This window comes from Kribbella sp. NPDC023855 (genome assembly GCF_040639475.1).
Classification (GTDB): domain Bacteria; phylum Actinomycetota; class Actinomycetes; order Propionibacteriales; family Kribbellaceae; genus Kribbella.
Window position 1 is genome coordinate 458,256 of the sequence record NZ_JBFAAA010000001.1, and the last position, 56,551, is coordinate 514,806.

Here is a 56,551-nt window from a genome sequence, read left to right on the forward strand (position 1 = left end):
TGGGGCCGTGGTTTGTGATGCCTGGCGTGAACTGCCGGTGCGGGATCAGGCTGCGGCGTTGGTGCTGAATGTGTTCGCGCCTCGGAACGCGCAGGAGATGGCGCGGATACTCGCGCCCGGCGGTTCGCTGCTGGTGGTGACTCCCAACCAGACCCACCTGACCGAGCTGGTCGAAGTACTGGGGTTGGTTCGGGTGGATGAGGAGAAGGAGCAGCGGCTGACCGCTTCGCTGGCTGGGTCGTTCGTGCGGACCGGTAGCGAAGTCGTGGAGGTCGCGATGCGGCTGGACCATGCGGCGGTTGAGCGGCTGGTAGCGATGACACCTAGCGCGCGGCACACGGCCAAGGCCGAGTTGACGGAGCGCATCGCAGTACTGGCTGATCCTGTTGAGGTGACGTTGTCGGTGACGCTGTCTGTCTGGCAGAGCGCCGGCTCGAGCACGGCACCTGCAGACAACTAGCGACGATCGGCACCGGCCAGTTCGATCAGACTGGCGGGCGCCCCTGGATCAGACCGTGGCGGCGATCAGTTCCTTGGCGACGGCGATGCCGTGTTCCTTGGCGCTGACATGCGCCTCCTCCTCGGCGACCTTGGACGCGGGGATCAGCTCCGCCATCGCCGGGGTGACCGGTGCCAGGGTGAGTTCGGCGACCGCCTCGCGGATGTTCATACCGAACACATCTCCGAAGATGCGCTTCAGGTACGGCGTGGCGTGGTCCCAGCCTTCGCGCGGGGTGCCCGGGCCGTAGCCGCCGCCGCGAGCCAGCGTGAAGATGGCCGGCCGGCCCTGGAGCGCGGATCCACTGACCAGGTCTTTGTCGATCAGCAGCAGGTCGATCCAGGTCTTCACGTGCTGGGAGATTCCGTAGTTGTAGAGCGGTACTGCGAGCAGCACCGCGTCGGCGTTCTGGAGTTCGGCCGAGAGCTCCGCGGCCAGCGCAGTCGCCTCGGTGGTGTCGGCACGGTCGGCGTCAGGACCTGCGTCCATCCCCATCGTCAGCGCCGCCACGGCAGGCCAGACGTTGGACGGGAGCGGGTCCCGGCCGAGATCGCGCCGGACCACGACGCCGTCCGGGTGCTCCGCGCGCCAGGCGGCCTCGGCGCTGTCGGCCAGCGCCCGGCTGACGGATCCGTCGACCCGGATGCTGGCGTCGACGCGAAGGAGGGTGGTCATGTCGTTCCTCTCTGCAAACACAACGGTGAGTCGCTCAATCTGAGCTGCTCTGAAGATAGTCTGTTGAGCAGAACATATTCAAGGCAGATCGTCTTCCGAGTGGCGTAGGGCACGTACGATGGGGTCCATGACCAGTTCGACGCCGGAGGCAGGAACCCGGGCAGCTCGCGGCACCTCGGTCGAGGCTGACCTCGGCTGGGCGCTGGGTGTCGTGTTCCGGCGGTACGCCAAGACGGCGGCCGAGGCGCTGGGCGGCGTACCGGGCGGTCCGCGGGGTTACCAGGTGTTGGCCACCAGCGTGAGCGAGGGACCGAAGCGTCAGCTCGACCTGGCGGGGCAGCTCGGCGTCGACCGCACGGTGATGACGTATCTCCTGGACGACCTGGAGAAGGCCGGTCTGGTGCAGCGGCAGGCGGATCCGAGTGACCGCCGGGCGCGCTTGATCGTGCCGACCGAGCAGGGCAGGGAGACGCTCTGCGACCTGGAGCGCCGGCTCTCGGCCAGTGAGGACGCCGTGATGGGCAGTCTCGACGACGGCGAGCGGATGATCTTCCGGATGCTGCTGCAGCGAATCGCCGTCCAGGCCGACCAGGCCGACCCGCTGCACAACGCCTGCCACCTCGCGGACGAGGCCCTGGATACCTGACCGGTCACGGCCGGGCCGGGTTAGCGCAGGGGGACGAAGCCGGATTCGTAGGCCTGGATGACGGCTTGGGTGCGGTCGCGGGCGCCTAGCTTGGCGAGCAGGTTGGCGACGTGGGTCTTGATCGTCTGTACGCCGAGGATGAGCTCGGCGGCGATCTCCGCGTTCGACAGGCCGCGTGCCATCAGGCGTAGTACCTCCTGCTCGCGTTCGGTGAGTTGGTACTCGTCCAGACCGGTCGGCTGCTTCTGCTGCTCGGACACGTGAGCGAGAGCCAGTGCGCGGATCGCCTCGGGGAACAGCAGCGACTCACTGCCCGCGACCGTGCGGATCGCCGCGATGATGTCGTCCGGGGGAGTGCGCTTGAGCAGGAAGCCCGATGCGCCGGCCCGCAGCGCGTCGTACACGTAGTCGTCGTTCTCGAACGTCGTGACGACCAGCACGCGCGGCGCGGGGTCGAGGCCGTCCAGCAGCAGACGCGTCGCCTGGATGCCGTCGACGGCAGGCATGCGGACGTCCATCAGCACGACGTCGGGCTGGGTACGACGAACCACCGGCAGCACCTCGGCGCCGTCACCGGCCTCCCCGACGACCGTGAGGTCGGCCTCCGCGTCGATGATGGCGCGCAGGCCGCTCCTGATCAGCGGCTCGTCGTCCACCACGACCACCGAAATCTGCACTGTCTCCTCCATATTCATCCCCACCTCAACCACCGTTGTCCCACCGCGTTCTTGTCCCAGCGCCGCCCCGGGCCGGTCGTCATCGTGATGGCGATCGGGTCGTGACGGCGACCGGGAGGGTCACCGCGAGCCGCCAGGTGCCGGCGACCAGGCCGGCTTCGACCGTGCCGCGCAGTACGGCGACCCTTTCACGGATCCCGGCCAGCCCTCGGCCACCGCCGGAGTGGTCGGGGGTGCCCGCGGTCACCGGGTTGGTCAGTTCCAGCCGCAGGCCGGACTCGTCGAGGTTGATCACCAGGTCGACGCTGAGCTCGTCGGCCGGTCGGCCGGCGTGCCGGATCGCGTTGGTGAGGCCCTCTTGGATGATCCGGTACGCCTCCCGCGAAACCGCCGCGGGCAACTCCTCGAGATCCCCGGTACGCCGTACGCCGACCGTGATGCCACCGGCGCGAGTCGCCTCGACCAGCCTGGTGAGGTTGCCGAGTGTCGCCTGCGGCGCGGTCTGCGAACCGGGCCGGCGATCGTCGCGGAGCAGCCCCAGGACGTGGTCCAGATCCGCGAGGGCCGCCCGGGCGGAGGTCTCCATCGCGGCCAGCGCGGTTTCGGCGAAGGCGGGATCGGTCGCCAGGACCCGGCGCGCGGCGGCCGCCTGGATGGTGACCAGGCTGAGCGCGTGACCCACGCTGTCATGGAGCTCGCGGGCGAGTCGGTTGCGCTCGGCAAGGGTCGCCGTACGGCGTTCGAGCAGCTGGATCCGCTCGGCCGGAGTCGGTCCGAGCAGCCGCGGGGCGGCGTACGCGAGCAGGGCGCCGATGGCCGAGGACAGCAGGAACAGCGCGACGATCGCCACGATGGTTGCCAGCGGCATCCACACGTCGGTCCAGCGGCCGGTGACCTCGTAAGCCACGCCGGGCAGCAGATCCCGCGAGCCGGGGGAGCGGAAAGGTGCCGCCAGCAACACGGCGCCGATGCCGAAGACCACCGTGGACAGGATGCCGACGAATCCGCCCGCGACCAGATGGACGCAGAACCAGAGCGTGGTCCGCCGGCGCTGCGCCCAGGTCCGGGACGGGCCGAGGGGGCGTTCCTCGAAACGGACCCCGAGCAACGACTCGACCGCGATGCCCTCTACCTCCCGGACGGCCGGCAGGGCACCGAGGACCAGGGGCGGGGCGGCGACGACGATCGCGGCGACGATGACGGTCAGGACGTGCGGCATGTCGAGCTCGTCGAGCAACGAGACGAGACCGCTGTCGACCAGGATGAAGGCGAGCACCAGAGCGGCACCGAGCAACAGGTAGACCCAGCGCAGATAGGTCGCCCCACGCATCAACACATTCGCCACCCCCTAATCCTCGCAGCCCGCCCCGCCCTCCGGCTCCCTCCTCCGGGTGACCGCCGCCTACTGGCCTCCCACGGAGGTAGCCCGCGATGCCTGCGAGCGGGCCGTGGTCAGCGCCGAGTGTGAGTGGTCGGCGGCTGGCAGGGCGCGACTCGACCGGGTGCGTCACGCGGGCAGTGGAGCGGTGGGATAGGCGGGTGGCAACGATTTCGTGGGTGGGTGGGATTGGCTCGGTGGGTGTGCGGCGGAGGGGGATACGTTCGCGGGGTGGATGGGGTTCCCGAAGGTGGAGAGCGTTTGCATGACGGAGATCACAGTGGGGGCGGGTTTACACAAATTTGTTGTGTGGTGGGCACGTTCGGGTCGAACTGACGTCGCGATCTGCTGTTCGGGCGGGTACGGTCTGTGGTCGGGGCGGGGTGCCAGTCCGGTGACGGGCGGGCATGGGGAAGCGGCTCCAGGACGGGCGGCAGTCGGATTCTGAGGGGATCCGGACAGTGTCGGAACGTGCACGTAAAGACACTGTGAAGTCCCCGAGAGCCGATTGACCACCCTTCCATATTTGATGTTTGATCAAATATCGGAGAGGAGAGGTCCAGCATGAGGTTCAGACGTTCGGCCGTCGCCCTGGTGGCGGTCTTTGCACTCGCAACCGGAGTGAGCGCGTGCAATGCCGACAGCAAGGCAGGCACGGACGGGGACACGACACTGGAGAAGGTCAGCTACCTGACCTCGTTCAAAACTTTCGGCCGTGAGGCCTATGCCTATGTCGCCCTGGAGAAGGGCTACTTCAAGGACGCCGGTTTCGACGTCACCATCACGCCCGGCAGCGGCACCGTCGACGTGATGAAGCTCGTCGCCGGCGGTCAGGCCGACTACGGCATCGGTGACTTCACCGCGCTGGTGATCACGCTGGCCAAGCAGAAGCTGCCGGTCACCACGGTCGGGATGATCCACCAACGCTCGATGGCCGCGATCGCCGCCTTCGACGGCGGGAAGATCAAGGCCGACGACCCCAAGTCGCTGGTCGCCACACCCAAGCTGCGGATCGGTGACCAGCCGGGTTCGACCAACCAGGTCACCTTCCCGCTCTACGCCAAGCAGGTCGGCATCCCCATTGACGCCGTCGAGTTCGTTCCCTCCCCGCCTGGGGGTCTGCCCGCGCTGCTCGCGGCGGACAGGGTCGACGGCATCGGCCAGTTCGTGGTCGGCGTGCCGCTGCTCGAGGCGGCCGACAAGGAGAAGAAGCGCAAGGCCGTCGTGCTGTCGTACGGCGCGAAGGTGCAGGAGCTCTACGGCAACTCGATCATCGCCCGCAACGACCTGGTCGAGGAGCACCCCGAACAGGTGAAGAAGTTCACCGCGGCCCTGCTCAAGGGTCTGGACGAGGCGATGAAGGACCCGGCGGCCGCCGCGCAGATCCTGAAGAAGTACGTCCCGGACACCAATGTCGAGGTGGCCACCAAGGAACTGCAGCTGATGAAGCCGTTCGTCCAGCCGGACAACTTCAAGGGTGCCACCGGCGAGGTGGACACCACCCGGGTGCAGGCCATCATCGATGCGCTCGGCAAGTACGAGGTCATCAAGCCGGGCATCGTGAAGCCGGCCGACGTGGTGCACGCCGAACTGGCACCCAAGGGCTGACATGATCCGGCTGGACGGTGTGGGACAGGTCTTCGAGGGTCGCGGGGGTCAGGTCCGGGCTCTCGAGGACATCGACCTGCACGTCCGGGAGAACGAGTTCGTCACGTTGATCGGCCGGTCCGGTTGTGGCAAGTCCACACTGCTCCGGCTGATCGCGGGACTGCTGCCGCCGACGTCCGGCGGGGTCGAGGTGGCCGGTGAGGCCGTCAGCGGCCCGCGCCGGGACGTCTCTTTCATGTTCCAGCGACCGGCTTTGCTGCCGTGGCGGTCGGTGGTGTCGAACGTGATGCTGCCGGTCGAGATCTCCGGTGGCGACGCCGAGCGCGACAAGGCGCAGTACCGGGACCGGGCGCACGAGTTGCTCGAACTGGTCGGGCTCAAGGGGTTCGAGCGGCGGTTGCCGCACGAGCTGTCCGGCGGCATGCAGCAACGCGTGTCGCTGTGCCGGTCGCTGATCCGCAGCCCCAAGGTGATGCTGATGGACGAGCCGTTCTCGGCGCTCGACGCGCTGACCCGGACCGAACTGTCGGCGGAACTGCAGCGGATCCAGATGGAGCTGGCCACCACGATCGTCTTCGTGACCCACTCGATCGAGGAGGCTGTCGTGCTGGCCGACCGGGTCGCTGTGCTGACTCCGCGGCCGGGGCGCCTGCGCGAGATCGTCGACATCGACATCCCGCGGCCTCGCACCCTGGGGCAGAACGCCCACCTGACCGAGGTGGCCCAGATCAGCGCGCACCTGCACAGCCTGCTGTCCGAGCAGGAGCGGCCCGTCGACCTGCCCGAGGCGCAGCGATGACGAAGCGATCCTGGCTCACGCACTCCCGTACTGCGGCGGTGCTGCTGCCGCTGGTCGGTTTGGTGCTGGCACTCGGACTGTGGTGGCTTGCCACCATCGTGTTCTCGATCGAGGCCTACCTGCTGCCCAATCCGGGCGATGTGGTCACTGCCGTCCTGGCGCAGCCCGGTTATCTGCTGGAGCACACCTGGGTCTCGTTGGTGGAGACGGTCGAGGGTTTCGTGCTGTCGATCGTGATCGGCGTACCGGTCGCGTTGCTGATCGTCCGGTCGGTCATCGTGGAGCGGCTGCTCTATCCGTTGCTGCTGGCCGTCAACGCGATCCCGAAGGTCGCCATCGCGCCGTTGCTGGTGGTGTGGTTCGGGTTCGGTCAGGCGCCGAAGGTGCTGATGGTGCTGCTGGTCGCCTTCTTCCCGGTCGTGATCTCGACGGCCAGCGGGATGAAGTCGACGCCGGTCGAGCTGGTCGAGCTGCTCAAGTCGCTGAACGCCACCAGGACGCAGGAGTTCTTCAAGTTGCGGCTGCGGTACGCGATGCCGCAGATCTTCACCGGCCTGAAGGTCGCGATCTCGCTGGCGGTGATCGGGTCGGTGATCGCCGAGTTCGTCGGTGCGACCTCCGGCCTGGGCTACGTGATCACCCAGTCGGGTGCCAATGCCGACACCGCGCTGGCCTTCGCCGCGATGACGTTGCTCAGCATCGTGGCCATCGTCTTGTTCTACCTGCTCGTGCTGCTGGAGCACCTGCTGTTGCCGTGGGCACGGGAGACCAGGTGACCACCCAGGCCTCCGATGCCGAGCGCCGCGTGCTCGTCCGGCCCGCGTGGCTGGAGGCAACCGTCTCGGCCGTCTTCGGCGCCCTCGGGTTCGAGCCGGCCGACGCGACCCGGATCGCGGTCGCGCTGGTCGAGGCCGACCTGCGCGGTGTCACTTCGCACGGCGTGATGCTCGTTCCGATGTACGTCGAACGGCTCAACGCCGGCGGGGTCACCCGGGAACACGAGCTGGACATCCTGCACGACGCCGGCGCGGCCCTCGTGGTCGACGCGCGCGGCGGGATGGGTCAACTGTCGAGCCCGCAGGCGATGGGCCATGCGATCGAGCGCGCCGGCCGGTACGGGATCGGCCTGGTCTCGGTCCGCAACGCGCACCACTTCGGCGCGGCCAGCCGGTGGGCGATGCAAGCGGCGCAAGCCGGATGCCTGGGCATCGCGATGTCGAACACGACCCCGCTGATGCCGGCTCCCGGCGGGGCCGAGCGGATCGTCGGCAACAACCCGCTGGCGATCGCGGTACCGACCGACGGCGGGCCGGAGATCGTGCTCGACATGGCCCTGTCGGCTGTTGCCCTGGGCAAGATCCGGCTGGCGGCGTCGGCGGGCCGGCCGATCCCCGACACCTGGGCCACCGATCCGTCCGGGTTGCCGACCACGGACCCGGAGGCCGCAGTACTGGGGATGTTGTTGCCTGCGGCCGGGCACAAGGGGTTCGGGCTGGCTTTGATGATCGACGTGCTGACCGGAGTACTGAGTGGTGGTGGCTGGGGTGACCAGGTGCGGCCGCTGTACCGGGAGCCGGATCGGCCGAACGACTGCGCGCATCTGTTCTTCGCGATCGACCCGGAGTTGCTGGGTGGCGTCGACGGGTTCCGGCAGCGGTCGTCCGCACTGGCCGCAAAGGTGCATGCCAGTGCGACAGCTCCCGGTGTGGACCGGCTGTACGTGCCGGGGGAGATCGAGGCCGAACGCGCGGCGCAGCAGCGGCGCAACGGCGTACTGATCGAGCGGTCGGGGCTGGACGGGTTGCTGCAGGCCGCGCGGGCGGTCGGCGCCGTCGTCCCGACGGGAGGGGTGCTGAGCTGATGGCGAAGAGGCAACTGACCAGCGCGGCGCTGCGGAGCCCGAACGGGGTGTTCTCGCAGGCGACCACGATCGAGGCGACCGGCCGGCTGGTGTTCGTGTCCGGGATGACCGCGCGGCGGCCGGACGGCAGCATCGCCGGCGTCGGCGACATCCGCGAGCAGACCCGGCAGGTCTGCGAGAACGTGCAGGCCGCGGTCCGGGAGGCCGGCGGCACGCTGGACGACGTCTGCCGGGTGGACGTGTACGTCCGCAACATGGAGGACTTCGCCAAGATCCACGAGATCCGCGCGCAGTTCTTCCACGAGCCGCTGCCCGCCTCGACGATGGTCGAGGTCAGCAAGCTGGCCCACCCCGACTACCTGATCGAGATCAGCGCCATCGCGGTGATCCCATGAGCAAGCGCACCCGGGAAGCGGGTGATCACGTGCGCGGCGTCGAGTGGACCTGAGATGAGGTTCGTGACGATCGAACACGCCGGGCGGGAGCTTCCCGGCGTACTGGACGGTGAGGACGTCGTCCTGCTGGATGCGGCCGACCTGGTCTCGGTGATCGAGGCGGGTCCGGCCGGGCTGGTTGCCGTCCGCAATCAATTTGCCATGGCCGAACGGTTGCCGTTGGCATCGGTCCGGTTGTGCGCGCCGTTGCGGCGGTTCCGCCGGGACATCCTGTGCACCGGCTGGAACTACTGGGACCACTTCGAGGAGAGCAAGGGCAAGCGCGAGGGCCAGGACGTCGACCGCCCCGAGCACCCGACCTTCTTCACCAAGGGCCCTGACGTCGTGATCGGCCCGTACGACGAGATCGCGTACGACCCGGCGATCTCGGCCAAGTGGGACTACGAGGCCGAGCTCGCGCTGGTGATCGGCAAGACCGGCCGCAGCATCCCCGTCGCCGATGCGCTCGACCACGTCTGGGGCTACACGCTGGCCAACGACGTGTCGCAGCGGGACCTGCAGCGTCAGCACGGCGGCCAGTGGCTCAAGGGCAAGAGCATCGACCAGACCATGCCACTCGGGCCGTGGATCGTGACGGCCGATGAGTTCGGCGACCCGCAGGACGTACACCTGCAGTGCCTGCTGAACGGTGTGGTGATGCAGGACGCGTCGACCAAGCAGATGGCATACGACGTGGCGACGCTGATCAGTGAGCTCTCGTTCGGGATGACCCTGCGCCCTGGTGACCTGCTGCTGACAGGGACGCCTGCAGGGATCGGCAACGCGCGGGAGCCGCAGGTGTTCCTGGCGGAAGGCGACGAGGTGGTGACGCGGGCCGACAAGATCGGCGAGCTGCGCAACACCCTGGTACGCCGGGACCTCGCATGAGCAACCGACTAGCGCTGCTGCCCGGCGGCGGCCGTGGTGGTCGCCGTACGTTGGCCGAGACCGCAGCAGCCGAGCTGCACCAACTCATCCTGTCCGGTGAGCTTCCGAGCGGTACTCCGCTCCGGCTGGTCGAGCTGGCCAACCGCCTCGAGATGAGCCAGATGCCTGTGCGGGAAGGCCTCCGCCGGCTTGAGGCGCTCGGACTGGTCGACATCATCCCGCACAAGGGCGCTTGGGTGCGCGAGCTGTCGATCGCGGACCTGCATGACACCCACGAGACCCGGCTGGCGCTGGAGAGCCTCGCAGTACGGGCTGCTGCTGAGCACTTCAGCGAGGAGGATGCAGAGAAGGCCCGTACTGCGCTGGACGAGCTCCTGCAGCTCTCGCGGTCGGAGGACTCCATCGGAGCGCGGCAGGCGCACGCGGACTTCCACTTCGCCCTGTACCGGGCCGGTGGGTCGCAGTGGCTTGCGCGTGCCATCGAGCCGGTGTGGCAGAACAGTGAGCGCTACCGGTTCGGGAGCCGCCAGACCGCCTTCCAGATCGAGCGGAACCGGCAGGAGCACCAGGCGATCCTGGATGCCTGTATCGCCCGCGACGCCGACGCTGCCGAGCAGGCTCTGCGCAACCACCTGGCTGGCGCAGTACAGCGGATCACCGAGACGATGACCTCCAAGAGCTCCCAGCGCGAGGGGACGTCATGAAGGTGAGATTCGACGCGACCGGCGAGGTTGTCGTCATCACAGGTGGAGCGCACGGCATCGGCGCCGCACTGGCCTCCGCAGTGGCCGGCTGCGGCGGTACTGCGGTGGTTTTCGACATCACCCGTGGGCTCGGTCTTGCCGGTGTCGAGTACGTGGAGGTAGACGTCTCGGACCGGGAGGCCGTGCTCAAGGCGGTCAGTGGCGTGGTCGAGCGGCACGGCCGGATCGACGGGCTGGTCGCCGGGGCCGCAGTACAGCCGCGTGCTGCTGTGCTCGACACCGATCCCGAGCAGTGGACCCAGACGCTCAAGGTGAACCTGGACGGCGTCGTCTGGGTCTGCCAGGCGGTGGTCCCGCACATGGTGGAGCGGCGTACCGGGTCCGTGATCGTGTTCACCTCGGGGATCGCGGCGACCGGGTTCCCGGGTGCGGCAGCGTACGCGTCGAGCAAGGCGGCACTGGGGGCCTTCGCCCGGACACTGGCCGCCGAAGTCGCGCAGTACCGGGTGCGGGTGAACGTGATCGCGCCGGGGGTGATCGACACCGAGCAGTTCCGCTCTGCGAACATCGGTGCGGACCTGGAGCACTGGCGTGCCACGACCGGGATCGGCGACCCCGAGGATGTGGTCGGACCGTTGCTCTTCCTGTTGTCCGACGCGGCGGCGATGACCGGCTCGCAGCTGACCCGCGAGCGCGCCTTCGCCCGGCTAGACACCTTCAAGGAGTCCTGAGTGAGCGCTGACCACCAGCTGCCCGTCGCCGTCGTCGGCGCCGGGCCGATCGGCCTGACGACGGCGCTCGGCCTGGCCCACTACGGCGTGCCGTTCGTGCTGCTCGAGGAGGACGCGGTGCTCTCCTCGGACACCAAGGCGGGTACGACGCTGACCCGGACGCTGGAGATCTGGGACCGGTACGGCGCACTGGAGGGCATCGTCGAGGCCGCGCTGCGGATCGACGAGATCGGCGACATCGACCGGGCCACCAACACTCCCCGGGCATCGGTCCAGCTGGCCGAGCTGGTCAACGACACGCAGTACCCGTTCGTGATCAACCTGCCCCAGCAGCACATGGAGCCGATCCTGGAGGCTGCGCTGGAGCGGTCCGGTGGAGCTGGTGCTGTGCGCAAGCAGCACCGGCTGGAGTCCTTCGAGGTCCTCGACGACCGGGTGGTCCTGACGGTCTCCACCCCGGACGGGGTGCAGGAGATCGAGGCGTCGCACCTGCTGGCCTGCGACGGCGGCCGGAGCAGGGTGCGGGACGCGCTGGGCGCCACGGTGACGGGGGAGACCCTGCCCGAGCGGTACATGCTGATCGACGTGGTGGTCGACCTGGACGTCTCGAACGCCCGCGACTACCCGTACCTGGCCTACTTCTCCGACCGGTCCGAGTGGATGGTGCTGATCCGGCAGCCCAACTGCTGGCGGTTCCTCTTCCCGCTGGCCGCCGGTGCGGACAAGCCGGGTGAAGAGGACATGCTGGTGAAGGTCAAGCAGTTCATCGGCGAGGTGGACCGGATCGAGCTGCTCGGCTCGGTCGTCTACAACGTGCATCACCGGGTGGCCGACCGCTGGTCCGCCGAGCGCAAGGTGTTCCTGATGGGCGATGCGGCGCACCTGATCACTCCGATGTGGGCGCTGGGCCTCAACACGGGCGCGCTGGATGCGTCGAACCTACCGTGGCGACTGGCCTGGGTACTGCGCGGCTGGGCCGACCCGTCGCTACTGGACGGGTACGAGCAGGAGCAGCGGCCAGTGGCGATCAACGGGTCGGGCGAGATGGCCGAGGCTGCCCGCAAGTACATGTCCCACCAGCGAGGCGCTGTGACCGCAGCCGGGAGCGACTGGGCGACGGCGTACACGCGCACGCTGCTCGGCGTACGGCTGGATGTGGACGGGGAGGGCGACTGGTCGATGGTGATGACCAGTGCTGAGCCGCCTGCCGTGCGGGCCGGTGACAGAGCGCCTGACCTGGCGTTGCAGGGTCCACGTGGCAGGCAGACTATCCACGGGTTGTGTCGCGACTCCTTCGTCGCGCTGTACTTCACCGACGTACGGCGGCGGCCTGCTGTGCCGGTCAACGACTCGCCTGCGCTGAAGCACTACGCGGTGTCGCGGTGGGATGCACCGCTGGACTCTGGTCTGCGCGACCGCTCGCTGTTCGATCCGGGCAGCATCGCGACCAGCCGGTACGGCGTACCGGCTGACACCGTCGTGCTGGTTCGGCCGGACGGGCATATCGCTGCAGTGGCTCCTATGTCGGCTGGTGTGGCCGAGGAGCTCTACACGGGGATCACTGGTCGCCCGGTACCGCGGGAGGGTGTCTGATGAGCTCCTTCGACGAGCAGTTGAGCGAGGTGCTGCTGCAGACGGACGACCTGGAGTGGGTCGAGAAGTCGCTGGCCGGGCTGTCGCACAAGATGCTGTGGCGGGACGAGGAGTCGGAGGCGTCGATCGCGCTGGTCCGCTTCGAGAAGGGCTCCGGGATTCCGGAGGCGCACCAGCACGCGTCGAACCAGTTCATGTTCTGTCTGTCCGGCCGGTACGTGTACCTGCCGACCGGTACGACTCTCACCAAGGGCAGCTTCTACTGGAACCCCAAGGGCGTCGTGCACGGGCCGACCCTGGCGGAGGAGACCTCTATCCTGCTCGAGGTGTACGACGGGCCGCACTACCCGGTGCGGCCGTCGTTCTACGACAACGACGAGGATGCCCGCTGACATGGCCGGCTGGGACGTCCACACTCACCTGATACCGCCGACTGTGCTCGCGGCGGCCTATCAGGGGTTGTTCGGGCTTGCTGTGGACGATGGCTTCCTGCTGGTCGATGGTGAGCGGCTGCCGCTGAAGCGGCTTGCTGATCCCGCTGCACTGCTGGCATGGGTCGACGAGCAGGAGCTGGACGGGGCTGTGGTCTCTGTGCCACCTGCGCTGTTCCGCTACGACCAAGGCGTCGAGTGGGCCGACCTGGTCAACCAGGGGCTGCGGGAGCTGGCTACGCCGCAGCTGCGCGTGCTCGGGCAGCTGCCGCTCCACGACCCATCCGCTGCAGCCGTTGCGTCCGCACTGGCGAGCGAGGGCGTCTTCAGCGGCTTCGCCCTCGGCACTGCGGGCCTCACCGGGCTGGACAGTGGGGCCGGGGTGGCCGCTGGGGCCGGGCCAGCCTCTGGGGCCGGGCCGGCCGGTACTGCGGCGGTGGCTGGGCTGGACGCCGTGTGGGAGGCGCTCCATGAGTTGGAGGCCTTCACCTTGATTCACCCGAGCCACAGCCACGACGAGCGCCTCGGCAGGTACTACCTGTCGAACCTGCTCGGAAACCCTTACGAAACGGGGCTTGCCGTGGCGGAGCTGGTGTTCGGGGATGTTGTCGGGCGCTTCCCTGGGATCAGGTTCTGCCTGTGCCACGGCGGCGGCGTCACGGCCGCGCTGGCAGGCCGGTGGCAGCGCGGGATCGACACAGCACGACCAGGGATCGGACCACTCTCGCTGTCGGTGCCGGAGGCGCTGCAGCGGTTCTATGTGGACGACCTGGTGCACGACGACGGCGTACGAGTGTTGCTGGGGGCGACCTTCGGTGCGGATCGGGTGCTGGCCGGGAGCGACTGGCCCTTCCCGATGGGCGATCAGGTGGACCGAGGCCGGGCGGCGGCTCGATCAACGGTGTGCGAGCAGCTCACCCGGCCGCTGAAGAAGGGGGGCGTTTCGCCGTGAACAGGACTTTTCTGCAGGACCGAGATGTGATCAGATATCAAATCCACAGGCCCAATGCAGGGTTGACCGACACGGGGATGAGCGGGGTGGCTGGATGAGCGCGCGAGGGGGCCTGGTGCTTCGCTGCTATGGGCCCGGCCAGCAGCTGAAGGTCGAGGAGCTGGAGCTTGCCGCCGGTGAAGGCGAGACGCTGGTGGAGATGCAGTACTCCGCTGTCACGCAGCTCGACCGGACAGTGCTGGCCGGCAAGCTGGCCCAGCAACTGCAGCCGCCGTTCGTCCCGGGATCCGAGGGCGCCGGCGTAGTGGTGAGCTCAGGCGTCTATGCGGCCGGTACGCCGGTGGTGGTCCGGGGCGGAGGGCTGGGGGTCTCCCGGCCTGGGACGTGGGGACAGCTGGCCGTAGTACCGGATGCGTCGGTGCATTTGTTGCCCAGTGGGCTGGACCCGGCTTCTGCTGTGGCGATGCTGGCTCCTGCGTTGACCGCGCACACCGCAGTACGGCGGGTCGGTCAGATCGTGCAGAACGAGACGGTTGTCGTCACCGGCGTCACCGGGCTGGTCGGCCAACTGTGTGCCGCCGTGGCCCGGGCGGCTGGGGCGATGAAGGTGATTGGACTAGCCCGCAGTGACGAGTCCGTGGAGATGCTGGACGGCCTGGTCGACCAGATCGTGCGGGTCGACGAGCTGGGCCAGGTAGGTCGCGAGCTGCCCTGGTGCAACGCAGTGATCGACACTGTCGGCGGTCCGGTCACCAGTGGGGTGATGAGCCACATCACGCCGGGCGGACGGCTGGTGGCGCTCGGCTACACGGCGGGGGAGTTCGCCACCCTTGACCTGCACCAGCTGATCGGCCGGGACCTGCGGGTGCTGCCGGTGAACATGCAGCGGACCACGATCGAGGCCGGCACCGTCACCGGCGTACTGACCGACATCGCGCCGTCACGGGTGCGGCCGGCGCTCGAGATCCTCGCGGCGCCGCAGGTGGAGGCGGCACTGGACCTGCTGGCCGCCGGGCCCGCGGACAGGCGGGTGCTGCTCGATCTCACCCGGTTCTGAGCCGCCGCGGCGGGTAATCGGCGAGTGCCGGAGGGTAGATGTGCCGCAGATCGCCCACGGCCAGCTACGGTTACCTCCCAGACGCGGTGCAGTGGAGGAGAGAGGCAGCCCACACCCCATGACCCGACGACTCGAGCTCACGCCCGGGGGACCGAGCGGCCGGCGCACACTCGCGGAGGAAGCCGCCGCCGAGCTGCACGAGCTGATCCTGTCCGGTGAGCTCCCGAGCGGTACCGCGCTGCGGCTGGAGGAACTGGCCAAGCGACTCGACATGAGCCAGATGCCGATCCGCGAGGGATTGCGGCGGATGCAGGCCCTCGGGCTGGTCGAGATCGTGCCGCACAAGGGCGCCTGGGTGCGCGAGCTGTCGATGGAGGACCTCCGCGACACCCACGAGACCCGGCTCGCGCTGGAGACCCTCGCAGTACGGGCTGCGGCGAGCCGCTTCACCGATGCGGACGCGACGCTGGCCAGGGCGGCCCTGGCCGAGCATGTGCGGCTGTCGAAGGTGGGCGACATCATCGCCTCGCGTCAGGCGCACACAGAGTTCCACTTCGCGATCTACCGGGCCGGCGGCTCACGGTGGTTGCCGAGGGCGATCGAGCCGGTGTGGCAGAACAGTGAGCGGTACAGGTTCGGCTCACGGCAGACGAAGGCCCGGATCGAGCAGACCCGCCGCGAGCACCAGGCGATCCTCGACGCCTGCCTGGCCCACGACGAGCCCGGCGCCGAAGCCGCGCTGCGCGAACACCTCGAAGGCGCCATGCAACGCATCACCGAAACCATGGCCCGCCGCTACACCAAAGACTGACGACTCCGAGAGACGCGGGGACAGCCGCCGCGGGCTCGGCGCTTGTTGCAACTACTGCGGCGCAGCGGCGGGAAGCTCGGACGGGCATGTCCGCCGCAAATGAGCGTGCAGCAACCACAGGCGGGCGTAGTACGGGGTGATTTACTCCGCCAAGTGGGCGGGGAAGCCGCCGGTGGCGACCGGGCCCCAGCGTTCAGGAGTGATGCGGATCAGGCACTTGCCCTGTTTGCGCATCGCCTCGCGGTACTCCTCCCAGTCCGGGTGTTCGCCGGAGATCGAGCGGAAGTACTCGACCAGCGGCTCGATCGCGTCCGGCAGGTCGATCACCTCGCCGCTGCCGTCGATCTGCACCCACGGGCCGTTCCAGTCGTCGGAGAGCACCACCACGCTGGCCTGCGCGTCCCGCTTCACGTTGTTGCTCTTGGCCCGTTCCGGGTACGACGAGATGACGATCCGGCCCTCGGGATCGACTCCACCCGACACCGGCGAGGCCTGCGGCGTACCGTCCGCGCGGCGGGTGATCAACAGCATGTGGTGGCGCGGACGGACGAACTCCAGCAGCGCGTCGGTGTCGACCTGGGTGTTGGTGGCAATCGATCTCGGCATGGCTCTACCCTCTCAGATCCCGTCGCCCCGCCGGGGGTTCAGTGCGCAGCAGTTTCCTGCACGCTCAGCCAGCGCACGCCGTACCGGGCAGTGGGATCAGTGACCAGTACTGCGGTGGAGCGTCGCGACGTGCCGATCGAGTGCACCTCGAGGAACCGGCAGACGGCCACCTCGGCGGTCCGGATCGCCACCTCGAACTCCTCGATCCCGATCGTCAGACCCGGTACTGCGTTGTTGCTGCCGGCCAGCGCCTGGGTCAGAGCCTTGAGGTCGAGCTTGCCTCCGTCGATGGTCACGAGCGTGAACTCCGGCAGATGAGCGGCCTGGATCGTGTCGAGCAGAGCCGGCTCGGCCTCGCTGCCCAGCCAGCGGGCCAGATCGTCGTGGTGCTGCTCGACCTCGGCCAGAAGCTCCTTCACACGCGGTCCTTTCTCGACCCTTCGCAACGCCCGTGAGTCTAGTTGTCCACAGCTCGCCGGGCGGCCGATTGACAGGAGTCGAACAGGTGTTCGAACATGGGGGTGTGACGGGGACTTCTGCTGCTGAGCTGCCCGCGCGTCCGGCTGATCGGAGCCCGGTGACCGCGCTGGATCAAGCGCGCACACTGCTCGCCCGGGCCAAGGAGCAGAAGGCCGCGCGGCTCCGGGAGGCGTCGGACGAGCGGGTGACGCCGACCGTGCTGGCGCCCCGGACGACCGAGACGCGTGTCCAGCAAGCGCTGGACACGGCCACCGTCGACCGGGCACTGCCTACTCTGCCAGCCATCTCCGACCTTTTGCCCGGATCCGTACTGCGAGGTGGCGCGGTGTACTCCGTGCGCGGGTCGACGGCGCTGGTGATGGCGATGATGGCGGGGCCGTCCGCCGAGGGCGCCTGGTGCGGAGTGGTCGGGATGCCCTCGTTCGGGGCGGAAGCGGCACGCGGGCTCGGCGTCGATCTCGAGCGGCTGGTGCTCGTGCCCGATCCGGAGCGGGACTGGCTGAGCGTCGTCGCCGCCCTGGTCGACGCCCTGACGGTCGTGGTGGTCCGGCCGCCGGGGGAGGTCACGCCGGGGGAGGCATCCCGGCTGTCGGCCCGGCTGCGGACCAGGGGAGCGATGCTGATCGCGGTCGGCTCCTGGCCGGGCAGCGAAGCCCGCCTGGAAGTGCAGACCAACACCTGGACCGGCCTGGGCGAAGGCGAGGGCTACCTGACCGGCCGCCAAGCCACCGTCGCAGTCACCGGCCGAGGCGCCGCCGTCCGCCCCCAACAACACCACCTCTGGCTCCCAGCCCCCGACGGCACCATCCGCCCAGCCACCTCATCCATCCCCCAACAAACCCCCATCCCCTGGGAAGCCGTCAGCTAATGCCCATCCACACCCGTCGCCCCACACCTCGCCATCCCCAGACCATGCCTACTCATTCACGACCTGCCTCGCGTCCGCGCCCGAGGGTTGTTCCTCCGGAGCCGCTTGTTCCAGAGACGGTTGTCGGTCGGGAAGAGTTGGTGTCGCTCGAAGCTGAGGCTCTTGCTTCTGCTGCGGGGAGTTGTTCGGCCGAGCTGGTCCGCCTGCTCGAAGACGTCGCCCACCGGGGAGTCATCGGCTGATGAGCACACTCCGTACTACGCCACCGCTCCACCCGGAGCCTGCTTCGCCTGCCAACCAGCCGGAGCGAGGAAGCCGGGTGATGGTGGTGTGGATACCCGACTGGCCGGTCACCGCGGCTGCTGTGGCGGCCGGGTGTTCGCCGGATGCGCCGCTCGCAGTACTGGCGAAGGGGCGGGTGCTGGCCAGTTCGGCGAGTGCCAGAGCCGAAGGGGTACGCCGTGGGCTGCGGGCGCGGGATGCGCAGTCGAGGTGCCCGGAGTTGGTGGTGCTGAAGTACGACCCGGTGATCGACGCCCGCGCCTTTGACCCGGTGATCAGCTGCCTCGAGGCGCTCACGCCAGGCATCCAGGTGATTCGCCCGGGGATGTGTGCCCTGAAGGCTCGCGGACCAAGCAGGTTCTATGGAAGTGAGGCTGCCGCCGCGGAGAAGTTGCTCGACCGGCTCGAGACGTTCGACGTACCGGGTGGGCGGGTCGGAGTCGCCGACGGGCCTTTTGCTGCCGAACAGGCGGCTCGGGCGAGTTCGGCGCGGACGCGGGTGAAGGTGATCCCGGCAGGCGGGTCGGCGGAGTTCCTCGCGCCGCTCACGGTCGACACACTCGAGCGGCCCGCGCTCACCGACCTGCTCCGCCGGCTCGGGCTGCGGTCGCTCGGTGCTTTCGCGCGCCTGCCCGCGACCGAAGTACTGACCAGGTTCGGACCGGACGGCGAGTTTGCGCATCGGCTGGCCCGTGGTGACGACGACCGCCCGGTCGTTGCCCGGCAGGCGCCTCCCGAGCTGGCCCGCAAACTCGACTTCGAGCCGCCTGTGGATCGCGTCGATCAGGTGGCCTTCGCAGTACGGTCCGTGGCCGACGAGCTCATCGAGCAGCTGACCAAGGTCGGTCTCGTCTGCACCACGCTGCGGGTCGAGGTCGGCACCGAGTCGGGTCAGGTGCACGAGCGGGAGTGGTTGCATCCCCGCTGGTTCAGTGCCACCGATCTCGTCGATCGAGTCCGCTGGCAACTGCAGGGCAGCGGTACTGCGACCAGTGAGCTGACGTCGGCGGTGGTGCGGATCCGGCTGCTCCCGGAGCAGGTCGACCCGGTCGGCGCCCATGCCGAAGGTCTCTGGGGAGGCGGCCCGGACGAGCGGATCCACCGGGCGCTGTCCCGGGTGCAGAGCATGCTTGGCCACGGCGGGGTCGTCTCGGTCGTGGTCGGCGGTGGAAGGGGATTCCTGGAGCGTCAGACGCTGGTCCCTTGGGGCGATCGCCCGGTACCGGCCAATCCGCCGGAGCTCCCATGGCCCGGTGCGATCACCGAGACCGGGAGCCGCTGGCCGACCCCGGCACCCAGCTCGGTCTATCCGGTACCGAAACCCGCGGAGGTGCTCTCGGCGGACGGCCGGCGGGTCTCGGTGAGCGCCCGCGGTGTGCTGTCCGGTGCCCCAGCGGCCTTCCGCTTCGAACCCTCACCACAAGTTGCTGATAGCAACAAACTTCACCCGGTCATCGCCTGGGCCGGTCCTTGGCCGGTGGACGAACACTGGTGGGACCCCGCCGCCGAGAACCGCCTGGCCCGCTTCCAGCTGGTAGGCGCCGACGGGCGAGCCTGGCTTTTCGCGGTCCGCAACAACCAGTGGTGGACAGAAGCCAGTTATGACTGATCGCACCACCCGGCATCACCTCCCACCAACCCTCAGACACCACAGGTATTCGGCCGCACGTCAGCCATCTTTCGGCCGGCGGCGCCTGCTCATCGCCCAACGGCAGCGCAACCGGTTTCCCGTCCAGCGTCATCTGTGGATCGCCCGGCGCCATTTGCTCGCCGCGCATCGCCAGCGCCATCGGCTGGCCGCCCAGCACCACCTCTTCTGCGCCCGGCGCCATCTACTGGCCGCCGCGGAGCTGTGGGATCAGGCGGTACGGAGGCCGGCGATCAGGAGATTGACCATGCGGCGGGCGTCGTAGCGGGAATCCCCGTCGGCGCCGATGCACAGGTTGCCTACTCCGCGCATCAGCTCGAAGGCCTCGGTGCCTAGCTGGATCTCGCCGGCTGCCGCGGCGGCGTCGAGTAGCTCGGCGCAGACGGGAACGAGCCGATCGATGAACCGCGCGTGCAGAGTCTGGAAGGCGGCGTCGTCGGAGTGCATCGCCTTGGCCAGACCGTGTTTGGTCACCAGGAAGTCGACGAACAGGTTGATCCAGCTCGCGAGCGCGGCGTGCGGCGTACTGGAGCTGGCCAGCAGTGCCGGGCCGGCCTCGGCGCACGCCTCGATCTGGTGTTCGTAGACGGCGAGGATGAGATCGGCCCGGGTCGGGAAGTGGCGATAGATCGTTCCGACCCCCACGCCGGCCCTGGCCGCGATGTCGCGGACCGGCACGTCAACCCCGGACGCGACGAAGGCCTCCGCTGCCGCATCCAGCAACGTCTTCTCATTGCGCCGCGCATCAGCCCGCTTCCGCGGCGCCGCCGCGTCCCGCCCGCCATCGGACCGCTTCGGCGCAGTCGCGCCGCGCTCGCCCTCGGCCTGCTCCCGCGGCGCAACCGCGTCCCGCCCCGGCGCAGCCGCGTCGCGCCCGGCGGCTGCTCGCTTCCGCGCAGTGGGCATCCCCGAGCTGTCTTTGCTGTCAGCCACGTGCCGCCTCCGGTTGGCAAACGGAACAACGTTCCGTATAGTCGTTAACGGAACATCGTTCCGCTTCCCTCTCATCATGCCAGACCCTTCAGGAGGATCACCATGCAGTACCGCACTCTGGGCCGGACCGGCGTACAGGTCAGCACTCTCGCGCTCGGCGCGATGAACTTCGGCCAGATCGGGCGCACCACCCAGGATGAGGCCACCGCCATCGTCGACGCCGCGCTCGAAGCCGGGATCAACCTCATCGACACCGCCGACATGTACGGCCAAGGTGAGTCCGAGGAGATGGTCGGCAAGGCCATCGCCGGCCGCCGCGACGATGTCGTGCTGGCCACCAAGGCGACCATGCCAATGGGTGCCGAGCGCAACCATCGGGGCAGTTCGCGCCGGTGGATCGTGACCGCTCTCGACGACAGCCTGCGCCGCCTCGGGGTCGAACACATCGATCTCTACCAGATGCATCGGTGGGACCCGGCGACCAGTGACGAGGAGACGCTCTCGGCCCTGACCGATCTGCAACGCGCCGGGAAGATCCGGTACTTCGGCAGCTCGACGTTCCCGGCGTACCGGATCGTGCAGGCTGAGTGGGCCGCCCGGGCGAACCACTTGAGCCGCTATGTCACCGAGCAGCCCAGCTACTCGATCCTCCAACGGGGCATCGAGGCACACGTGCTGCCCGTGACCGCGGAGTACGGACTTGGCGTACTGGCGTGGAGCCCGTTGGCGTCGGGGTGGCTGTCAGGGGCGGTCCGCGAAGGCCGCGAGATCACCACCAGCCGTTCGGCGATCCTGCCGGAACGCTTCGACCTCACCATCCCCGCCAACCGCGCCAGGCTCGAAGCGGTGGAGCGGCTGGCGAAGGTTGCCGACGAGGCAGGGCTGACGATGATCCAGCTCGCACTCGGTTTTGTGACCGCCCATCCAGCCGTCACAAGCGCCATCATCGGCCCCCGCACGCTGGAGCACCTGCACTCACAACTAGCCGCGGCGGACACCGTCCTCTCCGGCGACCTACTCGACGCCATCGACGAAATAGTCACCCCGGGCACCGACTTGGCCCCGCAGGAAAAGTTCGACGCGCCGCCCGCCCTACTCGATCCAGCCCTCCGCCGCCGCTAATCCGCACCGCGAAAGGAAGCCCCATGCCACCGAGTTTCGGGATCATGACCGCCCAGCAACAGGTCCCGTACGCCGAAGTACTCCGCGTCTGGCGTGAGGCGGACGCCATCCCAGCAATCGAGCATGCCTGGCTGTTCGATCACCTGCTCCCGATCGGCGGTGATCCGGACGGCCCGATCCTGGAAGGCTGGACGCTGCTGTCGGCGCTGGCCGCGCAGACCGAGCGCCTGCGTCTCGGCCTGCTCGTGACGAGCAACCGCTTCCGCCCGCCCGCGATGCTGGCCAAGATCGCCGCGACCGTCGACATCGTCTCCGATGGCCGGCTCGACTTCGGCATCGGCGCCGGCTCCCGGCCCAGCTTGCCGGCGGCGCGGCGCGAGTACGACGCCCACGGCCTTCCGTACGACGACGCCGCGCAGGCTGTGGGCAGTCTCGCCGAGGCGTGCACAATCATCCGGCGCCTGTGGACGGAGACCGAGCCGTTCGACTTCAAGGGCAGCTATCACCACCTCGCCGCGGCATTCGGCAACCCGAAGCCTGTCCAGCGGCCGCACCCGCCGATCATGATCGGTGGACGTTCGATGGCGACGCTGCGCGTGGTCGCCGAGCACGCCGACCTCTGGAACCACACCGGCGAAGACCTGGACGATGCTGTCAGCCGCAGCGCGTTACTGGATAAGTACTGCGCCGAGATCGGCCGCGACCCGGCGTCGATCACCCGCTCGATCCACCTGCCGGTGTCCTACCAGCAGCCCGCCGCCACTCGCGAAGCGATCGCCAAGGCCGGCCATGCCGGGTTCCAGCACATCATCCTCAGCCTCCCGGCGCCCTATCCCGCAGGCGTTGCCCAGTGGGTCGCCGACGAACTCATCACCACCTCGGCCTAGCTGTCGATCGGGGCGGTCGCCGTTCGTGTAGAAGGAGAAAGCGGCCGATGAAACCCGAATGAGAGGTGGCGTGATGACTGAACCGACAATCCTGCTGAGTGGCCTGGGGATTCCGGAGTCGCCCCGATGGCATGACGGCCGGTTGTGGTTCTGCAACTGGATCGACCAGCAGATCGTCGCCGTCGACCCGGACGGTACGCCGGAGTACAGGCCCGCGCCGGTCGAGCGGTTGATGGGCTGGTCGATCGACTGGCTGCCCGACGGTCGGTTACTGACGACCGGCGACAAGCTGCGGCGGCACGAGCCCGACGGGTCGGTGGTCGTCCACGCTGGCCAGGGCGGCAACGAGATCGTCGTCGACGGGCGCGGCAACACCTACGTCAACGGCGCGGACTTCGACTTCGCCGGCGGCGAGGCGCCCAAACCCGGCTACATCAAGCTCGTCAGGCCGGACGGCACGGTCAGCCAGGTTGCGGACGACATCCAGTTCCCCAACGGCATGGTGATCACGCCCGACGACCGGACGCTGATCATCTCGGAGTCGTTCGCCGGCCGGCTCACCGCGTTCGACATCGGCCCGGACGGTGAGCTGTCCAACCGGCGGGTGTTCGCCGAAGGGCTCGGGCCCGACGGCATCTGCCTCGATGCCGAAGGCGCGGTCTGGGTCTCGGCCGCCGACTCGTCGATCGTCCGCGTCGCCGAGGGCGGCGAGGTCCTGCAGCGGGTCGAACTGACCGAAAGCCAGGCTTCGTTCGCTCTCGCGCTCGGCGGCCCCGACCGGCGAACCCTGTTCATCCTGACCGCCGAGTGGCGCTCGGCCGACAGCATCGCCGACAACCTCGACCGACTGACCAATGGGCCTCGTACCGGAGCGGTCCTTACGCTTCCGGTCTCCGTCCCCGGCGTTGGACGGCCATAGGGATTCCCGATTTGACTCTTTCGAACAGATGTTCGAACATCGGAGTATGACGTCAGGTGCCGGAGTTCTCTGATGGGGTGGGACAACCCCCCGATTCCGTGGTCGGAGTTGGAGCGGAAGTTGTCGGACCGGTCACGGCCGCCCGGGCTCGCTGACGAGCTGCTCGAGGCCGACGGGGGAGACGGACCCGCCTGGTCGCGGCACCGGCCGCCGTACGATCCGGATCCGGCGGACAAGCCGCGCCCCCCGGAAGGCCCGGTGGTGCCGTACGCCGAGTTGCACTGCCACTCGTACTACAGCTTTCTCGACGGTGCGTCCTCGCCGGAGCACCTGGTGGAGGAGGCGGTCCGGCTCGGGCTGAACGGGCTCGCGCTGACCGATCACGACGGGTTCTACGGCGTGGTCCGGATGGCCGAGGCCGCGGAGGAGTACGCCGAGCTGCAGACCGTGTTCGGCGCCGAACTGTCGCTGGAGCTGACCAAACCGCAGAACGGGATGGCCGACCCCGAGGGCAGTCATCTGCTGGTGCTGGCCGAGCGCCAGGAGGGGTATCACCGGCTGGCCGGCGCGATCACCGAGGCGCAGTTGCGAGGGAAGGAGAAGGGCCGCCCGATCTATGACCTGGAGGAGCTTGCGGCCATCGGTGGGGACAGCTGGCTGATCCTCACCGGCTGCCGCAAGGGCCTGGTACGCCGGGCGCTCGAGCTGGGCGGTCAAGCGGAGGGGCCGGCCGCCGCGATGCGGGAGCTGGATCGGTTGACCGCGTTGTTCGGCAAGGACCGGGTGGTGGTCGAGCTGATCGACCACCAGTTGCCGACCGACAGCACGCGCAACACGATCCTCGCCCGGCTCGCGGCCGACGCCGGCCTGCCGGTGATCGCCACCAACAACGTGCACTACGCCCAACCCCGGCGGCACAAGCTCGCCGCCGCGATCGCCGCCGTCCGTGCCAGGCGCAGCCTCGACGCGATGGACGGCTGGCTGCCACCGGCCGGCACGGCTCACCTGCGATCAGGGGAGGAGATGCTCGCCAGATTCCACCGGTACGACGGTGCCGTCGCGCGCACCGTCGAGTTGGCTGATCAATTGGCGTTCAGCCTGCGCGCGGCCAAGCCGAACCTGCCGCATCAAGAGGTGCCACCGGGATTCACCCCGATGGAGTGGCTGAAGAAGCTGTGCCGCGACGGTGTGAAGAAGCGCTACGCGGACAAGCCCTGGCTGCGCGAGGAGGCCGCCGCGAGGGTCGAGCGCGAGCTGACGGTGATCGAGACCCTGAAGTTCCCCGGCTACTTCCTGATCGTGCGCGACATCGTCAAGTTCGCCCAGCGCAAGGGGATTCTCTACCAGGGCCGTGGTTCGGCGGCGAACTCCGTGGTCTGCTACGCGTTGGAGATCACGGCGATCGACCCGGTCTTCTACAACCTGCCCTTCGAGCGCTTCCTGTCCGCGGCGCGCGAGGAGGAGCCCGATATCGACGTCGACTTCGACTCCGACCGGCGCGAGGAGGTGATCCAGTACGTCTACGGCAAGTACGGCCGGCGCAACGCGGCCCAGGTGGCGAACGTGATCACCTACCGCCCGAAGCTCGCAGTACGGGACATGGCCAAGGCCCTCGGGTTCAGTACCGGGCAGCAGGACGCATGGTCCAAACAGGTGGACGCCTGGGGCGCGGTGCGCAGCAGCGTCGACCACGACATCCCACCGCCGGTGGTGGCGCTGGCCGAGGACCTGCTGAAGTTTCCACGGCATCTCGGTATCCACTCCGGTGGCATGGTGCTGACCGACATCCCGGTCGGGCACGTCGTACCGGTCGAGCACGCCCGGATGGAGAACCGGACCGTGCTGCAGTGGGACAAGGACGACTGCGCCTGGATGGGGCTGGTGAAGTTCGACCTGCTCGGGCTCGGCATGCTCGCCGCGCTGCAGTACGCGATGGACCTGGTCCGCAAGCATCTCGGCGAGGACTGGACCCTGGACACGATCCCGAAGGAGGAGAAGGGCGTCTACGACCAGCTCTGCAAGGCGGACTCGGTCGGGGTGTTCCAGGTGGAGAGTCGGGCGCAGATGAGCACGCTGCCGCGGTTGCGGCCGCGCAGCTTCTACGACCTGGCGATCGAGGTGGCGCTGATCAGACCTGGGCCGATCCAGGGTGGCGCGGTGCATCCGTTCATCCGCCGCAAGCTGCGGGAGGAGCCGGTCACCTACCTGCATCCCAAGCTGGAGTCCGTCCTGGAGCGCACCCTGGGCGTGCCGCTGTTCCAGGAGCAGCTGATGCAGATCGCGATGACGGTCGGCGGTTGTACCGGTGAGGACGCCGACCTGCTCAGGCGCGCGATGGGTTCCAAGCGGGGCGTGGAGAAGATCTCGTCCCTGCGCACCAAGCTGTACGAGGGGATGGCGTCGAACGGCATCACCGGCGAGACCGCCGACCAGATCTACGAAAAGATCGAAGCCTTCGCGAACTTCGGCTTCGCCGAGTCCCACTCGATCAGCTTCGCCCTGCTCGTCTACGCCAGCACCTGGCTCCGCCTCCACTACCCAGCAGCCTTCCTCGCCGCCCTCCTCCGAGCCCAGCCCATGGGCTTCTACTCCCCCCAATCCCTGGTAGCCGACGCCCGCCGCCACGGCGTAGAAGTCCTCCGCCCAGACATCCAAACCTCCCACACCCACCCCACCCTCGAACCCACCCCCGCTCCCACCCCAGGCGATACGTCCGGTCCCGGCGCCAACCTCGGTGGCGCTCCCGCCACCGGTGACACCGCCACGCCTGCCGCTCGCGCGGCTTCTACTCCAGACCCCGATCACACCGACGCCACCGATCCAGCCCTCGCATCAGGCGCCCCGCCCGCCGCCGGGGATTCTTCTGCTCTTGTTGGGGATTCGTGGGTGGTTGCTACTGGTAGTGATTCTTGTTTGGAGAAGAAGCAGCCGGAGGTGGGGGAGTTCGATCCGGAGGTGCCGTTCGATCCGGATGTGCATCGGCGGGACGGGCGGTTGGTGGTGCGGCTGGGGCTGGCTGGGGTGAAGTCGGTCGGAGTACCGGCGGCGACCACGATCGTGGAGGAACGGGAGAAGAACGGGCCGTACGCCGACATGGCGGATCTGGTGCGACGGACCGGGCTGACCGCAGTACAGGTGGAGGCTTTGGCGACTGCGGGGGCGTTCGACTCGTTCGGGTTGTCGCGGCGGCAGGCGTTGTGGAACGCGGGACGTGCCGCCGAGGAGCGGCCCGGGCACCTGTCCGGAGTGAGCAGCTCCGGTCCGCCGCCGATGCTGCCCGGGATGACCGGGATGGAGACGACGATGGCCGATCTGTGGGCCACCGGCATCTCACCCGACGACCACCCGATCCGCCATGTCCGCGCCGCCCTCGACGAGCGCGGCATCCTGCGGGCGAACCAGCTGTCCACCGCCGAGGACGGCAGCCGCGTGTACGTCGGCGGCGTGGTGACCCACCGCCAACGCCCAGCCACCGCGGCCGGCGTCACCTTCCTCAACCTGGAGGACGAAACCGGCATGATCAACGTCGTCTGCTCCAGCGGCGTCTGGAACCGCTACCGCCGCACCGCCCGCGAGTCCAGCGCCATGATCATCCGCGGCCGCCTAGAACGCTCCACCGGCGTCACCAACCTAGTAGCCGACAAACTAGAACGCCTCCCCCTAGCCGCCAAAACCACCTCCCGAGACTTCCGCTGACACCCACGCCCAACGCCACGAGGCCGAGGGTCCACGCGGAGCTCCCGAACCCTGGCGGCAAAGGCCACAAATGCGGTCCACCGCAACGTCATCGGCGGCGCGAAGCCTGCCCCAACGTCGACCTCGGCGCGAAGCCTGCCCACGTCGACCGGCGGCGCGAAGCCTCACCCACGTCGACCGGCGGCGCAAAGCCTGGCCCACGTCAACCAGTGGCGTGAAGCTTGGTTCCACGTTGGTCCGCCCCGCCTGCTCGCCATCGCGACCGAGCCAAGGCCCGACCCGACGAGGTCGCACAGGACGAGGCCGACCGCCCGCCCACTGGCCGTCGTAGATGTTCACCCGCACCCAGGCGGCCTGCCGTCGTCGCCGTCCCCCCAGGCGCCGTCTCGGGAGCCGCTGGCTCCCGAGAAGTGCAGTACGTCAACGGCTGAGCTTCTGCGGTTGTCCGCGCAGCGCCGGCGTCAGGTGCGTCGGCCGTGTGACGGTGCTGCCTGTCCGCGAGTGGTCCAGTGCGATCGTCTGGTTGCCATCGTGGCCGACGGCAACCGAACTGGACGGCACCGCAGCAGCGGCCGGTACTGCGGGTCGTCTGCCGGCGGGTGTGGTTGTCGAGCCTATCCACAACCTGCTGTCGGAGTTGAGGATCAGGCGAAGGGGATTAGCTGATGGAGGCGAGGACGATTACCAGGAGCATTGCGGCGAAAATTACCCCGATCAGGCCGAAGAGTGCGCCGATGCCGTTTCGTTTTACCTTGCTGTGGCCGATGCTTCCGGCTGATGCGAACTGGTGCCACGGCGACGCGTAGAACACCGGCACCACTTGGTTCGGCTGCACCGTGCAGTCGAGCATTGCCTTGCCGTAGACACGCATCCACTGCGAGTAGATGCCGATGCGCAGCGGTCCGGAAGGTACCGGGATCTCGTTCCGCCCGTACCTGACCGGCACTGGGTAGCCGTTCAGGTGCACCGTCGGCACGAGCATGTTGCTCGTCAGCGTGCTGCCCTGGATGGTCAGGTGCAACATCCCCATCGGAGCCGGCGGCTGGTACGGGGGCGGGTACTGCTGCGGCTGCGACTGCGACTGCGGCTGGGGATGCGGCGGCTGCGGCTGCGGGTACTGCTGCGGGTGCGGCTGGGCCTGCGGGTGTGGGTGCGGCGGGAACTGCGGCGGCTGCGGCTGGCTCATGCCGCCCAACGATAGAGCGCGTCAGGAACGCAGGCAGGTCGGGTCCTGCCAAGCGCTCCAGCGGGTTGGAGATGCGGTACGCGTCGCACGACTGGCTGAAGGCGATGGTGACGTCGAAGACAGTGTTGGCTGGTACGAAGACGTCACCGGACGGTGTCCAGCTTGCTGGAGCAGCGTGTTCGCGCAGCAAGTTCTGGGTTGTGGGCGGATCGCGGACGGCGAGCGTGCTGGCGAGGAGGGGGCGGCCGGTGTGGGAGGGGCGGGGCGTGGACGGTGAGTGTGCTGGCGATGAGGGGGCGGCCGGTGTCGGAGGGGGACGGTGAGCGTGCTGGCGAGGAGGGGGCGGCCGGTGTGGGAGGGGCGGGGCGTGGACGGTGAGCGTGCTGGCGATGAGGGGCAACGCGACCTGGATGGAGGCGGGCGAGGGCGGGGCGCGGGCGGTGAGCGTGCTGGGGACGAGGGGGCCGGGTGGTGCGGAGGGGGTGAGCCGTGGACGGTGATCGGGGTGGCGAGGAGGGGGTGATCAGTGCGGGAGGGCGGGTCGCGAGGGGGCGGGCTTCGAATCGGCGACTGGGTCAGCGTGGTTTGTCGAGGTCGAAGAACTGGGGAAGCCGTTCGGGTGGGGGCGGGTCGCCGGGGTAGGTCTCGTGGCGGGAGTGGGGCTCGGGGCTGGGGGGTTGGGGTGGGAGTGGGGCTCGGGGTGGGGGTTGGGGTGGGAGGGGGCCGGGTGGGGGTGGTTGGTGCGTAGCCTGGGGGTGTGGATGGGGTTTGGGGGCAGGTCAGGTTGTGGGGGCAGAAGTGGTGGTGGTATCAGCGGAATTCGTTGCCGTGGAATCGGACTCGGATTGATTGGCAGCTGATGCGGCGGGAGTCGTTTGCTCGGTGGCCGTTGCATGGGAACGTTCTTGAGGCGTTGGAGGACGGCCGGCTCGAGGTCGGGGCGAACACGATGTTCGAGCCGGATGTGTGGATCACGATCGGGGACGAGGGGCGGGTGCGGATCGGCCAGGGGACGTTTTTGAACATTGCGGTGATGGTTGCCGCTGTTGATTCGGTCGAGATCGGTTCGCACTGCATGCTCGCCAACGGTTGCTTCGTGACGGATGCCAACCATCGGTTCGACGATCCCGATCGGCCCGTTCCGTGGCAGGGCTTCGATTCCAAGGGACCGACCCGGATCGGCGACAACGTCTGGCTCGGCGCGAATGTCGTCGTCACCAGCGGCGTGACCATCGGCGAGCGGTGCGTCATCGGCGCCAACAGTGTTGTCACGCAAGACATCCCTCCGTACTCCGTGGCGGCAGGCGCCCCAGCCAAAGTCCTCCGCACCATCACCTACCCAACCACCCGCACCCCCTCATCCGGCTGACCCTGCCCACTCGCACGCCCTCGTCCGGCTGACCTTGCCCCATCCGCGTGCGCCCTCGTGTGGCTGACCTCGCCTACCCGCACGCCCTTGTCCGGCTGACCTCGCCTACCCGCACGCCCTTGTCCGGCTGACCTCGCCTACCCGCACGCCCTTGTCCGGCTGACCTCGCCCACCTGTACATCCTCGTCCGGCTTACCTTGCCCACCCGCACGAGGGCGTGCGGCTTGCTTTGCCCACCCGTACGCCGTCGTGCGGCTGACCCTGCCCGCCCCGCTACACCTTCGTCCGGGGAGCCTGGGCGTGCTACTTGGTGTAGGCGGCGTAGGGGGTGTAGTGGTTGGGGGTGATGGTGATGCCTGCTGTCCAGAGTTTGGTGGGGGCGGTGGCTACGGTTGTCAGGACGCCTTCGGTGGTGGTTGGGCTGCCGGCGTCGACGAAGGATGAGCCGCGTAGTCGCAGTACTAGGGGCTTGGCTTTGATGATGTCGCCGTCGGTTTCGACGCGTTCGCCTACTGCGATCGGGCGGTTGTTGCGTAGGGCAACGTCGTGGAGCTGGGCCGGCCCGGCTGGTGTGGGCACTCGTTTCCAGGACGTTCCGTTGTAGTGCAGGATCATCGGGAGTTCGCCGGTGGTTCCGCCCCTGTGGTGTACGCCGACTGCCCAGATGTCTTTCGGTCCCGCGGCCGCCAGTGCGGTCGGGATGTGGGAACCGTCGCTCGGTACGTCGTCCACCAGCTTCCAGCTCTTGCCGTCGTAGTGAGCCATGCCGGCGTTGAGGCCGAGCCATGCGTCGTTCGGGGCGATGACTGTCAGGGCGTTGCCGTTGATGGACTGTTCCAGACCGCTGGTCAGCGGGTGCCACTTGCGGCCGGCGTACCGGTAGACGACTGCGTGTTCCGATCCGTTGACGTCGGCCCAGCCGGTCATCCACGGGGTGCCGTCGGGTGCGATCGTGATGTCGTCGAACGAGCCGGTTGGTACGGGCGGCGCGGGTACGACGCGCCACGCGGATCCGTTCCAGTGCATGACGAGTGGTTTTGGTCTGGCGGGGTCGGTGCGATCCTCGCCGACTGCCCAGACGTCGGCGGGTCCGGCGATCGCGACGCTCTCCAGCGTTGAGTCGATACGCATCGGCTGCGGAGTCGCAACCCACCGGCCGCCCTTCCACCGAAGGGCGAACGGGCGCTGCTCCTGGAACTCGTCGTCCACCAGATCGCCCCCGACCGCCCAGGTCGCGGCGGGATGAGCAGCCAGATCGTTAAGAAACGCCGGTCCCCGCCGCACCGGAGTCTCCGTCCACTCAAACGCCCCCGCACCCACCCGCCCCACCCCGACACCAGCCGCCCCAGCAGCAGTCGCTACGGCAACTGTCGAGTCGGCAAGGGCCGCTTTGGCGCCCGTCGCTCCGGCGACTGTGGGGTCGGCAAGAGCTGGCCCGGCACTCGTTGCCCCGGCAGCAGTCAGGCCCGCGTCAGTCGTCTCGGCAAGAGTCGCTCCGGCATCTGTTGAGCCAGTACCCGTCGAGTCGGTAAAGCCGCCCCGGCGCCCGTCGTACCAGCGACAGTTGAGGTTGCGATTGTTAACGCCAGTACTGAACTCAGCGCGGCGAGCCGCCGGCCGGTTACTCCAGTTTGCTGCCTCACGGGGTTGCCTCCAGTCCGGTTCCGAGCACAAGGTCTGGTCAACCAGGTAGACGCTGTTACAGGGGGCTCGGTTCGGTGAGGAGGGTTGCCAGGTGGTCGGCGAGGTTGATGTAGTGGGGGAGGTCTGGACCTGAGCGTGCTCGTCGGAAACCGTGGCGGCGGCCCCAGAATGCGGTTTGAACGGCGTGTAGTTGGGACCATCGGTGGACGCGTTCGCGGTCGAGTTCGGCGGCTTCGGTGAAGATGTCGAGGAAGCGGAAGACGGCCTTTGCGGGATCGGAGGAGGTCGCCGCGAGAGTCAGCGCGCGGGTCTTGAGGAGAGTGCCGGCGTCGTACGCCGGGTCGCCGGTGCAGCCCTTGGGGTCGATGGCCAGCCAGGGTTCGCGATCGGCGCGGAGGATGTTTCGGCCGTGCAGATCACCGTGGACGAGTAGCTTCGGCTGGGCACGTCCGAGGTCGCGGATCGTCTCCCTGGCAGCGTCCACCACGCGGCGCGACATCCCGTGCGGTAGCTCATCCGCATCTCTCAGAAGCCGTTCGTCCCACTCGTCGGCTTGGTCCTGGAGCCTGGGCAGTTCCGGCGGTCCGGCGATCGCCAGCCGCTTGATGAGTCGACCGGCGACGCGAGCGATCTCGTCCTCGTCGGCGATCGTCGCCAGCGTCGTCGAGTGAGCCCGTTCGAGCACCATCGCGTACTGCGCATAGTCCCGCTCATGCAGTACGACGGCACCGCATCCGCGCCAAGCCGCAAACGCGTCCGGCTCATAGTCGTTGCCGGGATGAGGAAAAGACACCTTCAGTACTGCGTCTCCGAGGTCCGGCCGGCGGACCCGGACAACAACCCCGACGCCGCCGTACATCAGGTCACCGTGTGGCACGCAGTCCCAGCGCTCAAGCAGTTCAGCCACCAGCTTGGGTAGCTGGGTGAGCCACCTTGTGCCGTTGTCTCCCTCGCGGGCGATCGTGGATCGGGCGAATGCCTGCGGGACAAACTTCATCGGGGCAAGGTATGCGGCGAGGGGGTCGTGCCGACGCCGGGCTCGGGCTGCGGCGAGAAGGCGGTGCCGGCGCTGGGTGTGGGGTGCGGGGTGGGGTGATCGGGGTGCTTGGGCGCGGGTGCGGGGTGGGGTGATCGGGGTGCTTGGGGGCGGGTGCGGGGTGGGGTGACCGGGGCGCTTAGGCGCGGGTGCGGGGTGGGGTGATCGGGGTGCTTGGGCGCGGGTGCGGGGTGCGGGGTGCGGTGACTGGGGGGCTTAGGCGCGGGTGCGTTGGGTTGTGGCTATGCAGGTTAGGACTAGTAGGGCGGTGATGATGGCTAGTGGGGGGAGGTGTTCGCCCATGAGGAGTACTGCCCAGAGGAGGGTGATCAACGGTTGGGCTAGTTGGAGTTGGCTGGCTTTGGGGACGCCTATGAGGGCCATGCCGCGGTACCAGGCTACGAAGGCGCCGAATTGGGAGATGAGCGCGATGTAGGTCATGCCGGTCAGTGCCTTGGTGGTCAGGTGGGTTGGTTCGTGGGGGAGTGCCAGGGCGGTGACGACGGCTGAGACTGGCAGGGCCGCGACTACTCCCCAGGCGATCACCTGCCAGCCGGGGAGGTGTGACGCGAGGCGGCCGCCCTGGGCGTACCCGGCGGCGCAGACCAGCAAAGCGCTGAAGAGGTAGGCGTCGCCGACCGTCGGAAGCCCGCGGCTTTGCGTGAGGGTAAAGGCGCCTACCGCGAGGGCGCCGAGACAGGCGGCCGTCCAGAAGGTGCGGGAGGGGCGGCGGCCGGTCAGTACCGATGAGATGACTGCTGTGGCCAACGGCAGGATGCCGATGACTACCGCCGAGTGGGCGGTCGTCGAGGTCTGTAGCGCGAGTGTTGTCAGCAGCGGGAAGCCGATCACGCAGCCGCCCGCCACTGTGAGCAGGCCCGGCCAATCAGCCCGGGCAGGGACAGGCACTCGGGCCGCAGCCAGACAGATCGCCGCAAGCAAGCCAGCCACCAGCGCCCGTACGCCCGTCGCCGTCCACGGCCCGAAGCCGTCCAGTGCCCAGACGGTGGCCGGGAAGCTCAGCGAGAAGGCGACGACTCCGAATGCCGCGAGAAGCGTCCCGGTGCGCACCGATATCGCGATCGGGAGAGTAGCGCTATCTTGTGAGGTCATGAACAACAGTAGCAGTGTGGCTCGTCTGGTCGCGGCCTTGCGCGATGAGCTGGACCGCTACTCCGAAGGCGAGAAGATCCCGTCCAGCCGGGCTCTCGTGACGCAGTACCAGGTCAGTCCGGTGACGGTCTCGCGGGCGATCGCCTCGCTGGTTGCCGAAGGGCTCGTCAGCTCCCAGCCGGGCGCTGGAGTCTTCAAAGCGGCCGTACGCCGAAGAGCCGCACCGGGAGACCTGTCTTGGCAAGAGGTCGCCCTCAGCGCCGACCCGCCGCATGCCGCGCTGGACGTCGGTCCTCGTACTGCGGACGCTGCCGGCGTGCTCGCCACCCTCACCTCCCCGCCACCCGAGGTCATCGACCTCAATGGCGGCTACCTCCACGTCGTACTCCAACCAGAGCGCGCACTGGCCGCGGCGCTCGCCAGAGCCGGTCGCAGGCCGGGCACCTGGTCGCGGCCGCCGGTGGAGGGAGTCACTGAGCTGCGGGAGTGGTTCGCTCGCGATATCGGCGGACTGTCCGGCTCACTCGACGCCTCCGACGTACTGATCACCAGTGGAGCCCAGAGCGCGCTAACCACCTCACTGCGAGCACTGGCCGTGCCAGGCTCGCCAGTACTGGTCGAGTCGCCCACCTACCCAGGCATGCTCGCTGTAGCCCGCGCGGCCGGCTTGCGGCCTGTCCCGGTGCCGGTAGATGCCGACGGCGTACGTACGGACCTGCTGGCTGACGCCTTCGAGGCCACGAGGGCTCGGGTCTTCGTCTGTCAGCCTCTCTTCCACAACCCCACGACGACGGTTCTCTCGCCGCAGCGGCGCGGTGAGGTGGTTGAGATCGCCCGAGCCGCAGGAGCCTTCGTCATCGAAGACGACTTCGCCCGCAGGCTGGTGCACAGCGATTCCCCGCCACTCCAGCCGGCGATGGCAGCAGACGACCCCGATGGCGTAGTGGTGCACGTCCGGTCGCTGACCAAGGCTGCGTCGCCCAGTCTGCGCGTCGGAGCCCTGACCGCGCGCGGCCCGGCGTACGAGAGGTTGCGGGCGGTTCAAGCCGTCGACAGCCTGTTCGTACCAAGGCCGTTGCAGGAGACAGCGTTGGAGCTGGTCGGCTCTCCGGCCTGGACCCGGCACCTCCGCGTGCTCGCTGATGCGCTACGCGATCGCCGGCTCGTCCTGCTCAAGGCACTGGCCAACACGGAACTAGTACCGGCCAACCAACCCAGAGGTGGCTATCACGTCTGGCTGCGCCTGCCAGATGGCTCCAACGACCGCGCCATCGCCGCCGCGGCACTGCGTCGCGGCGTAGCAATCACAGCAGGCACTCCCTATTTCACGGCCGAACCACCCGCCCCACACCTCCGACTGAGCTACGTATGCACGACAAGCTCCGCCCAGCTGGAGGAGGGCGTCCAACGCCTCCAGGGAGCACTCGCCGATGTCCAGTAGGGCTAGAGCGAATCGGCGCGGGTCGTCAGGTAGCGCTGCTCTGGCGTGCTGAGCGTTAGGCGGGCGGCGCGGCGGTAGGCGTCGCGGGCGGCATCCTTGTCGCCCGCGAGCTCCAGCAGGTGGCCACGGACCGCCTCGACTCGATGGTGGTTCTTCAGCGCCGGATCATCGGCGGCAGCCGACAACCGCTCCAGCCCGTACGCCGGGCCGTGCACCATCGCCGCCGCCACGATCCGGTTCAGACTCACCATCGGGCCGGGCGCGAGCGTCTCCAGGAGTTCGTAGAGCACCAGGATCTGGCGCCAGTCGGTCTCCTCGGCCCGGGCCGCCTGACCGTGCACCGCGGCGATTGCCGCCTGCAACTGATAGGGACCGATCGGTGCCGTCCGCAACGTTGCCTCGATCAACTCGGTGCCCTCAGCAACAAATCCCTGGTTCCACAACGAGCGGTCCTGCTCGGGCAGTGGGATCAGTGCGCCGTCCGGCGAGGTCCGGGCAGGACGGCGGGCGTCGGTGAGCAGCATCAGCGCGAGCAGCCCGGCCACCTCGCCCTCCGAGGGGAGCTGGTCGTGGAGCTGCCGGGTCAGCCGGATCGCCTCGGCACTCAGCTCGACGCGATGCAGGCTCGCACCCGAGCTCGCCGTGTAACCCTCGTTGAAGATCAGGTAGAGCACGTGCAGCACCGCGGTCAGCCGCTCCGGCACCTCTTCAGCCGGTGGCATCCGGAACTCCGCGCCGGCCTTCTTGATCGAGGCCTTGGCCCGGCTGATCCGCTGCCCGACCGTCGACTCCGGTACCAGGAAGGCGCGCGCGATCTCATCGGTGGTGAGCCCGCCGACCGCGCGCAACGTCAGCGCGATCTGCGACGGGGGAGTGAGGGACGGATGGCAGCACAGGAAAAGCAGGGTGAGCGTGTCGTCCACTGCCGGTGCGGCCGCGGGCTCCACGGCTGACAGAGCGACGGACTCCTCGCGCCGCTGCCGGGCCGCCTCGTTCCGCAGGATCTCGATCCGCCGCCGGGAAGCGACGGTGATCAGCCAGCTCCGCGGGTTGTCCGGCACCCCCTCGACGGGCCACTGCTGCGACGCGGCCAGCAACGCTTCCTGTACTGCGTCCTCGCAGGTGTCGAACCCGCCGTACCGGCGTACCAGCGGGCCGATGATCTGCGGCGCCAGTTCGCGCAGCAGCTCCTCGATGGTGGGCATCAGCCGAGTGAGCTCAGGTCCCGGATCGGCCGGACCTCGACGATGCTGAACGGCGCCTCGGGGATCTGCGGGACGATCTCCAGCGCGCGTTCCATGCTCTCGCAGTCGAGCAGGTAGAAGCCGGCCAACTGCTCCTTCACCTCGGCGAACGGGCCGTCGGTCGTGATCGGCCGGCCGCTGTCGAAGCGCACCTGCTTGGTGGCCTCGGGCTCGGCCAGCGAGTGCGACACGACCAGTTCGCCCGCGGAAGTGAGCGCCTCGTTCAGTGCGGTGTAGCCGGTCATCGACTCCCGCTTCTGCTCGTCCGACAGCCCGTCCCAGACCTTGCGGGACTCTGGGTTGCCGTAGATCAGCACCAGGAACTTCACGCGGACTCCCCTCGCCGAAAACCTCAGCCCACCATAGAACGGGGAAGGGCCGGAGTTGATATGTAGGATAAAACCTACCTATACTCGACCCATGGCCCGTCCCACTGTTGTTGCCGATGGCATCGAGGATCGCGTGTTCGCCGCGCTCGCCAGTCCGGTCCGCCGGGAGGTGCTCCGGCTGCTCCGCGACGACGGGCCGCAGCCCGTGCAACAGCTCGCCGACCACTTCGAGATGGCAAGACCGAGCTTCTCCGAGCAGTTGCGCGTACTACGCGACGCCGGGCTGGTCAGCGAGCGCAAGGAGGGCCGGCAACGCATCTACCGGCTGGAGCCGGTCCCGCTGGCCGAAGTACAGGACTGGCTGAGTCCTTACGAACGCTTCTGGCGTGAGCGGATGTCCGAGCTCGGCACGGTACTCGACCGGATGGAGGACGAATGAGCGACCTGGCCACGATCGAGGTCGACACTTACTACCCGCATCCGCCGGCGAAGGTCTGGCGGGCGCTCACCGAGCCCGAGCTGATCGCGCAGTGGCTGATGCCCGGGGACTTCCGGCTGGAGGTCGGGCACCGCTACACGATGGAGGGCCGGGCGACTCCGTCGACCGGGTTCTCCGGGCTGGTCCAGGCCGAGGTGCTCGGCTTCGAACCGGAGAAGGTGCTGCGGATCGGCTGGCGCGACGCGGCCGATCCGGACCGGGTGGACTGGACCCTGACGTGGACGCTCGAGCCGGAAGGTCGAGGCACCCGGCTGTTCCTCTTGCACGAGGGCTTCGACCCCGATGACCCACTCCAGCGCCAGGCCCACACGATCATGAACGGCGGCTGGCGCACCGGCGTACCGGCGGCTCTGGAAAAACTGCTCGCCTCGCTCTGATCCACCAACTACTCCACCAGCACTCCACCACACCTGCAGGAAGGTCTACTTCGTCATGTCCGAAAACGCTGACCGCTTCGCCCGGGTCGCCGGCGGCTTCCTCGACCGGATCGAGGCCGTGCCCGCCGATCGCTGGGACGACCCGACCCCGTGCCCGAACTGGACCGCACGCCAGGTCGTTGCCCACGTCATCAACGAGCAACGCCGCGTGCTGGCCACCGTGCGCGGCACCGAGCCCAAGAGCCTGTACGGCGTACCGGTGACCGAGATGGGTGTGGTGCCCGAGCCGGAGCCCCATGCCGACCTGGCCGCTGCCTGGCGTGAGATCGGCGCTGGACTCGTCGAGGCGATCGACGACCCGGCGTGCGCCGACGCGCAGTTGCCGACGCCGGTCGGGTTCATGCCGTTCGGCGAGATGCTCGGCGCGCTGCCCGAGGACGTGCTGATCCACAGCTGGGACCTGGCCCGGGCGACCGGGGGAGACGAGCGGCTCGATCAGGAGGCGGTCGCGCACGTCTTCGAGAAGTTCAAGCCGATGGACAAGGCGTTGCGGCAACCATGGGCGTTCGGTCCGAAGGTCCCGCCCCCGGCCGGCGCCGACCTGCAGACCGAGTTCCTCTGCTTCGTCGGCCGGCGGCCGTAGTACGGGGGCTTCGGCACCTCTCCAGCTACGAGAAGATCTCGATCGGATCACCTTCGGGTCACCGGTCCGCGGGCGGCGTAGCCCGGTTGTTGTGAATCCGTTCACCTACTCGGGGAAGAACCGGGCCTTCCCCGGTGTGGCCGGGCGAAACCCCGTGGCGGGCCCAAGTACAGTAACGACCGGGAGAGGGGCGCCGCTCGCGGTCGCCCGATTCGGGAGCAGGGGGAGGATCGCGTGCCGGAGTTGGAAGTGTCCGACCGGGTGCTGACGATCCCGAACGCGCTCAGCTTCATCCGGCTGCTCGGCGTACCGCTCTTCCTGTGGCTGATCCTCGGTCCGGAGGAGGACGGCTGGGCGCTGGTCGTGCTGATGATCTCCGGCTTCACCGACTGGGCCGACGGCCAGATCGCCCGCCGGATGAACCAGACGACGCGGCTCGGCCAGATGCTCGACCCGGTCGCCGACCGGCTCTACATCTTCGCCACCGTGCTCGGCCTCGCGCTGCGCGACATCATCCCGTGGTGGCTGGCGATCGCGCTGCCGTTGCGGGACCTGCTGCTCACCTTCACCCTGCCGGCGCTGCACCGTCGCGGGTTCAACGCGCTGCCGGTGCACTTCCTCGGCAAGTCCGCGACCTTCTGCCTGCTGTACGCCTTCCCGCTGCTCCTGCTCGGCGACGGCGACAGCACGCTGAACATGCTTGCCCGTGTCTTCGGCTGGGCCTTCGCGATCTGGGGGACCGCTCTGTACTACTGGGCCGGCGCCCTGTACTTCACTCAGTTGCGTCACCTGATCCAGACCGTGAAGCCGATCAAGGACCCGGCGGGTTAACTCGTGACCCAGTCTCCACCCGGATCACCACCCAGCCAGGCTCCACCCGGGCAGCGCCGCGTCGACGCGTCCATGTCGCTGCTGAACAACCTGATGGCCCACCCGCTGGACGAGGGGTACGCCGTGGCGGCCCGCTCGCGGCGTCCCCAAGGGCACAAGCCCAAGAGGTCGCACCGGATCATCCTGGTCATCGCGCTGCTCTTCCTGGGATTCCTGCTGGCCGTCGCCGCGTCGCAGAACTACCGCAGCGCGCCCGAGGCCGAGAAGCAGCGGAAAGAGCTGATCGCCCGGATCAACCAGGCCGACGGCCGGTTGAACGACCTGCGCGGCCGGCAGACCAAGCTGGCCGACGAGGTCCGGGGCCTGCAGGCCGGTGGGCTGAGCAACACCAGCGAGGGCGCCGCGCTGCAGCAGAAGCTGGACGACCTCGAACTGCAGACCGGTGCCGTCGCGGCGACCGGTCCGGGACTGAAGGCGGTCGTCGACGACGCCAAGGACTCCGACGACAAGCAGGGCCGGCTCCTCGACGTCGACCTGCAGCAACTCGTCAACGGGTTGTGGACCTCGGGTGCCGAGGCGATCTCGGTGAACGGTCACCGGCTCACGTCGCTGACCGCGATCCGGGGTGCGGGCACTGCCATCACGGTCGACTACAGTTCTTTGACCCCGCCGTACACCGTGCTCGCGATCGGGGACACCGCGACCATGCCGGCCCGGTTCGCGCAGAGCTCGGGTGGCCAGTGGGTGCAGTACCTGGTCAGCAATTTCCAGATCCGGATGACCATCACGACGGAGGATTCCTTGCTGGTGCCGGCCGATTCCACCATCGCGCTGCGGTACGCGAAGGTGGGTCCGAGATGATCGCCGTCCTCGGCCTGGTGATCGGCGTCGTCGTCGGTCTGCTGGTCGCTCCCGACGTCCCCGACTGGGCCCAGCCCTACCTGCCGATCGCGGTGGTCGCGGCGCTGGACGCCGTCTTCGGCGCGCTGCGCGCGTTCCTGGACGGCATCTTCGACGACAAGGTGTTCGTCGTCTCGTTCGTCTCCAACGTGCTGATCGCGGCGCTGATCGTCTACCTGGGCGACCAGCTCGGCGTCGGCTCCCAGCTGTCGACCGGCGTGGTGGTCGTGCTCGGCATCCGCATCTTCACCAACATGGCGGCCATCCGCCGCCACGTCTTCAGGGCCTGACATGAGCACCGACGATCCCACCCCGCCCCCCGAGCAACCGGCCGAGCCCAAACCCGCCGCGCCGGACAAGCAGGCTGAGCCGAAGCCCGCGGCAGCCGAGCAGCCGGCCGAGCCGAGGCCTGCCGCAGCCGAGCAACCGGCCGAGCCGAAGCCCGCCGCAGCTGAGCAGCCGACCGAGCCCAAGCCTGCCGTGCCGGACAAGGCGGCCGAGGCGAAGCCCGCAGTACCGGAGCCGGCCGAGCCGAAGTCGCCTGCACACGAGCAGCAGCCCGTCACGCCCGAGGCCGTCGTACCGGACAAGCCGGCTGAGCCGAAGGCCGCAGTACCGGACAAGCCGGCTGAGGCGAAGCCTGTTGCGGTCGAGCCCGTGGAGCAGGAGGCGCCGGTCAAGCCGACGCCGATGCCCAAGCCGAAGACGCCGAACCTGGCCCTGCGACGCCTGCGCGCCGGTTTCAAGCCGTCGCGCGGTCAGGCGATCGTGGCCGTCGTGCTCGCGCTGGTCGCCTGTATGGCGGTCGTGCAGGTCCGGGTGAACCGGGCCGACGACGGCTACCAGAACGCCCGGCGAGAAGACCTGATCGCGATCCTCGACGGCCTGGGCCAGAACACCCGGCGGCTGGAGACCGAGATCACCGAGCTCGAGGCGCGCAAGAACACGCTGACCTCCAGCGCGGACAAGGCGCAGACCGCCCGCGAACAGGCTGAGCAGCAGGTGCGCGTGCTCGGCATCCTGGCCGGTACGCTGCCTGCCCAGGGCCCCGGCGTCCGGATCACCCTGAACGACCCGAACACCAAGATGCAGTCCAGCAACCTGCTGGACGCGATCGAGGAACTGCGCGACGCGGGCGCCGAGGCGATCCAGATCAACGGGCAGGTCCGGGTGGTGGCCAGTACCGATCTGGTCGACGACCCGCCCGGGGTGAAGATCGACGGTGAGAAGGTGCAGTCGCCGTACGTGATCGAGGCGATCGGGGAGTCGCACAACCTGGCCGAGGCGGCCAACTTCCCCGGTGGGCTGGTCAGTGAGGTGACCGGTCCGCAGATCGGCGGCACGGCGGAGGTGACCGAGCTGCCGCAGGTCCAGATCACTGCCTTGCACGTCCCGGAGGAGCATCGCTACGCTCGCCCGGCGCCCAGCCCGACCAAGTAGCCGGACCAGTACCGCAGTACCGCAGTACCGCGCATTTCCCTCAGCTGCAGTTCCCTTTGAGTGATGGAGGACCGAGGTGTACCCCGAAGACCTGAAGTACACGGCCGAGCACGAGTGGGTGAAGGCCGGCGAGGGCCCGGTGCGGGTCGGTATCACCGACTTCGCGCAGGACGCGCTCGGCGACATCGTGTACGTGCAGCTGCCGGAGGTCGGGACCGCGGTCCGGGCCGGCGACTCCTGCGGTGAGCTCGAGTCCACCAAGAGCGTCAGCGACCTGTTCGCGCCGCTCAACGGCACCGTGCGCGCCGTCAACGAGGCGCTCGCCGACCAGCCCGACCTGGTCAACACCGACCCGTACGGCGAGGGCTGGCTGCTCGACATCGAGGTGGACGACGACGAGGAGATCGAGGCGCTGATGGACGCCGAGACCTACAAGGGACAGCTCGAGCAGAGCTGACCACCCGCAAGAGCCCCGCGCCGACTTCGGCCGCGGGGCCGAGCGCCCTGTGTCCGAAGTTCTGTGGCGCTTGCGGCGCCCAGGCACGCACCTGAACACCGCAATCACTCACACAACTTCGAACACAGGGCGCTAGCTGGTAGGTTCGTCAGACCTCAACTGCCGGTCGAGGGTTGGGGTCGCAGTCCACACTTGTCATACGGGGCCAACTGAGAACGTCGCCGGACCGCCGGCGATCGGGAGGATCACAGCATGCCGTTCTGCAACCAGTGCGGGCACGAGAACTCCGAGGGCAGCAGGTTCTGCTCGCAGTGCGGAACGATGCTCCCTGGCGCGGACCGTCCGGTGGCCGCCCCCGGCGTGACCGACACCGCGATGCTCACACCGATCAGCGTCGAGCCGGAGACCGAGCGGTTCGACTCCGGCGAGCAGCTGTCCGCCGAGGACGAGGCCGCCGTCGGCGCGCTGCCGTCCGGGTCGGCGCTGCTGATCGTCCAGCGCGGCCCGAACGCGGGCAGCCGGTTCCTGCTGGACGTCGACGTGGTCACGGCCGGCCGGCACCCCGACAGCGACATCTTCCTGGACGACGTCACCGTGTCCCGCCGGCACGCGGAGTTCCGCCGCGACGCCTCCGGTGTCAAGGTCCGCGACGTGGGCAGCCTGAACGGCACCTACGTCAACCGGGACCGGATCGACGAGCTGCACCTGTCGAACGGCGACGAGGTGCAGATCGGCAAGTACCGCCTGGTCTACTACGCCAGTGGTCAAGCCTGACCCAGCGGTCGGAGACTCCGGCGAGCGCGCCGGGGTCGGGGCCGAGGCGAACGCCGTAGGGAGCCACAGCATCGGTGAGGTGCTGCGGCTCCTGCAGACCGAGTTCGCCGACGTGACGATCTCCAAGATCCGCTTCCTCGAGGCGGAGGGGCTGGTGACCCCGGCCCGAACGGCGTCGGGGTACCGCAAGTTCAGCGCGGCCGACATCGAGCGGCTGCGCTATGTGCTGACGGCGCAGCGGGATCAGTACCTGCCGCTGAAGGTGATCAAAGAGCACCTGAGTGCGATGGACCGGGGACTGCGGCCGCCTGCCGCCGGTGGCCGGCCCGCGGCGCCGGAACAGTTGCCTCAGCCCGCTGGTCTGCCCGATGCCGAGGACTTCTCGACGTACGGGACCGAGCTGAAGCTGACCCGCGACGAGTTGCGCGAAGCGGCGGGCATCACCGCCGAGCTGCTCGAACAACTGGAGAGCCACAACCTCGTGGTGGCCCGCGGCAACCATTACGACGGCGACGCGATCCTGATCGCCAAGGCAGCGGCCGAGTTCGCGCAGTACGGCGTGGAGCCGCGCCACCTGCGACCGTTCCGGGCGGCGGCCGATCGTGAGGTGGGCCTGATCGAGCAGGTGGTCCAGCCACGGCGCGAGGACAAGACACTGGAGCTCGCGGCGCTCGCGGTTCGGTTGCACGCGGCACTGGTCCGCTCCCGCCTCACCCGCTGACCCCGGTGGGGCAGCCCCGGCCTGGTGTGCAGAGTAGGCTGGACGTGTGCGCGAAGTCGACGTGGTCGGAGTCCGGGTTGAGATGCCCTCGAGTCAGCCGATCGTGCTGCTCCGGGAGGTCGGCGGCGAGCGGTACCTGCCGATCTGGATCGGTGCGGCCGAAGCGAGCGCGATCGCTTTCGCCCAGCAGGGGATGGAGCCACCCCGGCCGCTGACCCACGACCTGTTCGCCGAGACCATCCGGGTGCTCGGCCACACGCTGAGCCAGGTCCGGATCGTCAACCTGACCGACGGCGTCTTCGAGGCGATCCTGGTCTTCGACGACAAGACCGAGATCTCTGCCCGCCCGTCCGACTCGATCGCGCTGGCGCTGCGGACCGGCACCCCTGTCTTCTGCACCGAGGAGATCCTGGCCGAGGCCGGTATCCCGGTCCCGGAGAGCGAGAACGAGGACGAGGAGGTGGTCGAGGAGGAAGAGGTCGAACGCTTCCGCGAGTTCCTCGACCAGGTCACCCCCGAGGACTTCGACAAGAGCTGACCCGATTTGAACCTGCCTGGTACAAGGCCGGACAGGTAACGATTCGTGCCGGTGGCGCGACACGCCTCCGGCTCGGGGCGGTTGTCGTTGACCGGGCCTGGGTGGCGGCTTACCTTGAAGGAGTTGTGGGGTGTTGTAACTCCACGGATGTGATCCGTTCCAGTCGGTACCCAGGGAGGCTCAGGCGTGACACGCACCGGCGACACTGATCTGACGGCGCAGTCGACGTCCGAAGCACACGCCGAGGCGGCCGCCAGCGCCGGCGTCCAGGGTTTGCTGTTCGACGACGACCTGTCGCCGATGCCCGACGACGTCGGTTTCCGCGGCCCGACCGCGTGCGCCGCGGCGGGGATCACCTACCGCCAGCTGGACTACTGGGCCAGGACCGGACTGGTTTCGCCGTCCGTGCGTCCGGCCACCGGTTCCGGCACCCAGCGGCTCTACGGTTTCCGCGACGTGCTGTTGCTCAAAGTGATCAAGCGGCTGCTCGACGCGGGCATCTCGCTGCAGCAGATCCGCAGTGCCATCGCCCACCTGAGCAAGCGTGGCATCGATGACCTGACCCAGATCACGCTGATGAGCGACGGCGCCTCGGTCTACATGTGCACCTCGCCGGACGAGGTGATCGATCTGCTGGCCGGCGGCCAGGGGGTCTTCGGGATCGCGCTCGGCGGCGTCTGGCGGGAGGTCGAGGGCTCGCTGTCGGAGCTGCCGACCGAGCGGCTCGACGCGCACGGCGAGACCGACCAGGCGCACGCGAACGACGAGCTGGCTGCCCGTCGCCGCGCCCGGATGACCGGCTGAGGTACGCTCGACCACAGCCGTACACAGCACTCGGGAGAGTCCCAGCAAAGTTGTCTGGCTGGGCGCCGAAGGGGCAATTCCTCCCCGGAACCTCTCAGGCCCATGGACCGAGTGCCTTAGGCGACTCTGAAGCGTGCGCTGCGTGACAGAGGGGGAGGCCACCGGCAATTGTCAGCATCGGAGCCTCTTCAATGACTGCGTCAGATTCCTCCTTCACCCCCACGCCCCAGTCGCCGGTCTCGGCGGTGTTCGCCGACCGGCACATCGGCCCGCGCCCGGACGAGGTCGCCCGGATGGTGCAGACCCTCGGGTACGCCGATGTCGACGCGCTGGTGGATGCCGCCGTACCGGCCTCGATCCGCTCGACCGAGCCGCTCCGGCTGCCCGAGCCGGCCTCCGAGGTCGACGCGCTCACCGAGCTGCGCCAGCTCGCCGCGCGCAACACCGTCGCCACCTCGATGATCGGTCAGGGGTACTACGGCACGTTCACCCCGTCGGTGATCGTCCGCCGCCTGGTCGAGAACCCGGCCTGGTACACGGCCTACACGCCGTACCAGCCGGAGATCTCCCAGGGTCGCCTCGAAGCGCTGCTCAACTTCCAGACCGTGGTGTCGGACCTGACCGGCTTGCCGACCGCGAACGCGTCGCTGCTCGACGAGGGCACCGCGGCCGCTGAGGCGATGACCCTGGCGCACCGCTCGAACCGCAAGAGCAAGAGCAACCGCTTCCTGGTCGACGCCGACTGCTTCGCGCAGACCATCGCCGTGGTCGAGACCCGGGCCGAGGCGCTCGGTATCGAGGTCGTCGTTGCCGACACGACCGACGGGCTGCCCGAGGGCGACTTCTTCGGCTTCCTCGTCCAGTACCCCGGGTCCGGTGGTGTCGTCCGCGACCTGAAGCCGCTGATCGCCGCGGCCCACGAGCGCGAGACCCTCGTCGCCGTCGCCTCCGACCTGCTCGCCCTGACGCTGCTCGAGGCGCCGGGTGAGGCCGGGGCCGACATCGTCATCGGCTCGTCCCAGCGCTTCGGTGTCCCGCTGTTCTACGGCGGCCCGCACGCGGGGTTCATGTCCGTGCGTTCCGGTCTCGAGCGCTCGCTGCCGGGCCGGCTGGTGGGCGTCTCGGTCGACGCGGACGGCGCACCGGCGTACCGGCTGGCGTTGCAGACTCGCGAGCAGCACATCCGCCGCGAGAAGGCGACCTCCAACATCTGTACTGCGCAGGTGCTGCTGGCCGTCGTCGCCTCGATGTACGCCGTCTACCACGGCCCCGACGGGTTGAAGGCGATCGCCGACCGTGTGCACCGCAACGCGGACAGCCTCGCCGCGTCCCTCAAGGCCGGTGGCGTCGAGGTCGTGCACGAGCAGTTCTTCGACACCGTGCTCGCTCGCGTGCCCGGCCGGGCGGCCGACGTGGTGGACAACGCCCGCCAGAACGGCATCTGGCTACGGCTCGTCGACGCGGACCATGTCGGTATCTCCTGCGACGAGAAGACCGACGCCACCGCGCTCGGCCGGGTCTGCCGCGCCTTCGGAGTCACGTACGACGCAACCTTCGGCGGCGGCAGCCTGCCCGAGACGGTCCTCAGGACGTCGGAGTACCTGACGCACCCCGTCTTCAACACGCACCGGTCCGAAACGGCGATGCTGCGTTACCTGCGCAAGCTGTCGGACTACGACTACGCGCTCGACCGCGGCATGATCCCGCTCGGCTCCTGCACGATGAAGCTGAACGCGACCACCGAGATGGAGGCGGTCACCTGGCCGGAGTTCGCCGACATGCACCCGCTGGCGCCGATCGAGGACGCCGCCGGGTACGTGAAGCTGATCGGCCAGCTGGAGCGCTGGCTGGCCGAGGTGACCGGCTATGCGAAGGTCTCGATCCAGCCGAACGCGGGCTCGCAGGGTGAACTCGCCGGTCTGCTCGCGATCCGCGGCTACCACCGGGCCCAGGGGAACGAAGACCGCAACGTCTGCCTGATCCCGGCGAGCGCGCACGGCACCAACGCCGCCTCCGCGGTGATGGCCGGGATGAAGGTTGTCGTTGTCAAGGGCAACGACGACGGCACGATCGACCTGGACGACCTGCGGGCCAAGGCCGACGAGCACGCCGAGAAGCTCGCGGCCATCATGATCACCTACCCGTCCACGCACGGCGTGTACGAGGAGAGCGTCACCGAGGTCTGCCAGATCGTGCACGACCACGGCGGCCAGGTGTACGTCGACGGCGCGAACCTGAACGCGCTGCTCGGCCTGGCCAAGCCCGGTGAGTTCGGCGGCGACGTGAGCCACCTGAACCTGCACAAGACGTTCTGCATCCCGCACGGTGGCGGTGGGCCGGGTGTCGGCCCGGTCGCGGTCGCCGAGCACCTGGCGCCGTACCTGCCGAACCACCCGCTGCTCGACCAGGCCGGTCCCGAGTCGGGTGTCGGCCCGATCAGCGCGGCGCCGTTCGGGTCGGCCGGCGTGCTGGCCATCTCCTGGGCCTACATCCGGATGATGGGCGCCGAAGGGCTGACCTCGGCGACGAAGGCCGCCGTACTGACCGCGAACTACGTGGCCAAGCGGCTCGAGGGCGTGTTCCCGGTGCTCTACACCGGCGAGAACGGGCTGGTCGCGCACGAGTGCATCCTGGATCTGCGGCCGATGACCAAGGAGACCGGGATCACCGTCGACGACGTCGCGAAGCGGCTGATCGACTACGGCTTCCACGCGCCGACGATGTCGTTCCCGGTCGCGGGCACGCTGATGGTCGAGCCGACCGAGTCCGAGGACCTGGGTGAGCTGGACCGGTTCTGCGACGCGATGATCGCGATCCGGCACGAGGTCGACCGGGTCGCGGCGGGGGAGTGGCCGGCCGGCGACAACCCGTTGGTGAACGCGCCGCACACCGCGTCGTCGGTGATCAACGACAAGTGGGAGCACGCGTACACCCGCGAAGAGGCCGCGTTCCCGCAGTCGGTCGACCGCACCACGAAGTACTGGCCGCCGGTCCGCCGGATCGACGGCGCCTACGGCGACCGCAACCTGATCTGCTCCTGCCCTTCCCCGGAGGCCTTTGAGTGACGCTTCGCCCTGACACTGCCGCGGCCCTGTACGCCGAGGTCGCGGCAGCCCAGAGTGAGTGGCGGTTGCCCTCGATCAACGCCGGTGTGCTGCAGGACGGCGCACTGGTGTGGACCGGGTCGCGCGGTCAGTTCGCGGATGGGCAAGGGCTGGCACCCGGGCCGGACGTGCAGTACCGGATCGGGTCGATCACGAAGACGATGACCGCGGTACTGATCATGCAGTGCCGCGACGACGGCTTGCTCGCGCTGAACGATGCCGTGGGCAAGCATCTTCCGGGGGTGGCGTTCGGCGACCTGACCGTCCGGCAACTGCTGGCGCACTCGGGCGGGATGAACGCGGAGCCCGAAGGCCCTTGGTGGGAACGCAATCCGGGCGTCTCGTTCGAGGAGCTCACCAAGGCGATGGACGAGTCGCAGGCAGCCGGCAAACCCGACCGGCGGCACCACTACTCGAACCTCGGCTACGCGTTGCTCGGTGAGATCGTCGCTCGGTTGCGCGGCGCCTCCTGGATGGAGCTGGTGGCGTCGAGGATCCTCGACCCGCTGGAGATGCGCCGTACGACGTACTTCCCGGTGGCGCCCGCCGCGCAGGGGTTCTCGGTGCATCCGTTCAGTGGGCGGCTCGAGCAGGAGCCCGCGTACGACTCCGGGGCGATGGCTCCGGCCGGGCAGTTGTGGAGCACGATCGAGGACCTGGCGAAGTACGCCGCGTTCTGGATAGATCCGGGGTACGAGATCCTCAACCGGGACACCATCGACGAGATGGCCGCTCCGGTGGCTGCCGATCCACGCGAGGCGCTGACCGCGTCGTACGGGCTGGGGTTGCGGCTGCATGCCGACGACCCGCACCTGTTCGTCGGGCACACCGGGTCGATGCCTGGCTTCTTGGCCGGGTTGTTCGTCGACCGCGTCCGGCGGATCGGGGCGGTGACGTTGGGCAATGCGACGTACGGGAAGTGTGCGTCGGTGCCGCTCGACCTGATGCGCACGCTGGCGTCGTACGAGCCGCCGTTGCCGCCTGAGTGGCTGCCCGAGCCGGAGCTCGCGCAGGGCGAGGAACTGCTCGGGCATTGGTACTGGGGCAACACTCCGCTGACGATGTCCGTCGCCGGCGGCATCCTGCAGCTGTCCGGTGCGATGTCCTGCCGTTTCTCGCCGCTCGGCCCTGATCTCTATCGCGGCCGGGACGGCTATTTCGCCGGCGAGAAGCTTCGCGTCGTCCGCGACGGCGACGCCATCACGCAGCTCACTGTGGCGACTTTCACGCTGACCCGTACCCCTTACGGTCGCTGAGTCGTTCTCCAACCACCGCCGCTCCGGCAGGTCCGGGGCGGCGGCTGTCGTTGTGTCGCATCACGCACAGCACCCCGGTTGACACCCACAGCTCCGAGGTTAGTAAGTTAGGGCCACCTAAGTAAGGGCTGCCTTACTCAACAACTTTCCCAGGAGAAGCTGGATGCCGTCCGTCGACGCATTGCACAGCCCGATCGATCGCGACCCGGGGGTGGAGGGCCGGCGCCGCTGGCCCTTGGCCTCGGCAGTGAGCGACCGTCACCGCGGCCCACTGCCGGCTGGTACGCCGGCCACCGTGTTGCGGCGTACGGCGGATTTGCTGGGCGCGCCGCGAGTCCCGTCGACCGGTGTCGGCGAGTCGGCCGCGCTGGACCTCATCGCCGGCCTGCTCGACCAGGACGGGATCGACCTCAGCCACCCGCATGCGGCAGCCCACCTGCAGCCGCCGGTGCTCCAGGTCGCCGTTGACGCCGATGCGCTGGCGTCCGCGAGCAACGCGTCGATGGACACCTACGACTCCGGTCCAGCGACGCTCGCGATCGAGCAGTGGGTGGTCCAGGCACTGGCCGGCATGGCCGGGTTCGGTCCCACCGCTGACGGCGTGCTCACGCCCGGCGGCTCGATCTCCAACCTGCTCGCGCTGCTGATCGCCCGCGACAGCGCGGCCGCGGCCGTCGGCATCGACGTACGGGCCGACGGCCTGCACGGTCTGGAGAAGCCGGTCGTGTTCTGCTCCGAGTTCGCGCACTTCTCGGTCCAGCGCGCCTGTGCTGCGCTCGGCCTCGGCGAGGACGCCGCCATCTCGATCCAGGGCGACGCGGACTTCCGGATGCGCCCCGACATCCTGGCCGACGAGCTCGACAAGCCCGGCCGGACGCCGGTCGCCGTGGTCGCCACCGCCGGTACGACGGACTACGGCTCGATCGACCCGATCGCGGACATCGCCGCCTTGGCGCGTGAACGCGGCGTCTGGCTGCACGTGGACGCGGCGTACGGGTTCGGCGCGTTGTTCTCCGACCGGCTCGCGCCGCTGCTGGCCGAGTTGCCGGCCGCCGACTCGGTGACGCTCGACCTGCACAAGATCGGCTGGCAGCCCGCGGCGACGAGCATGCTGCTGGTCGCGGACCGGGACCGGTTCGCCGCGCTGGGCCGCTCGGTCGACTACCTCAACCCGTCCGATGACATCGATTCCGGACTGGACGGACTGCTCGGCCGCAGCCTGCAGACCACCCGCCGGCCGGACGCTGTGAAAGTCGCCACCACGCTGACGGCATACGGCCGGAGCGGACTGGGCAGGATGCTCGACACCTGTCACGAGCTCGCGCACACCGCCGCGGCCAGAATCGTTGCCGACAGCAACCTCGAGTTGCTGGCGCCGGTGACGCTGACCACGGTGCTGTTCCGGGTCGCGGGACCGGGACTGGCGGCGGACGGGCTGACAGCGGGTCAGCTCGATGCCGTCCAGGGTGAGGTCCGGCGCCGGTTGCTGACGTCGGGGCGGGTGCTGATCGGCCGGACCAGGATCCCGGCCCGCGGTGGCCGGCCGGCGGCGGTGGCGTTGAAGTTGACGCTGCTCAACCCGAACGCCACCGCGACGGACATCGGAGAACTGCTCGACCAGGTTGTGGCCACCGGCCACGACGTTCTGTCTTGCGAGGGAGCAGCGTGAGCTCACCAGTCGAAGTTGCAGTCGAAGCCCACCTGAACGCGATCCTGCGGTGCTACACCAGGGAGACCTCAGTCCCGGTCACCGCCGATCCGCTGACGCTGCAGGTCGGTGACGAGACGGTGACGGCCACCGTGCTGCACGCGTCGCGGACGGGGCTGCACCAGTTCACCGATGTCCGCGTCGACGGCTTGCCGGCGAGCCCGGAGCAACTCGTGCGATTGCTGTCCGTGGACGCGGACCCCGCCGAGATCGACGACCTGGCCAGGCGGACGGCGGAGTCGGTCCGCAACGTGGCGACCTTCGTGGCCGAGCCGGTGGAGTACGGCCCCGGCCGCTTCCTCGAGGCCGAGCAGGCGTTGCTGTACGGCCACCTGAACCACCCGGCTCCGAAGAGCCGGGACGGACTGAGCGGTGCCGAGCTGGCGGAGTACTCGCCGGAGCTCGGTGGTCGTTTCGCGGTGCACTGGTTCGCTGTGGACGCCGAGCTGGTGTCGTCGGACCAGGTGGCCGGCGCGCCATCACTGCAGGGACTGGACGCCTTGCAGCTGATGGCCGCGCTGGCCGGTATCACTCCGCCTGAGGGGCGGGTCCTGGTGCCCGCGCATCCGTGGCAGGCCGCGGATGTGGTCAAGCGCCCACGGGTCGCCGCACTGATCGCTGAAGGCCGGATGGAGCCACTAGGCCCGCTGGGCGCGCAGTGGTACCCGACCTCGAGCCTGCGCACGGTCTACCACCCGGACCTGCCCGTGATGCTGAAACTCTCACTGGGACTGCGCATCACGAACTCCCGGCGCGAGTCGACGCCGACCGAGCTGCGCCGAGGTCTGGAGATCAACCGCCTCCTGGATGCCGCTTACGACGCCGGTACTGCGACCGCGCATCCGCGGTTCTCCATCGTGCGCGACCCGGCCTGGATCGCGTTGGACGAGGGTGGCCCGCAGTTGACCGGGCTGGACGTCGCCGTGCGCGAAGTACCGGCTGGCATTGACGACTACGCGTGTCTGGCCGGGCTGGTGGCGCCGCGGCCGGGCGAGTTCAGCCGTCTAGGCGCTGCAGTCGCTGGGCATGGCGATGGCGGTGCAGAGGCGTGGGTGGCGTCGTACGTGGACGAGGTACTCGTACCGATGCTCCACCTGTACGCCGAGACGGGCATCGGGCTGGAGGCTCACCAGCAGAACACCCTGGTCCGCCTGGACGACGCAGGGCGGGTTGCAGGTGGGGCCTACCGGGACAACCAGGGCTACTACCTCGCTTCGTCGTACCTAAAGGGTCTGCTGGAGGTGACCGGCCTGCGCGACTCGACGCTGGCTGTGGTGGAAGACGCCATCGTGGACGACCGGCTGACCTACTACATGCTCCACAACCAGGCGCTTGCCGTAGTGGGCTCGCTGGCCGTGGACGGGCTCGCGGACGAGGACAAGCTGCTCGGTGTGGTCCGCGACCGGCTGTCGGAGGCACTGCCGTCACTGAAGGCTGCCGGGCCGGACGGGGATCGTCTGGCGCAGCGCTGGCTCTCTGCGGACCAGCTGCCCTGCAAGGCGAACATGATGACCAGGCTGCGCGGCATCGACGAGGTAGTGGCGCCCCTGGACGCGCAGTCGGTCTACCTGGAGGTGCCTAACCCCCTTCGCTTGGACGCGCAGTGATGTGTGATGTCGCGCCGTTGTTGCACCTGGACAACGGCTTCGACCTCCGGCCTGCAACAGCAGCAGACGCCTCGACCGTCGCCGGGTGGATGGCCCAGCCGCACATCGAGAAGTGGTGGGAGCAGCACTGGTCGGTGGAGCGCTGGACGGAGGAGATCGAGAGCCAGGCCGCGGGTGAGCATTCCATCCCCTGCCTGACCTCGATCGATGGCGACCCTCTTGGTTACGTCGAGCTGTACCGGGTGCGGCACGACCGGCTGGCGGAGTACTACGACTGGCAGGAGCACGACTGGGGTCTGCACGTGGCGATCGGCGACCCGGGCCGGCTGGGCAAGGGACTGGGTCGCAGACTGCTGCGTTCGCTGGCCGACGCATTGTTCCGGGCCGATCCCCGGTGCACGCGAGTGGTCGCTGAGCCGGACATCACCAATGTCGGCTCGGTCCGCGCCTTCGGAGCCGCCGGCTTCGTCCCCCAGGGGGAGCTACAGCTCCCCGAGAAGACAGCACTACTGATGATGCGCACCCGCGCTGTGGAGGCCTGAGATGACTACCGCCCCGTACGACGTGATCGCGATCGGCTGCGGGCCGTTCAACCTCGGCCTGGCCGCGTTGGCCAGTGGTGTCGACGACGTGAACCTGGCGGTGCTGGACGGCCGGCCCGAGTTCACCTGGCATCGCGGGCTCATGTTCGGCGACGCGATGTTGCAGGTGTCGTTCCTGGCCGACCTGGTCAGCTTGGTGGAGCCGGGGCACCCGCTGTCGTTCCTGTCGTACCTGCGGGACAACGACCGGCTGTACCAGTTCTACGTGCGGGAGAAGTTCCACCCGACCCGGCTGGAGTACGAGGCCTACCTGCGCTGGTGTGCTGCGCAACTGGACTCACTGCACTTCGGGCATCAGGTGACAGAGGTGGTGTTCGACGGTGACACCTTTGCGCTGACAGTGGAGCGTGCTGGATCCGTAGAGGTGTTCAGGGCTCGGCACCTGGTGCTGGGCGTGGGGACTGAGCCCGCAGTACCGGCTGCACTGGCCGACTTGCCGGAGGAGAGGTTCTTGCACTCTGCGGACTACCTCTTCCGCCGGGACGAGCTGATGCGAGCAGGGCGCGTGACAGTGGTCGGCTCGGGCCAGTCGGGCGCCGAGTGCGCGCTGGACCTCTTGCGTGCCAACGCAGCTGGTGGGCCGGCCGTGAGCTGGCTGACCCGCACCGCGGCGTACACGCCTCTGGACTACTCGAAGCTCGTGCTGGAGATGACGACGCCGTCGTACGTCGACTACTTCCATGCACTGGAGGAGCCGGTGCGCGACAAGCTCGTCAAGGACCAGTGGCGGCACTACAAGGGCATCTCCTCGGACACGTTGGAGGAGATCCACGACGTGCTGTACCAACGCGACCTCGGTACTGCGGCCGTGGCGCCTGTGGAGCTGCAGGTCGGGGTGGCAGTCGAGTCGGCGGTTGCTCGTGCGGATGGCATCGAGCTGACCATGCGGCACGCTGACAGCGGGCGGACCTTCCAACACGTGACAGACGCGGTGGTGGCCGCTACCGGCTACCGCAACCGGCCGCTGCCGTTCCTGTCAGCACTGGAACCGCTGGTGCACAAGGACGCGGCCGGGCGCTGGGTGGTCAACCGGGATCACAGTGTCGGTACGGAGGATCCCTTGACCGGCAGGCTGTTCGTCGCGAACGCGGACCTGCACAGCCACGGTGTAGCAGCACCCGACCTGGGCATCGGGGCGATCCGCAACGCCACCATCCTCAACAGCGTCGCCGGGCGCGAGATCTTCAGGCTGCCGAAGTCCACCGCGTTCACGACCTTCTCGGCACCCGCATGAGCTGGAAAGAGCGGTCCTCGGAACTGCTGGCCCGGCTGATCTCGCAGCTCTGCACGGAGGACCTGCTACAACCCGTTGATGATCGCCTTGAGCTTGGCCCGGCTACCTACACCTTCTCCGCAACGCGTGGCGCCTTCGGGAGCTACCAGGTTGTCCCCGGCTCGGTACGCCGTACCGCCACCGGCATTCTCGGCAACGACGAGAGTGAGGAGGCCACTGACCCAGTGCAGTTCCTGGTGGACGCCGCGGGCATCCTGGGCCTCGCCGGGTCCACAGTGGCCGGCTATGCGGCCGAGCTGTCGAGCACGCTCGCTGCCGACGTAAGGATGGCCTCTACTGCCGTGCCGAACGCAGACCTCCTAGGCCTGTCCCACACAGAGCTAGAGGGCCACCTGACCGGCCACCCGCTCCTGGTGGCCAACAAGGGCCGCCTAGGCTTCTCCGCCGCCGACAGCCTCCGCTACACCCCCGAAGCCCGTACTCCGCTCCGCCTGGTCTGGCTGGCCGTACGTCGTGGGCTGGCCGAGTTCCGAGGGACTCCCGAGCTGTCGGAGCATGCGGTGGTTGGTCGGGAGCTTTCGCCAGAAGCACTGGAGTCGTTCCGCTCACAACTGGTCGACCCGGACTCGTATGTGTGGCTGCCTTGTCATCCGTGGCAGCTCGACCACGTAGTACGGACGCAGTGGGCTCGTGAGTTGGCCACTGGCGAGATCGTGGTGCTGGGGGAGGGGCCCGACGACTACCTGCCCACGCAGTCGATCCGGACGATGGTGAACGTCTCGCAACTCCTGCGCTACCAGGTGAAGCTGCCACTGAAGATCCTCAACACCTCCGTGTACCGCGGCATCCCGGCCCACTGCACCCTGGCGGCCCCGATGGTGACCCAATGGCTACGGGGACTCTGGTATCGCGACGAGGTGTTCAACCGGTTGGGGACCGAGCTGCTCGGTGAGGTCGCGTCGGTGACTGTTCGCCACCCGCAGCTCTCGGAGGGCGTGCCGTACCAGTGGACCGAGACCCTCGGCTGCATCTGGCGAGACCCGCTGACGCCCCGCTTGCGGGCCGGCGAGACGGCTTGGCCGCTGGCCGCAGTACTGCACAGGGATGCAGCAGGCGAACCCTTGGTAGCTGCGCTCATCGCCGCGTCGACTGCTGATGCGACCACCTGGGTGGCCGAACTCATCGCCACTCTCGTCCGCCCACTGCTCCACCTGATGCACCACTACGGCATCACGGTGAACCCCCACGGCGAGAACCTCTCCATCATCTGCGGCCCCGAAGGCGTCCCCGCCCGCCTCGTCGTCAAGGACCTGGTCGACGACATCAACATCTCCACCACCCCCATCCCGGCCCGAGGCCCCGAACCCGACTCCCACGACCGAGTCCTCCCACGCAAGCCCTGGCACATCCTTCGCCAGTACCTCGTAGACGCCCTCTTCCTAGGCGTCCTCAACCCCCTGGCCGACATCCTCTCCGAAACCGACCTAGTCACCCCCGACACCCTCTGGGGCCTGCTCCGCGGCGAAATCGAGGCCTACGCCACCGCCCACCCAGAACACACCGACCGCCTGACCGCCACCGGCCTCCTAGACAAATCCTTCGCCCGCTACCCCCTGAACGGCTACCGCCTAACCCTCGGCTACACCGACCTAGACACCCGCCCACCCATCCCAGTAACCGGCCAAATGCCCAACCCCTTGTACGAAGTGCTTCCCATCAAGCCCCACCGTCCTTGGTGAAGGTCAGCGGAGGGCGGTTAGCCAGCGGGCGGCTTGTTTGGCGTTTTGGAGGCGGCGTTCGTAGGTGGCGCCTACGGTGAGGAGGATGAGGCCGGCGGTGGCGAGTGTGATCCAGCGGGGGATCAGTGGGGCCACGTCGAGGAACTGCCAGAGGGCGATCTTCTGGAGGATGCCGGCGCCGATGATGAAGGGGGCCTGGAGGGCGAAGCGGGTGCCGATCAGGATGATGGCTACGGCGGCTGCCACGACGAAGGTGGTGCGGAGGTAGTCGTCGTTGCTGTTGGCAATCAGTGCTGAGGGGACCAGGCCGAGTAGGAGGCCTGGGCCCAGGAAGATCCAGCTTGACTGGTCTCGCCAGCCGTAGATGCCGGCGGCGAGCATCACGGCTGCTGGTGGCAGGGTGAACCATTCGATGGTGGTCGCGCCGGCGCCCAGGGCGAAGGCGGTGTTGGCGACGGCGAGCAGGAGTACGGCCGTGAGGTGGGCCCGCCGGTGTGCGGGCCGCATGCCGTAGGCAACCAATGGGGCGGCGGTGATGGTGAGTGCGGCGCCGAAGAGGCTGCTGCTGCCTTCCAGCAGTGCGAAGACTCCGGCCAGCACGGCCGCTGCGGAGGCGCATGCGAGCAGCCAGCGCTCCAGCGGTGGGTCCGTGACCAGGCAGGCGATGGTGATGGACGCGGCGCCGACGAGGGCCAGCAGGATGCCGCCGGTCCAGAGGTTGAAGAGGCCGTCGTAGGTCATCAGCACGATCGCAAGCTGAGCCGCGACGC

General features: G+C 68.7%; 55 protein-coding genes and 1 riboswitch (2 of these 56 only partly in view). Of the genes, 42 read left to right on the forward strand and 13 right to left on the reverse strand.

All coding sequences use genetic code 11. The features are described 5' to 3' along the window. Positions 1-460: the 3' portion of a putative RNA methyltransferase gene (locus AB0F51_RS02055; RefSeq protein ID WP_360272629.1), read on the forward strand. It extends 434 nt beyond the left edge of the window; only the last 460 of its 894 coding nucleotides appear in the window; the start codon falls outside the window, past its left edge; its stop codon occupies positions 458-460. Positions 461-508: 48 nt separating this feature from the next. Here the strand turns inward: AB0F51_RS02055 and AB0F51_RS02060 are convergent, their stop codons facing one another. Then, positions 509-1,174, reverse strand: coding sequence for an NAD(P)H-dependent oxidoreductase (locus AB0F51_RS02060; RefSeq protein WP_360272632.1), 666 nt, complete (start codon positions 1,172-1,174; stop codon positions 509-511). 127 nt (positions 1,175-1,301) lie between these two features. Here AB0F51_RS02060 and AB0F51_RS02065 point away from each other — a divergent pair, with 127 nt between their 5' ends. After that, on the forward strand, positions 1,302-1,820 hold the full coding sequence (locus AB0F51_RS02065; protein ID WP_360272635.1) for a MarR family transcriptional regulator: 519 nt from the start codon (positions 1,302-1,304) through the stop codon (positions 1,818-1,820). 20 nt (positions 1,821-1,840) lie between these two features. Here the strand turns inward: AB0F51_RS02065 and AB0F51_RS02070 are convergent, their stop codons facing one another. Together AB0F51_RS02070 and AB0F51_RS02075 are read right to left on the reverse strand one after the other, a co-directional pair. Continuing rightward, a complete protein-coding gene (locus AB0F51_RS02070) occupies positions 1,841-2,509 on the reverse strand; it encodes a response regulator transcription factor (protein WP_360272638.1) in 669 nt (222 codons plus the stop codon). 67 nt (positions 2,510-2,576) lie between these two features. Continuing rightward, positions 2,577-3,842 carry a histidine kinase gene (locus tag AB0F51_RS02075; protein ID WP_360272641.1) on the reverse strand — a complete coding sequence of 422 codons (1,266 nt, stop codon included), beginning with the start codon at positions 3,840-3,842 and terminating at the stop codon, positions 2,577-2,579. A gap of 597 nt (positions 3,843-4,439) precedes the next feature. Here AB0F51_RS02075 and AB0F51_RS02080 point away from each other — a divergent pair. The 13 genes from AB0F51_RS02080 (at position 4,440) to AB0F51_RS02140 (ending at position 15,744) form a co-directional block, all read left to right on the forward strand. Continuing rightward, complete coding sequence (locus tag AB0F51_RS02080; protein ID WP_360272644.1) at positions 4,440-5,483, forward strand: ABC transporter substrate-binding protein; 1,044 nt, start codon at positions 4,440-4,442, stop codon at positions 5,481-5,483. Between the two features lies 1 nt (position 5,484). Continuing rightward, entirely contained in the window at positions 5,485-6,282 is a 798-nt protein-coding gene (locus tag AB0F51_RS02085; RefSeq protein WP_360272647.1) for an ABC transporter ATP-binding protein, read from the forward strand. Further along, positions 6,279-7,058, forward strand: coding sequence for an ABC transporter permease (locus AB0F51_RS02090; protein ID WP_360272650.1), 780 nt, complete (start codon positions 6,279-6,281; stop codon positions 7,056-7,058). The genes AB0F51_RS02085 and AB0F51_RS02090 overlap by 4 nt, the downstream gene beginning before the upstream one ends. Beyond that, a complete protein-coding gene (locus AB0F51_RS02095; RefSeq protein ID WP_360272653.1) occupies positions 7,055-8,143 on the forward strand; it encodes an Ldh family oxidoreductase in 1,089 nt (362 codons plus the stop codon). The genes AB0F51_RS02090 and AB0F51_RS02095 overlap by 4 nt, the downstream gene beginning before the upstream one ends. After that, positions 8,143-8,538, forward strand: coding sequence for a RidA family protein (locus tag AB0F51_RS02100; protein ID WP_360272655.1), 396 nt, complete (start codon positions 8,143-8,145; stop codon positions 8,536-8,538). The genes AB0F51_RS02095 and AB0F51_RS02100 overlap by 1 nt, the downstream gene beginning before the upstream one ends. 54 nt (positions 8,539-8,592) lie before the next feature. Then, positions 8,593-9,465, forward strand: a complete 873-nt coding sequence (locus AB0F51_RS02105; protein ID WP_360272658.1) for a fumarylacetoacetate hydrolase family protein — start codon at positions 8,593-8,595, stop codon at positions 9,463-9,465. Then, entirely contained in the window at positions 9,462-10,169 is a 708-nt protein-coding gene (locus tag AB0F51_RS02110) for a GntR family transcriptional regulator (protein WP_360272660.1), read from the forward strand. Before AB0F51_RS02105 ends, AB0F51_RS02110 begins: the two co-directional genes overlap by 4 nt. Further along, positions 10,166-10,900: an SDR family NAD(P)-dependent oxidoreductase gene (locus AB0F51_RS02115; RefSeq protein ID WP_360272663.1), complete on the forward strand. Its 735-nt coding sequence runs from the start codon at positions 10,166-10,168 to the stop codon at positions 10,898-10,900. The genes AB0F51_RS02110 and AB0F51_RS02115 overlap by 4 nt, the downstream gene beginning before the upstream one ends. Continuing rightward, a complete protein-coding gene (locus AB0F51_RS02120) occupies positions 10,901-12,493 on the forward strand; it encodes an FAD-dependent monooxygenase (RefSeq protein WP_360272665.1) in 1,593 nt (530 codons plus the stop codon). Then, a complete protein-coding gene (locus tag AB0F51_RS02125; RefSeq protein WP_360272668.1) occupies positions 12,493-12,885 on the forward strand; it encodes a cupin domain-containing protein in 393 nt (130 codons plus the stop codon). The genes AB0F51_RS02120 and AB0F51_RS02125 overlap by 1 nt, the downstream gene beginning before the upstream one ends. Beyond that, positions 12,875-13,876, forward strand: a complete 1,002-nt coding sequence (locus tag AB0F51_RS02130; protein ID WP_360272671.1) for an amidohydrolase family protein — start codon at positions 12,875-12,877, stop codon at positions 13,874-13,876. The genes AB0F51_RS02125 and AB0F51_RS02130 overlap by 11 nt, the downstream gene beginning before the upstream one ends. A 94-nt stretch (positions 13,877-13,970) precedes the next feature. Further along, complete coding sequence (locus AB0F51_RS02135) at positions 13,971-14,933, forward strand: zinc-binding alcohol dehydrogenase family protein (protein WP_360272674.1); 963 nt, start codon at positions 13,971-13,973, stop codon at positions 14,931-14,933. Positions 14,934-15,051: 118 nt separating this feature from the next. Continuing rightward, positions 15,052-15,744, forward strand: a complete 693-nt coding sequence (locus AB0F51_RS02140) for a GntR family transcriptional regulator (RefSeq protein ID WP_360272677.1) — start codon at positions 15,052-15,054, stop codon at positions 15,742-15,744. A gap of 141 nt (positions 15,745-15,885) precedes the next feature. Here the strand turns inward: AB0F51_RS02140 and AB0F51_RS02145 are convergent, their stop codons facing one another. Then, positions 15,886-16,350 (reverse strand): PPOX class F420-dependent oxidoreductase, encoded by a 465-nt coding sequence (locus AB0F51_RS02145; RefSeq protein WP_360272679.1) that lies wholly within the window; start codon positions 16,348-16,350, stop codon positions 15,886-15,888. 38 nt (positions 16,351-16,388) lie between these two features. Next, positions 16,389-16,769, reverse strand: coding sequence for a hypothetical protein (locus AB0F51_RS02150; RefSeq protein ID WP_360272682.1), 381 nt, complete (start codon positions 16,767-16,769; stop codon positions 16,389-16,391). A 104-nt stretch (positions 16,770-16,873) separates the two neighbouring features. Here AB0F51_RS02150 and AB0F51_RS02155 point away from each other — a divergent pair, with 104 nt between their 5' ends. Both AB0F51_RS02155 and AB0F51_RS02160 read left to right on the forward strand, forming a co-directional pair. Next, a complete protein-coding gene (locus tag AB0F51_RS02155; protein ID WP_360272685.1) occupies positions 16,874-17,698 on the forward strand; it encodes a hypothetical protein in 825 nt (274 codons plus the stop codon). Between the two features lie 241 nt (positions 17,699-17,939). Beyond that, positions 17,940-19,589, forward strand: coding sequence for a DNA polymerase Y family protein (locus tag AB0F51_RS02160; protein WP_360272688.1), 1,650 nt, complete (start codon positions 17,940-17,942; stop codon positions 19,587-19,589). A gap of 249 nt (positions 19,590-19,838) precedes the next feature. Here AB0F51_RS02160 and AB0F51_RS02165 read toward each other — a convergent pair whose 3' ends face one another. After that, on the reverse strand, positions 19,839-20,561 hold the full coding sequence (locus tag AB0F51_RS02165) for a helix-turn-helix domain-containing protein (RefSeq protein WP_360272691.1): 723 nt from the start codon (positions 20,559-20,561) through the stop codon (positions 19,839-19,841). Between the two features lie 102 nt (positions 20,562-20,663). Here AB0F51_RS02165 and AB0F51_RS02170 point away from each other — a divergent pair, with 102 nt between their 5' ends. The 4 genes from AB0F51_RS02170 (at position 20,664) to AB0F51_RS02185 (ending at position 27,185) form a co-directional block, all read left to right on the forward strand. Further along, positions 20,664-21,683, forward strand: coding sequence for an aldo/keto reductase (locus AB0F51_RS02170; RefSeq protein WP_360272694.1), 1,020 nt, complete (start codon positions 20,664-20,666; stop codon positions 21,681-21,683). Positions 21,684-21,706: 23 nt separating this feature from the next. Further along, on the forward strand, positions 21,707-22,570 hold the full coding sequence (locus AB0F51_RS02175; RefSeq protein WP_360272696.1) for an LLM class flavin-dependent oxidoreductase: 864 nt from the start codon (positions 21,707-21,709) through the stop codon (positions 22,568-22,570). 73 nt (positions 22,571-22,643) lie between these two features. Then, a complete protein-coding gene (locus tag AB0F51_RS02180) occupies positions 22,644-23,489 on the forward strand; it encodes an SMP-30/gluconolactonase/LRE family protein (protein ID WP_360272699.1) in 846 nt (281 codons plus the stop codon). A gap of 72 nt (positions 23,490-23,561) precedes the next feature. After that, a complete protein-coding gene (locus AB0F51_RS02185; protein WP_360272702.1) occupies positions 23,562-27,185 on the forward strand; it encodes an error-prone DNA polymerase in 3,624 nt (1,207 codons plus the stop codon). 658 nt (positions 27,186-27,843) lie between these two features. Here the strand turns inward: AB0F51_RS02185 and AB0F51_RS02190 are convergent. After that, entirely contained in the window at positions 27,844-28,371 is a 528-nt protein-coding gene (locus tag AB0F51_RS02190) for a hypothetical protein (protein ID WP_360272705.1), read from the reverse strand. Positions 28,372-29,128: 757 nt separating this feature from the next. On the opposite strand from AB0F51_RS02190, the gene AB0F51_RS02195 reads away from it, so the two are divergent. Then, entirely contained in the window at positions 29,129-29,740 is a 612-nt protein-coding gene (locus AB0F51_RS02195; protein ID WP_360272707.1) for an acyltransferase, read from the forward strand. A gap of 303 nt (positions 29,741-30,043) precedes the next feature. On the opposite strand, the gene AB0F51_RS02200 is transcribed toward AB0F51_RS02195, so the two are convergent. From AB0F51_RS02200 to AB0F51_RS02210, 3 genes are all read right to left on the reverse strand, one after another. Continuing rightward, entirely contained in the window at positions 30,044-31,024 is a 981-nt protein-coding gene (locus AB0F51_RS02200) for a hypothetical protein (protein WP_360272710.1), read from the reverse strand. A 415-nt stretch (positions 31,025-31,439) separates the two neighbouring features. Beyond that, positions 31,440-32,381 (reverse strand): aminoglycoside phosphotransferase family protein, encoded by a 942-nt coding sequence (locus AB0F51_RS02205; RefSeq protein WP_360272713.1) that lies wholly within the window; start codon positions 32,379-32,381, stop codon positions 31,440-31,442. A 255-nt stretch (positions 32,382-32,636) separates the two neighbouring features. Next, entirely contained in the window at positions 32,637-33,533 is an 897-nt protein-coding gene (locus tag AB0F51_RS02210; protein WP_360272715.1) for a DMT family transporter, read from the reverse strand. Here AB0F51_RS02210 and AB0F51_RS02215 point away from each other — a divergent pair. Continuing rightward, a complete protein-coding gene (locus AB0F51_RS02215; RefSeq protein ID WP_360272718.1) occupies positions 33,532-34,974 on the forward strand; it encodes a PLP-dependent aminotransferase family protein in 1,443 nt (480 codons plus the stop codon). The genes AB0F51_RS02210 and AB0F51_RS02215 overlap by 2 nt on opposite strands. 2 nt (positions 34,975-34,976) lie before the next feature. Here the strand turns inward: AB0F51_RS02215 and AB0F51_RS02220 are convergent, their stop codons facing one another. Together AB0F51_RS02220 and AB0F51_RS02225 are read right to left on the reverse strand one after the other, a co-directional pair. Continuing rightward, the gene (locus AB0F51_RS02220; protein WP_360272721.1) at positions 34,977-36,179 is read right to left on the reverse strand and encodes a DUF6596 domain-containing protein; all 1,203 of its coding nucleotides are present in this window, start codon (positions 36,177-36,179) and stop codon (positions 34,977-34,979) included. After that, a complete protein-coding gene (locus AB0F51_RS02225) occupies positions 36,179-36,547 on the reverse strand; it encodes a YciI family protein (RefSeq protein ID WP_360272724.1) in 369 nt (122 codons plus the stop codon). Before AB0F51_RS02225 ends, AB0F51_RS02220 begins: the two co-directional genes overlap by 1 nt. 91 nt (positions 36,548-36,638) lie before the next feature. On the opposite strand from AB0F51_RS02225, the gene AB0F51_RS02230 reads away from it, so the two are divergent. From AB0F51_RS02230 to AB0F51_RS02320, 19 genes are all read left to right on the forward strand, one after another. Beyond that, positions 36,639-36,986 carry a metalloregulator ArsR/SmtB family transcription factor gene (locus AB0F51_RS02230; RefSeq protein ID WP_360272726.1) on the forward strand — a complete coding sequence of 116 codons (348 nt, stop codon included), beginning with the start codon at positions 36,639-36,641 and terminating at the stop codon, positions 36,984-36,986. Next, complete coding sequence (locus tag AB0F51_RS02235; RefSeq protein ID WP_360272729.1) at positions 36,983-37,423, forward strand: SRPBCC domain-containing protein; 441 nt, start codon at positions 36,983-36,985, stop codon at positions 37,421-37,423. The genes AB0F51_RS02230 and AB0F51_RS02235 overlap by 4 nt, the downstream gene beginning before the upstream one ends. 55 nt (positions 37,424-37,478) lie before the next feature. Further along, complete coding sequence (locus AB0F51_RS02240; protein WP_360272732.1) at positions 37,479-38,066, forward strand: TIGR03086 family metal-binding protein; 588 nt, start codon at positions 37,479-37,481, stop codon at positions 38,064-38,066. A 234-nt stretch (positions 38,067-38,300) separates the two neighbouring features. Beyond that, on the forward strand, positions 38,301-38,897 hold the full coding sequence (locus tag AB0F51_RS02245) for a CDP-alcohol phosphatidyltransferase family protein (RefSeq protein ID WP_360272735.1): 597 nt from the start codon (positions 38,301-38,303) through the stop codon (positions 38,895-38,897). Between the two features lie 3 nt (positions 38,898-38,900). Next, the gene (locus AB0F51_RS02250) at positions 38,901-39,758 is read left to right on the forward strand and encodes a DUF881 domain-containing protein (protein WP_360272737.1); all 858 of its coding nucleotides are present in this window, start codon (positions 38,901-38,903) and stop codon (positions 39,756-39,758) included. Continuing rightward, entirely contained in the window at positions 39,755-40,087 is a 333-nt protein-coding gene (locus AB0F51_RS02255) for a small basic family protein (RefSeq protein WP_270130514.1), read from the forward strand. The genes AB0F51_RS02250 and AB0F51_RS02255 overlap by 4 nt, the downstream gene beginning before the upstream one ends. A gap of 1 nt (position 40,088) precedes the next feature. After that, positions 40,089-41,237, forward strand: coding sequence for a DUF881 domain-containing protein (locus AB0F51_RS02260; RefSeq protein WP_360272740.1), 1,149 nt, complete (start codon positions 40,089-40,091; stop codon positions 41,235-41,237). Positions 41,238-41,313: 76 nt separating this feature from the next. Then, positions 41,314-41,694: a glycine cleavage system protein GcvH gene (gcvH, locus tag AB0F51_RS02265; protein WP_360272743.1), complete on the forward strand. Its 381-nt coding sequence runs from the start codon at positions 41,314-41,316 to the stop codon at positions 41,692-41,694. A 252-nt stretch (positions 41,695-41,946) separates the two neighbouring features. Beyond that, entirely contained in the window at positions 41,947-42,468 is a 522-nt protein-coding gene (locus tag AB0F51_RS02270) for an FHA domain-containing protein (protein WP_360272745.1), read from the forward strand. Continuing rightward, the gene (locus tag AB0F51_RS02275; protein WP_360272747.1) at positions 42,455-43,189 is read left to right on the forward strand and encodes a MerR family transcriptional regulator; all 735 of its coding nucleotides are present in this window, start codon (positions 42,455-42,457) and stop codon (positions 43,187-43,189) included. The genes AB0F51_RS02270 and AB0F51_RS02275 overlap by 14 nt, the downstream gene beginning before the upstream one ends. Before the next feature lie 46 nt (positions 43,190-43,235). Continuing rightward, positions 43,236-43,727, forward strand: coding sequence for a bifunctional nuclease family protein (locus AB0F51_RS02280; RefSeq protein WP_360272750.1), 492 nt, complete (start codon positions 43,236-43,238; stop codon positions 43,725-43,727). Positions 43,728-44,000: 273 nt separating this feature from the next. Then, positions 44,001-44,531, forward strand: coding sequence for a MerR family transcriptional regulator (locus AB0F51_RS02285; protein ID WP_360274542.1), 531 nt, complete (start codon positions 44,001-44,003; stop codon positions 44,529-44,531). Positions 44,532-44,552: 21 nt separating this feature from the next. Beyond that, positions 44,553-44,651: riboswitch (glycine riboswitch) on the forward strand. A 71-nt stretch (positions 44,652-44,722) separates the two neighbouring features. After that, complete coding sequence (gene gcvP / locus AB0F51_RS02290) at positions 44,723-47,596, forward strand: aminomethyl-transferring glycine dehydrogenase (RefSeq protein WP_360272753.1); 2,874 nt, start codon at positions 44,723-44,725, stop codon at positions 47,594-47,596. Then, positions 47,593-48,891 carry a serine hydrolase domain-containing protein gene (locus tag AB0F51_RS02295; RefSeq protein WP_360272756.1) on the forward strand — a complete coding sequence of 433 codons (1,299 nt, stop codon included), beginning with the start codon at positions 47,593-47,595 and terminating at the stop codon, positions 48,889-48,891. The genes gcvP and AB0F51_RS02295 overlap by 4 nt, the downstream gene beginning before the upstream one ends. Before the next feature lie 163 nt (positions 48,892-49,054). Next, positions 49,055-50,560, forward strand: coding sequence for a pyridoxal-dependent decarboxylase (locus tag AB0F51_RS02300; protein WP_360272758.1), 1,506 nt, complete (start codon positions 49,055-49,057; stop codon positions 50,558-50,560). Beyond that, complete coding sequence (locus tag AB0F51_RS02305) at positions 50,557-52,206, forward strand: IucA/IucC family protein (RefSeq protein WP_360272761.1); 1,650 nt, start codon at positions 50,557-50,559, stop codon at positions 52,204-52,206. The genes AB0F51_RS02300 and AB0F51_RS02305 overlap by 4 nt, the downstream gene beginning before the upstream one ends. Beyond that, complete coding sequence (locus tag AB0F51_RS02310; protein ID WP_360272764.1) at positions 52,206-52,748, forward strand: GNAT family N-acetyltransferase; 543 nt, start codon at positions 52,206-52,208, stop codon at positions 52,746-52,748. The genes AB0F51_RS02305 and AB0F51_RS02310 overlap by 1 nt, the downstream gene beginning before the upstream one ends. Before the next feature lies 1 nt (position 52,749). After that, the gene (locus tag AB0F51_RS02315; RefSeq protein ID WP_360272767.1) at positions 52,750-54,042 is read left to right on the forward strand and encodes a SidA/IucD/PvdA family monooxygenase; all 1,293 of its coding nucleotides are present in this window, start codon (positions 52,750-52,752) and stop codon (positions 54,040-54,042) included. Further along, on the forward strand, positions 54,039-55,781 hold the full coding sequence (locus AB0F51_RS02320; protein WP_360272770.1) for an IucA/IucC family protein: 1,743 nt from the start codon (positions 54,039-54,041) through the stop codon (positions 55,779-55,781). Before AB0F51_RS02315 ends, AB0F51_RS02320 begins: the two co-directional genes overlap by 4 nt. Positions 55,782-55,784: 3 nt before the next feature. Here the strand turns inward: AB0F51_RS02320 and AB0F51_RS02325 are convergent, their stop codons facing one another. After that, positions 55,785-56,551: the 3' end of a hypothetical protein gene (locus tag AB0F51_RS02325; protein ID WP_360272773.1), read on the reverse strand. Its footprint extends 1,318 nt past the window's final position; the window shows 767 of its 2,085 coding nt (coding positions 1,319-2,085); its start codon lies beyond the right edge, outside the window — the gene reads right to left on this strand; the stop codon is at positions 55,785-55,787.

What these genes read in the sequence shown, in the direction of transcription:
- AB0F51_RS02060 (WP_360272632.1), bottom strand. Translation starts at nt 1,174, where the DNA reads ATGACCACCCTCCTTCGCGTCGACGCCAGCATCCGGGTCGACGGATCC.
- AB0F51_RS02065 (WP_360272635.1), top strand. Translation starts at nt 1,302, where the DNA reads ATGACCAGTTCGACGCCGGAGGCAGGAACCCGGGCAGCTCGCGGCACC.
- AB0F51_RS02070 (WP_360272638.1), bottom strand. Translation starts at nt 2,509, where the DNA reads ATGGAGGAGACAGTGCAGATTTCGGTGGTCGTGGTGGACGACGAGCCG.
- AB0F51_RS02080 (WP_360272644.1), top strand. Translation starts at nt 4,440, where the DNA reads ATGAGGTTCAGACGTTCGGCCGTCGCCCTGGTGGCGGTCTTTGCACTC.
- AB0F51_RS02085 (WP_360272647.1), top strand. Translation starts at nt 5,485, where the DNA reads ATGATCCGGCTGGACGGTGTGGGACAGGTCTTCGAGGGTCGCGGGGGT.
- AB0F51_RS02090 (WP_360272650.1), top strand. Translation starts at nt 6,279, where the DNA reads ATGACGAAGCGATCCTGGCTCACGCACTCCCGTACTGCGGCGGTGCTG.
- AB0F51_RS02100 (WP_360272655.1), top strand. Translation starts at nt 8,143, where the DNA reads ATGGCGAAGAGGCAACTGACCAGCGCGGCGCTGCGGAGCCCGAACGGG.
- AB0F51_RS02105 (WP_360272658.1), top strand. Translation starts at nt 8,593, where the DNA reads ATGAGGTTCGTGACGATCGAACACGCCGGGCGGGAGCTTCCCGGCGTA.
- AB0F51_RS02110 (WP_360272660.1), top strand. Translation starts at nt 9,462, where the DNA reads ATGAGCAACCGACTAGCGCTGCTGCCCGGCGGCGGCCGTGGTGGTCGC.
- AB0F51_RS02115 (WP_360272663.1), top strand. Translation starts at nt 10,166, where the DNA reads ATGAAGGTGAGATTCGACGCGACCGGCGAGGTTGTCGTCATCACAGGT.
- AB0F51_RS02125 (WP_360272668.1), top strand. Translation starts at nt 12,493, where the DNA reads ATGAGCTCCTTCGACGAGCAGTTGAGCGAGGTGCTGCTGCAGACGGAC.
- AB0F51_RS02130 (WP_360272671.1), top strand. Translation starts at nt 12,875, where the DNA reads ATGCCCGCTGACATGGCCGGCTGGGACGTCCACACTCACCTGATACCG.
- AB0F51_RS02135 (WP_360272674.1), top strand. Translation starts at nt 13,971, where the DNA reads ATGAGCGCGCGAGGGGGCCTGGTGCTTCGCTGCTATGGGCCCGGCCAG.
- AB0F51_RS02140 (WP_360272677.1), top strand. Translation starts at nt 15,052, where the DNA reads ATGACCCGACGACTCGAGCTCACGCCCGGGGGACCGAGCGGCCGGCGC.
- AB0F51_RS02145 (WP_360272679.1), bottom strand. Translation starts at nt 16,350, where the DNA reads ATGCCGAGATCGATTGCCACCAACACCCAGGTCGACACCGACGCGCTG.
- AB0F51_RS02160 (WP_360272688.1), top strand. Translation starts at nt 17,940, where the DNA reads ATGAGCACACTCCGTACTACGCCACCGCTCCACCCGGAGCCTGCTTCG.
- AB0F51_RS02170 (WP_360272694.1), top strand. Translation starts at nt 20,664, where the DNA reads ATGCAGTACCGCACTCTGGGCCGGACCGGCGTACAGGTCAGCACTCTC.
- AB0F51_RS02175 (WP_360272696.1), top strand. Translation starts at nt 21,707, where the DNA reads ATGCCACCGAGTTTCGGGATCATGACCGCCCAGCAACAGGTCCCGTAC.
- AB0F51_RS02180 (WP_360272699.1), top strand. Translation starts at nt 22,644, where the DNA reads ATGACTGAACCGACAATCCTGCTGAGTGGCCTGGGGATTCCGGAGTCG.
- AB0F51_RS02185 (WP_360272702.1), top strand. Translation starts at nt 23,562, where the DNA reads ATGGGGTGGGACAACCCCCCGATTCCGTGGTCGGAGTTGGAGCGGAAG.
- AB0F51_RS02190 (WP_360272705.1), bottom strand. Translation starts at nt 28,371, where the DNA reads ATGAGCCAGCCGCAGCCGCCGCAGTTCCCGCCGCACCCACACCCGCAG.
- AB0F51_RS02205 (WP_360272713.1), bottom strand. Translation starts at nt 32,381, where the DNA reads ATGAAGTTTGTCCCGCAGGCATTCGCCCGATCCACGATCGCCCGCGAG.
- AB0F51_RS02215 (WP_360272718.1), top strand. Translation starts at nt 33,532, where the DNA reads ATGAACAACAGTAGCAGTGTGGCTCGTCTGGTCGCGGCCTTGCGCGAT.
- AB0F51_RS02210 (WP_360272715.1), bottom strand. Translation starts at nt 33,533, where the DNA reads ATGACCTCACAAGATAGCGCTACTCTCCCGATCGCGATATCGGTGCGC.
- AB0F51_RS02220 (WP_360272721.1), bottom strand. Translation starts at nt 36,179, where the DNA reads ATGCCCACCATCGAGGAGCTGCTGCGCGAACTGGCGCCGCAGATCATC.
- AB0F51_RS02230 (WP_360272726.1), top strand. Translation starts at nt 36,639, where the DNA reads ATGGCCCGTCCCACTGTTGTTGCCGATGGCATCGAGGATCGCGTGTTC.
- AB0F51_RS02235 (WP_360272729.1), top strand. Translation starts at nt 36,983, where the DNA reads ATGAGCGACCTGGCCACGATCGAGGTCGACACTTACTACCCGCATCCG.
- AB0F51_RS02240 (WP_360272732.1), top strand. Translation starts at nt 37,479, where the DNA reads ATGTCCGAAAACGCTGACCGCTTCGCCCGGGTCGCCGGCGGCTTCCTC.
- AB0F51_RS02255 (WP_270130514.1), top strand. Translation starts at nt 39,755, where the DNA reads ATGATCGCCGTCCTCGGCCTGGTGATCGGCGTCGTCGTCGGTCTGCTG.
- AB0F51_RS02260 (WP_360272740.1), top strand. Translation starts at nt 40,089, where the DNA reads ATGAGCACCGACGATCCCACCCCGCCCCCCGAGCAACCGGCCGAGCCC.
- AB0F51_RS02270 (WP_360272745.1), top strand. Translation starts at nt 41,947, where the DNA reads ATGCCGTTCTGCAACCAGTGCGGGCACGAGAACTCCGAGGGCAGCAGG.
- gcvP (WP_360272753.1), top strand. Translation starts at nt 44,723, where the DNA reads ATGACTGCGTCAGATTCCTCCTTCACCCCCACGCCCCAGTCGCCGGTC.
- AB0F51_RS02300 (WP_360272758.1), top strand. Translation starts at nt 49,055, where the DNA reads ATGCCGTCCGTCGACGCATTGCACAGCCCGATCGATCGCGACCCGGGG.
- AB0F51_RS02310 (WP_360272764.1), top strand. Translation starts at nt 52,206, where the DNA reads ATGTGTGATGTCGCGCCGTTGTTGCACCTGGACAACGGCTTCGACCTC.
- AB0F51_RS02315 (WP_360272767.1), top strand. Translation starts at nt 52,750, where the DNA reads ATGACTACCGCCCCGTACGACGTGATCGCGATCGGCTGCGGGCCGTTC.
- AB0F51_RS02320 (WP_360272770.1), top strand. Translation starts at nt 54,039, where the DNA reads ATGAGCTGGAAAGAGCGGTCCTCGGAACTGCTGGCCCGGCTGATCTCG.